Origin of the sequence: Perlucidibaca aquatica (genome assembly GCF_001676655.1) — a bacterium.
GTDB lineage: Bacteria > Pseudomonadota > Gammaproteobacteria > Pseudomonadales > Moraxellaceae > Perlucidibaca > Perlucidibaca aquatica.
This window is the reverse complement of record NZ_LZDB01000001.1, coordinates 679,753-737,423: the sequence shown is the minus strand read 5'-3', so window position 1 is coordinate 737,423 and position 57,671 is coordinate 679,753. Positions and strand designations below refer to the sequence as shown.

53 protein-coding genes (2 of these 53 only partly in view) are annotated in these 57,671 nt (G+C 57.6%); 33 read left to right on the top strand and 20 right to left on the bottom strand.

What is annotated here, in order from left to right:
- From A8710_RS03560 to A8710_RS03495, 14 genes are all read right to left on the bottom strand, one after another.
- On the bottom strand, positions 1 to 794 hold the 5' portion of the coding sequence (locus A8710_RS03560; protein ID WP_068858085.1) for a DUF2589 domain-containing protein. Its footprint begins 217 nt before the window's first position; only the first 794 of its 1,011 coding nucleotides appear in the window; its start codon is at positions 792 to 794; its stop codon lies off the left edge, out of view.
- A gap of 164 nt (positions 795 to 958) precedes the next feature.
- Positions 959 to 1,648 (bottom strand): response regulator transcription factor, encoded by a 690-nt coding sequence (locus A8710_RS03555; RefSeq protein WP_068858084.1) that lies wholly within the window; start codon positions 1,646 to 1,648, stop codon positions 959 to 961.
- Between the two features lie 197 nt (positions 1,649 to 1,845).
- Entirely contained in the window at positions 1,846 to 2,187 is a 342-nt protein-coding gene (locus A8710_RS03550; protein ID WP_068858083.1) for an ESPR domain-containing protein, read from the bottom strand.
- Positions 2,188 to 2,390: 203 nt separating this feature from the next.
- Positions 2,391 to 2,669 (bottom strand): helix-turn-helix domain-containing protein, encoded by a 279-nt coding sequence (locus tag A8710_RS03545; protein ID WP_068858082.1) that lies wholly within the window; start codon positions 2,667 to 2,669, stop codon positions 2,391 to 2,393.
- Positions 2,669 to 3,220, bottom strand: a complete 552-nt coding sequence (locus A8710_RS03540) for a HipA domain-containing protein (RefSeq protein ID WP_068858081.1) — start codon at positions 3,218 to 3,220, stop codon at positions 2,669 to 2,671. The genes A8710_RS03545 and A8710_RS03540 overlap by 1 nt, the downstream gene beginning before the upstream one ends.
- A 139-nt stretch (positions 3,221 to 3,359) precedes the next feature.
- Complete coding sequence (locus A8710_RS03535; protein ID WP_068858080.1) at positions 3,360 to 4,058, bottom strand: response regulator transcription factor; 699 nt, start codon at positions 4,056 to 4,058, stop codon at positions 3,360 to 3,362.
- On the bottom strand, positions 4,043 to 5,884 hold the full coding sequence (locus A8710_RS03530; protein ID WP_198341604.1) for a sensor histidine kinase: 1,842 nt from the start codon (positions 5,882 to 5,884) through the stop codon (positions 4,043 to 4,045). The genes A8710_RS03535 and A8710_RS03530 overlap by 16 nt, the downstream gene beginning before the upstream one ends.
- A 133-nt stretch (positions 5,885 to 6,017) precedes the next feature.
- Positions 6,018 to 8,423 carry a TonB-dependent receptor gene (locus A8710_RS03525; RefSeq protein ID WP_068858078.1) on the bottom strand — a complete coding sequence of 802 codons (2,406 nt, stop codon included), beginning with the start codon at positions 8,421 to 8,423 and terminating at the stop codon, positions 6,018 to 6,020.
- Between the two features lie 94 nt (positions 8,424 to 8,517).
- Positions 8,518 to 9,939 carry an FAD-dependent oxidoreductase gene (locus tag A8710_RS03520; RefSeq protein ID WP_068858077.1) on the bottom strand — a complete coding sequence of 474 codons (1,422 nt, stop codon included), beginning with the start codon at positions 9,937 to 9,939 and terminating at the stop codon, positions 8,518 to 8,520.
- Between the two features lie 65 nt (positions 9,940 to 10,004).
- Positions 10,005 to 14,471 (bottom strand): glutamate synthase large subunit, encoded by a 4,467-nt coding sequence (gene gltB / locus A8710_RS03515; protein ID WP_068858076.1) that lies wholly within the window; start codon positions 14,469 to 14,471, stop codon positions 10,005 to 10,007.
- 205 nt (positions 14,472 to 14,676) lie between these two features.
- The gene (locus tag A8710_RS03510) at positions 14,677 to 15,411 is read right to left on the bottom strand and encodes an SPOR domain-containing protein (RefSeq protein WP_068858075.1); all 735 of its coding nucleotides are present in this window, start codon (positions 15,409 to 15,411) and stop codon (positions 14,677 to 14,679) included.
- Complete coding sequence (gene aroB, locus A8710_RS03505; protein ID WP_068858074.1) at positions 15,411 to 16,514, bottom strand: 3-dehydroquinate synthase; 1,104 nt, start codon at positions 16,512 to 16,514, stop codon at positions 15,411 to 15,413. The genes A8710_RS03510 and aroB overlap by 1 nt, the downstream gene beginning before the upstream one ends.
- A 38-nt stretch (positions 16,515 to 16,552) precedes the next feature.
- Complete coding sequence (aroK, locus tag A8710_RS03500; RefSeq protein WP_406609587.1) at positions 16,553 to 17,062, bottom strand: shikimate kinase AroK; 510 nt, start codon at positions 17,060 to 17,062, stop codon at positions 16,553 to 16,555.
- Positions 16,995 to 18,380 carry a secretin N-terminal domain-containing protein gene (locus A8710_RS03495; protein WP_198341603.1) on the bottom strand — a complete coding sequence of 462 codons (1,386 nt, stop codon included), beginning with the start codon at positions 18,378 to 18,380 and terminating at the stop codon, positions 16,995 to 16,997. Before A8710_RS03495 ends, aroK begins: the two co-directional genes overlap by 68 nt.
- 146 nt (positions 18,381 to 18,526) lie before the next feature.
- On the opposite strand from A8710_RS03495, the gene A8710_RS03490 reads away from it, so the two are divergent.
- Complete coding sequence (locus A8710_RS03490; RefSeq protein ID WP_068858071.1) at positions 18,527 to 20,980, top strand: penicillin-binding protein 1A; 2,454 nt, start codon at positions 18,527 to 18,529, stop codon at positions 20,978 to 20,980.
- Between the two features lie 19 nt (positions 20,981 to 20,999).
- Here the strand turns inward: A8710_RS03490 and A8710_RS03485 are convergent, their stop codons facing one another.
- The gene (locus tag A8710_RS03485) at positions 21,000 to 23,195 is read right to left on the bottom strand and encodes a primosomal protein N' (protein WP_068858070.1); all 2,196 of its coding nucleotides are present in this window, start codon (positions 23,193 to 23,195) and stop codon (positions 21,000 to 21,002) included.
- Positions 23,196 to 23,439: 244 nt separating this feature from the next.
- Between A8710_RS03485 and rpmE the strand changes: the two genes are divergently transcribed.
- From rpmE to A8710_RS03390, 19 genes are all read left to right on the top strand, one after another.
- On the top strand, positions 23,440 to 23,655 hold the full coding sequence (gene rpmE, locus A8710_RS03480) for a 50S ribosomal protein L31 (protein ID WP_068858069.1): 216 nt from the start codon (positions 23,440 to 23,442) through the stop codon (positions 23,653 to 23,655).
- A gap of 150 nt (positions 23,656 to 23,805) precedes the next feature.
- Positions 23,806 to 25,608 (top strand): arginine--tRNA ligase, encoded by a 1,803-nt coding sequence (gene argS, locus A8710_RS03475; protein WP_068858068.1) that lies wholly within the window; start codon positions 23,806 to 23,808, stop codon positions 25,606 to 25,608.
- The gene (locus A8710_RS03470) at positions 25,608 to 26,282 is read left to right on the top strand and encodes an SPOR domain-containing protein (protein WP_068858067.1); all 675 of its coding nucleotides are present in this window, start codon (positions 25,608 to 25,610) and stop codon (positions 26,280 to 26,282) included. Before argS ends, A8710_RS03470 begins: the two co-directional genes overlap by 1 nt.
- Positions 26,279 to 26,803: an ATP-dependent protease subunit HslV gene (hslV, locus tag A8710_RS03465; RefSeq protein WP_068858066.1), complete on the top strand. Its 525-nt coding sequence runs from the start codon at positions 26,279 to 26,281 to the stop codon at positions 26,801 to 26,803. The genes A8710_RS03470 and hslV overlap by 4 nt, the downstream gene beginning before the upstream one ends.
- Before the next feature lie 5 nt (positions 26,804 to 26,808).
- Positions 26,809 to 28,170, top strand: a complete 1,362-nt coding sequence (gene hslU, locus A8710_RS03460) for an ATP-dependent protease ATPase subunit HslU (RefSeq protein WP_068858065.1) — start codon at positions 26,809 to 26,811, stop codon at positions 28,168 to 28,170.
- A gap of 40 nt (positions 28,171 to 28,210) precedes the next feature.
- On the top strand, positions 28,211 to 28,984 hold the full coding sequence (locus A8710_RS03455; RefSeq protein WP_082968620.1) for an FFLEELY motif protein: 774 nt from the start codon (positions 28,211 to 28,213) through the stop codon (positions 28,982 to 28,984).
- A 78-nt stretch (positions 28,985 to 29,062) separates the two neighbouring features.
- Complete coding sequence (ubiE, locus tag A8710_RS03450) at positions 29,063 to 29,899, top strand: bifunctional demethylmenaquinone methyltransferase/2-methoxy-6-polyprenyl-1,4-benzoquinol methylase UbiE (protein WP_406609585.1); 837 nt, start codon at positions 29,063 to 29,065, stop codon at positions 29,897 to 29,899.
- A gap of 30 nt (positions 29,900 to 29,929) precedes the next feature.
- Positions 29,930 to 30,568: a ubiquinone biosynthesis accessory factor UbiJ gene (locus tag A8710_RS03445; protein ID WP_068858064.1), complete on the top strand. Its 639-nt coding sequence runs from the start codon at positions 29,930 to 29,932 to the stop codon at positions 30,566 to 30,568.
- Positions 30,565 to 32,133: an ABC1 kinase family protein gene (locus A8710_RS03440; protein WP_068858063.1), complete on the top strand. Its 1,569-nt coding sequence runs from the start codon at positions 30,565 to 30,567 to the stop codon at positions 32,131 to 32,133. Before A8710_RS03445 ends, A8710_RS03440 begins: the two co-directional genes overlap by 4 nt.
- A gap of 50 nt (positions 32,134 to 32,183) precedes the next feature.
- Positions 32,184 to 32,567, top strand: a complete 384-nt coding sequence (gene hisI, locus A8710_RS03435; protein ID WP_068858062.1) for a phosphoribosyl-AMP cyclohydrolase — start codon at positions 32,184 to 32,186, stop codon at positions 32,565 to 32,567.
- Positions 32,564 to 32,896: a phosphoribosyl-ATP diphosphatase gene (locus tag A8710_RS03430; RefSeq protein WP_068858061.1), complete on the top strand. Its 333-nt coding sequence runs from the start codon at positions 32,564 to 32,566 to the stop codon at positions 32,894 to 32,896. The genes hisI and A8710_RS03430 overlap by 4 nt, the downstream gene beginning before the upstream one ends.
- Before the next feature lie 29 nt (positions 32,897 to 32,925).
- Entirely contained in the window at positions 32,926 to 33,168 is a 243-nt protein-coding gene (tatA, locus tag A8710_RS03425) for a twin-arginine translocase TatA/TatE family subunit (RefSeq protein WP_068858060.1), read from the top strand.
- Positions 33,169 to 33,171: 3 nt separating this feature from the next.
- A complete protein-coding gene (tatB, locus tag A8710_RS03420; RefSeq protein ID WP_068858059.1) occupies positions 33,172 to 33,468 on the top strand; it encodes a Sec-independent protein translocase protein TatB in 297 nt (98 codons plus the stop codon).
- Positions 33,465 to 34,226 carry a twin-arginine translocase subunit TatC gene (tatC, locus tag A8710_RS03415; protein ID WP_068858058.1) on the top strand — a complete coding sequence of 254 codons (762 nt, stop codon included), beginning with the start codon at positions 33,465 to 33,467 and terminating at the stop codon, positions 34,224 to 34,226. Before tatB ends, tatC begins: the two co-directional genes overlap by 4 nt.
- 126 nt (positions 34,227 to 34,352) lie before the next feature.
- On the top strand, positions 34,353 to 35,441 hold the full coding sequence (locus A8710_RS03410) for a hypothetical protein (protein WP_068858057.1): 1,089 nt from the start codon (positions 34,353 to 34,355) through the stop codon (positions 35,439 to 35,441).
- A 115-nt stretch (positions 35,442 to 35,556) separates the two neighbouring features.
- Positions 35,557 to 36,648, top strand: a complete 1,092-nt coding sequence (locus A8710_RS03405; protein WP_157686263.1) for a hypothetical protein — start codon at positions 35,557 to 35,559, stop codon at positions 36,646 to 36,648.
- Positions 36,649 to 36,700: 52 nt separating this feature from the next.
- Positions 36,701 to 37,369, top strand: coding sequence for a fimbria/pilus periplasmic chaperone (locus A8710_RS03400; RefSeq protein WP_068858055.1), 669 nt, complete (start codon positions 36,701 to 36,703; stop codon positions 37,367 to 37,369).
- Positions 37,366 to 39,660 (top strand): fimbria/pilus outer membrane usher protein, encoded by a 2,295-nt coding sequence (locus tag A8710_RS03395; protein ID WP_068858054.1) that lies wholly within the window; start codon positions 37,366 to 37,368, stop codon positions 39,658 to 39,660. The genes A8710_RS03400 and A8710_RS03395 overlap by 4 nt, the downstream gene beginning before the upstream one ends.
- Complete coding sequence (locus tag A8710_RS03390) at positions 39,660 to 40,412, top strand: hypothetical protein (protein WP_068858053.1); 753 nt, start codon at positions 39,660 to 39,662, stop codon at positions 40,410 to 40,412. The genes A8710_RS03395 and A8710_RS03390 overlap by 1 nt, the downstream gene beginning before the upstream one ends.
- 42 nt (positions 40,413 to 40,454) lie before the next feature.
- Here the strand turns inward: A8710_RS03390 and A8710_RS03385 are convergent, their stop codons facing one another.
- Positions 40,455 to 42,686 (bottom strand): PhoX family protein, encoded by a 2,232-nt coding sequence (locus tag A8710_RS03385; RefSeq protein ID WP_068858052.1) that lies wholly within the window; start codon positions 42,684 to 42,686, stop codon positions 40,455 to 40,457.
- Between the two features lie 161 nt (positions 42,687 to 42,847).
- On the opposite strand from A8710_RS03385, the gene argE reads away from it, so the two are divergent.
- From argE to A8710_RS03355, 6 genes are all read left to right on the top strand, one after another.
- Positions 42,848 to 44,002 carry an acetylornithine deacetylase gene (gene argE, locus A8710_RS03380; RefSeq protein WP_068858051.1) on the top strand — a complete coding sequence of 385 codons (1,155 nt, stop codon included), beginning with the start codon at positions 42,848 to 42,850 and terminating at the stop codon, positions 44,000 to 44,002.
- Positions 44,003 to 44,081: 79 nt separating this feature from the next.
- Positions 44,082 to 44,351, top strand: a complete 270-nt coding sequence (locus A8710_RS03375) for a CopG family ribbon-helix-helix protein (RefSeq protein WP_068858050.1) — start codon at positions 44,082 to 44,084, stop codon at positions 44,349 to 44,351.
- Positions 44,351 to 44,626, top strand: coding sequence for a type II toxin-antitoxin system RelE/ParE family toxin (locus A8710_RS03370; protein WP_068858049.1), 276 nt, complete (start codon positions 44,351 to 44,353; stop codon positions 44,624 to 44,626). The genes A8710_RS03375 and A8710_RS03370 overlap by 1 nt, the downstream gene beginning before the upstream one ends.
- A 90-nt stretch (positions 44,627 to 44,716) precedes the next feature.
- The gene (argA, locus tag A8710_RS03365; RefSeq protein ID WP_068858048.1) at positions 44,717 to 46,036 is read left to right on the top strand and encodes an amino-acid N-acetyltransferase; all 1,320 of its coding nucleotides are present in this window, start codon (positions 44,717 to 44,719) and stop codon (positions 46,034 to 46,036) included.
- Between the two features lie 11 nt (positions 46,037 to 46,047).
- On the top strand, positions 46,048 to 47,727 hold the full coding sequence (gene ilvD / locus A8710_RS03360) for a dihydroxy-acid dehydratase (RefSeq protein WP_068858047.1): 1,680 nt from the start codon (positions 46,048 to 46,050) through the stop codon (positions 47,725 to 47,727).
- Positions 47,727 to 48,092, top strand: coding sequence for a CoA-binding protein (locus A8710_RS03355; protein ID WP_068858046.1), 366 nt, complete (start codon positions 47,727 to 47,729; stop codon positions 48,090 to 48,092). Before ilvD ends, A8710_RS03355 begins: the two co-directional genes overlap by 1 nt.
- On the opposite strand, the gene A8710_RS03350 is transcribed toward A8710_RS03355, so the two are convergent.
- Entirely contained in the window at positions 48,089 to 48,715 is a 627-nt protein-coding gene (locus A8710_RS03350; RefSeq protein WP_082968618.1) for a 2OG-Fe(II) oxygenase, read from the bottom strand. The genes A8710_RS03355 and A8710_RS03350 overlap by 4 nt on opposite strands.
- A 28-nt stretch (positions 48,716 to 48,743) precedes the next feature.
- On the opposite strand from A8710_RS03350, the gene A8710_RS03345 reads away from it, so the two are divergent.
- The 4 genes from A8710_RS03345 to A8710_RS03330 all read left to right on the top strand — a co-directional run bounded on the left by A8710_RS03345 (position 48,744) and on the right by A8710_RS03330 (position 52,767).
- Complete coding sequence (locus A8710_RS03345; protein ID WP_068858044.1) at positions 48,744 to 49,589, top strand: 23S rRNA (adenine(2030)-N(6))-methyltransferase RlmJ; 846 nt, start codon at positions 48,744 to 48,746, stop codon at positions 49,587 to 49,589.
- 45 nt (positions 49,590 to 49,634) lie between these two features.
- Positions 49,635 to 50,165, top strand: a complete 531-nt coding sequence (locus tag A8710_RS03340) for a hypothetical protein (RefSeq protein WP_068858043.1) — start codon at positions 49,635 to 49,637, stop codon at positions 50,163 to 50,165.
- 2 nt (positions 50,166 to 50,167) lie between these two features.
- Positions 50,168 to 51,352, top strand: a complete 1,185-nt coding sequence (locus A8710_RS03335; RefSeq protein ID WP_068858042.1) for an iron-containing alcohol dehydrogenase — start codon at positions 50,168 to 50,170, stop codon at positions 51,350 to 51,352.
- A 194-nt stretch (positions 51,353 to 51,546) separates the two neighbouring features.
- Positions 51,547 to 52,767 (top strand): autotransporter outer membrane beta-barrel domain-containing protein, encoded by a 1,221-nt coding sequence (locus A8710_RS03330; protein ID WP_068858041.1) that lies wholly within the window; start codon positions 51,547 to 51,549, stop codon positions 52,765 to 52,767.
- Between the two features lie 53 nt (positions 52,768 to 52,820).
- On the opposite strand, the gene cysQ is transcribed toward A8710_RS03330, so the two are convergent.
- On the bottom strand, positions 52,821 to 53,672 hold the full coding sequence (cysQ, locus tag A8710_RS03325; RefSeq protein WP_068858040.1) for a 3'(2'),5'-bisphosphate nucleotidase CysQ: 852 nt from the start codon (positions 53,670 to 53,672) through the stop codon (positions 52,821 to 52,823).
- A 76-nt stretch (positions 53,673 to 53,748) separates the two neighbouring features.
- Between cysQ and yrfG the strand changes: the two genes are divergently transcribed.
- The 3 genes from yrfG to A8710_RS03310 are packed head-to-tail and all read left to right on the top strand — an operon-like array spanning position 53,749 to position 55,501.
- Positions 53,749 to 54,435: a GMP/IMP nucleotidase gene (gene yrfG, locus A8710_RS03320; protein ID WP_068858039.1), complete on the top strand. Its 687-nt coding sequence runs from the start codon at positions 53,749 to 53,751 to the stop codon at positions 54,433 to 54,435.
- A complete protein-coding gene (locus A8710_RS03315; RefSeq protein ID WP_068858038.1) occupies positions 54,432 to 54,836 on the top strand; it encodes an RNA-binding S4 domain-containing protein in 405 nt (134 codons plus the stop codon). Before yrfG ends, A8710_RS03315 begins: the two co-directional genes overlap by 4 nt.
- Positions 54,833 to 55,501 carry a YoaK family protein gene (locus tag A8710_RS03310; RefSeq protein WP_068858037.1) on the top strand — a complete coding sequence of 223 codons (669 nt, stop codon included), beginning with the start codon at positions 54,833 to 54,835 and terminating at the stop codon, positions 55,499 to 55,501. The genes A8710_RS03315 and A8710_RS03310 overlap by 4 nt, the downstream gene beginning before the upstream one ends.
- A gap of 4 nt (positions 55,502 to 55,505) precedes the next feature.
- Here the strand turns inward: A8710_RS03310 and A8710_RS03305 are convergent, their stop codons facing one another.
- Together A8710_RS03305 and A8710_RS03300 are read right to left on the bottom strand one after the other, a co-directional pair.
- Entirely contained in the window at positions 55,506 to 56,168 is a 663-nt protein-coding gene (locus tag A8710_RS03305; RefSeq protein WP_068858036.1) for a fumarylacetoacetate hydrolase family protein, read from the bottom strand.
- A 415-nt stretch (positions 56,169 to 56,583) separates the two neighbouring features.
- On the bottom strand, positions 56,584 to 57,671 hold the 3' portion of the coding sequence (locus A8710_RS03300; RefSeq protein WP_068858035.1) for an FAD-binding oxidoreductase. It continues 310 nt past the right edge of the window; the window shows 1,088 of its 1,398 coding nt (coding positions 311-1,398); its start codon lies beyond the right edge, outside the window; the stop codon is at positions 56,584 to 56,586.

Genomic DNA, 57,671 nt, shown 5'->3' with positions numbered 1-57,671 from the left:
TTCAGCCCCTTTTCAAAGTCGGCAATCTTGTATATCGACTTCTCCAGCCGATAGTCTGCATTCGAACGTCGTGCATGCACGCTCTCTTCAAGCATATTCATGACCTTAGCCAAGCCTCTGGGCATGCCTACATTTGATGCGCGCATGCGCACTGCCATGTTGTAGTTGGCATTGATACTTTCTGTTGTGTCGGAGTGCACCGTTTGGTTACTGGTGATACCGGTATCAACCTTGAATTTGCCCCACCAGCTGCTGGCCTCGGTTATGCCGTTGTAGTTCACCTGGTTATCGGTGTTTTTGTCTGCTGTGGTAACGGCGGCAATGTTCACGTTGAAGTCAATATCGAGATTATCGACTTGCATATAAGGGATCGGAAGAATAGAGATCAACGGCACCTCAATAGTCTCCGAGCCTTCAATGGTTGAGTACGAAAACTTTATATAGATAACTTCATTCGAAGAAGTCTTAACACCAGTACCGCCTTGCTCTGAGGCTACCTTGCCAATGACATCACTGCCATACAACGCAGTCAGCACGAAATTGAGGGTAGACATGGCAGAGCGTGTTTGTGCCTCAACCGCCGCCGTCAAGGGAGCCCCCAGCAACACACCAAACGGCAGTGCCGACAGCAATTGCACTGCATCTTTTTGTGCATTGTGCGGCTCATCACCAACAAGCGGCGGACCACCTGCAGGCCCACCAGACCCTGCCTCTGCCACAAGCCCACTCTCGGACTGCCCTTCTGTACTTACCGGCGTAACGTCAACGCTTGCATCCAGAATGTCATCGGTCATGTCAAATCCCCTAGGCTGGTATCAGTCGTGCTGTTCCATGTCCGGAACAGCTAATAGGGTTTTACGAAACCACCACAGGAGATTTATTGCACAATCTTGCATAAAAGCGCGTTTGCTGAGACTTTAAAGCAACCACTGATCGGCCGATAAAATGCGAAAACCAGCTAAATCAGCATAATTGGCAACGTGAGGCGATAACCGAGACCACGATGCGCGGCAACCAAATTGTTGACACCTTCTAGTTGCTGGCATTTCACGCGTAGACGGCTGACCAAGACGGTCAGATTCTCACGACTCGCCACCCGACTTCCGCTGTTGAGCAGCTCGCTGAGTAAGTATTCGCTGTCGGCCTCGCGCTCTGGAGCCAGTGCCAGCAGCTCCAGCAGCCGCAGCTCGCTGGCAGTTAGCCGACAGCTATCGCCCTCCGGCCCGCTCAGCAGACCTTGAGCGCGATCCAGCTGCAGCTGCCGAGGTGCCTTGCGCTGCATTCGCTGACCCAAATTGGTGATCACCGCGACTAATTCCTCTGCGTTAGTCGGCTTGGTCAGGTACACATCAGCGCCAGCCTGATACCCCTTCGAGCGGTCGGCACCACGGGTACGCGCTGTAAGCATGATGATACCGATGCCGGGGTGACTTTGTCGTAACCGAGCCGCGATGCTGTAGCCATCCTCGTAGGGCAGATTAACGTCGAGAATGGCGATATCAGGGGTATGCCTGCGTAGCCAAACGCTAAGCTCCTCGCCGCAGTCCACACCGTGCGCAACCCAGCTGGGACGGTTCAAGAAGCTGACCATTTCTGCCCGAAGTAATTCGTTATCTTCTACCACAATCAGCGTTAGTTCGGTAACCATAGCGTGAGTACCACCCATTCCTTGTCTGGCGTGAAGCCGGCTTCTCCGCCCAGCTGGCGAGTTACACTACGAACCCAGTAAAGCCCCAACCCCAAACCGCTACAGTGCATGGCCGATGGCCAATGGCGACCCAATAATACTTGGCAAACACGCAACCAGTATCTAAGTAGCCCACCGCGCCCATCAGATTACGCGCTTCAAGTTGCCAACGTTTGGTGTCTGTTGTGAGCAAGAGTGTAATGGTCAATGCCTTGGCCGATGCTAAAGCTCTGCCAGTCAATCGCGGCTTTGTCGCTGCCCTGCACAATATTTAGCGCATTGCCGGCCTGCTGGATGCTGGCCTGACCGGCCACTACCACACCGCCGGTGGGCAACACGGCCCAGGCGGCGGGTGCCGCTAACGCTGCCCGACGCGCCTTGCGTACCTGCTGCGAACTGCCGGCTTTGCCCCGGCCCCGCGTGGCTTCAGACGCTACCTGCCAAAAGCCCAGCGTGGCGTTCCAAACAATACGGTAGACGTGGTTGAGGGATGAGTTCATGGCAAAGCTCCGAGCTTTATTCAAGATTTGGGGCGGAGCTTAGCAACCGATTTTTCGCGAACATTACAGAACTTTACAACGGAGGGGTAAAACAGCCTGAATTGGGGGGAAACGAGCAAATCAGGCGATGAGTGGCAGAAAAATTGCGATGAACGGCACAGCACAGCCTTTGCAAATGAGCTGCCGGCCCGAGCGATGCAAGCTCATGCCATGACAACACCCAGTCGAAGTCCGAAGGGTTTCAAAAGCTGCTCGGCGACATCCATGGTTGGATTAGCCCTCCCTTGCTCAATTTCTTGAAGGTAGCGCACAGATAAATGGATCATGCGGGAAATCTCCGGGCGCGTGACACGCAGCCCAGTCCGCAACAACCTGAGCACCTCAGGTAAAGGCAGGCCGGGGCACGCCTCCATTTTCCGGTAAACAGCCAGACGCGCCTCCATCTGCTGCGTGGGGGTCATGGCGTGAAATCGTTTATCCACTAACGAGCCTCCGTCAATGTCTGCATGCAGTCTTCATAGGGCTTAACGATCCGGCCCATGACCGGCGCTGGACAGTCGTGCCGGCGAAGTAACTCGGGCAGGCTCGACAGCTTGTTCTGCCACTCGGGAATACGATCCAGTAGTCGCGCTTGCGGCAAAATCTGTGCCTCATCCAACTGCTCGGCGACACGCCGCCAATCTGGGCGCGAACCATTCTTCTGGCCCCAAGTCATGCGTCGGCTAATGCCATCTGGATGCATCATCATGGGCGCGAAGTCGAAGAGGGGAGCCAACTGGATAAGACCGTCATCCAATCGTTGAACGGCCGTGTTACGGCCGTGGTTATCACGATTGCCCAAGGCAAGGTTCAACAGGTCGCGCCAGACATACGCGAGGATCGTCTCTTCTGGGTCCGTGGCGATGGCCTTGAGCTTCAGACACGCCTGCCGGTGATTCAACTCCGCCTCAATACCGAGACAGCCAGCCGCGGCGTAGAGGCTTTCCTGAGCGATCCGATGAACACCGCCGTTCCCCCGCTTGCCATCGTTCAATGTGAATCTTCATTACGGCATCCGCAGCGCACGTTTAAGTGCAGAATAGTACATAAAAGGCACCAACAATGCCTTTTTGATTAAAGCGCCATCACCTCACTACGCGTCAAAACTTCCGCTCATTCACGCGCTGTTGGCGTTAGTTCAGCACCACGGGAACGCTTAATCGATAGCCTATGCCTCGGTGTGCCACCACGATATTGTCCACCGCCAGCGCTTGCTTACACTTTTGCCGCAAGCGCGTGAGGGCCACGGCAAACGCATCTTTGCTGACCTCTCCGCTTTTTCCTAAGCTCAGCTGGGCGAGCACATAGGCCGTGTCCGCGAGCTGTTGTGGCGCAAGCGCGAGCAGCTCAATGAGCCGTGTTTCCGTAGCTGTGAGCTGACAGCTCACGCCCTGCTGGGTTTGCAACACGCCAGTAGCACGGCACAACGTAAACTCAACCTCACGCACAGGCTCCGCCACCGGTAGGCGTCGGGCCAAATTCTCAATGACGCTAATCAGCTCAGTGGTACTGGTAGGTTTGGTCAAGTAAACATCGGCACCGCTCTGATAGCCGGCCGCACGCTCACCACGCAGCACGCGCGCACTGAGCATCACGATGCCCACGGCGGGGTAGCTGCTGCGCAGCCGGTTGGCAATGCTGTAACCATCTTCATAGGGCAAGTTCACATCCAGCACGGCGATATGGGGCGTGTACTGCTGTAACCATTTATTCAGCTCCTCCCCACAATCCACGCCATGTGCTTGCCAACCTGGCCGCGTGAGAAAGCTGACCATTTCTTCGCGCAGCAGCTCGTTGTCTTCCACCACAATCAGGCTTAGTTCGGTAGCCATAAGGTAAACACCACCCATTCTTGGTCGCGCGCATAGGTCGCATCGCCGCCGAGTTGCCGTGCCGCGCCGCGCACCCAATAAAGGCCTAAACCTAAGCCACTGCGACGCATGGCCAAGGGTGAGCGATAGTATTTGTTAAAAATTTGGTCGGCATCCGGGAAGCCCACCGCTCCGACCCTACTGCGCACGGAGAGCTCCCAACCTTGGGCATTGGCGTTCAGCTGCACGAGAATCGGTGAGCCTTCTGGCGCATATTTCACCGCGTTGTCGACCAGGTTGCGCAGCATCATGCTGAGCAAATGCGTATCAACCTGTACCAACAGCGCGTCGGGGGCGGTGATGTGCAGGCGTGCCACGGCGGCATGCGCCGTAGCAAATTCCTGCACCCAGGCCGCCACATTCACTAAGGCCTTTTCAGCCACTAAGGCACCTTGCTCCAGGCTATCAATCTCCACGCCGCGTTCCAGCACGTCATCAATATCATCTACCAAGCCATGCACGCGCTGCAGGCGTTGGCTGACTTGGGCATCGGCATCTGGCAGCGTATTTTCCAGGTTCGCCACAATCATGCGAATGCTGCTGAGCGGGTTTTTCACCTCATGCAAGACCATGCCTAAGAAGCCTTGGGTTTCTTCGTGACGGCGTTGTGATTCTTGCAAATCGCGCTCGGCATCGCGCTTTTGTAGGGCCAAGCGCTGGGCGTCCTCCATTTTCATCTGGGTATTGCGCCACAAGATCAGCATCAGCAAAAACATGGAAAATAAGCTAGCAGGCAGGCTGGGGTACAGCGTCGCCAAATTGCCCGTTTGTTGCTGAAACACCATGGGAATGCCCCACCACACAAAATACGCCACTAGCCCGAGGTAGGAGGTACGAAAAACCCACAGCGCGAAACGATCGGGATGCCTTGCTTTGATCGCAATAAGAACGCCCCAACACGCAGAGGCCGTGATTAAAAAGTTATTGATGGCCATAGCGCTATCGCCATGACCGATAAAGATGAGCCCCACGAGCAGCGGAAATGCGAACAAAATCGTTGTGTTAAACGCGTAAATCCAACGCGGCAACGCGAACAGACTGAAGACCAGTCGATGCAAGATCGTCGCCAAAAACAGATAGCCGACGTTGGCATACAACAATAGCGTGTTCACGACGTTTTCACTGCTTGGAAACAGCAGGCGTGACGCCAAGCCCATTTGCAAGCTCAGCACCAATATACCCACGACATTGCAGATGGCATCGAAGCCCCATAAGCCATCTCGGGTGTTCACATAGAGTAAGGCCGAAAAAATGGTTAACACGAGGCCAATGCCGATAAAGCCACCACTCACCAAGCTCAGTAACGCATCGAACTCCATGCTGTTTTGCTGACTGATGACTTGCACATGAAGTGGTGTGGTCGGCGATTGCACGCGCACATAGACCGTGCTGCGCGCTTGCAGACTGGGCTCCAGCGCCACAATAGGCGTAAGGGCTTTAATGTCGCGCTGGTTGTAGGCTAACCGGCTACCCGTTTCGGCGCGTTGCCATTGGCCATTCCCTCCGTTCCACCATACTTCCGCGTAGTGCAGAAAGTTGGGTTGAAACATTAATACCCACGCTTGATTGCGTTCTGCTGGAGCCGGTGCCATCGTGAGTTTCAACCAGAGGGGGCGGCTGTTGTTACCTGCAAACAAGGGCCCTTCGTAAGGGGTAAACGCTTGCTGCTGAATGGATTGAATCGTGTGCTCGGCGGTACTGTCTTTGTAATAGGCGCGATCCACTATGAGGTCAGTGTAGTGCGCCTTCATGGGCAAACTAAAGAGCCATGTGAGTGCCAAGACCATCAAGACACCTAACAGCAATGAGCCGTGGGAATTTCGCCAAGCCAACATCTGCGTCATAACCGATTAAGAAGAAGCTGCATGATACCAAGGCCAGCGCCGCCAAAATTACAAAAAATTACATAGCAAGCCCGACCTACCACGTTAATCGCAGCGTGCCGCCAATGATGCGAGGCTCACCGGCATAAGCACCGTAGGAGCCTACGCCGTATATAGTCAAAATAGCGTCCACATAGTCTTGATTGAACAGATTGCGCACAAAGAATGAGGCATCCCAGCCACTTTGTGACGCCAAGCCGAGGCGTGCACCGGCCACCCCATAGCCCTCTACCACGCTGTTGCGGCTGCGCTCGAGGGTGGCATTAAAGGTGGATCGATAGTGGTAATCGACTATGGAATACGCCGTATACCCTCCCTCTAAGGCCCAGCGCTTTTGCACGCCGACATTGCCGCTCCAACGCGGGGCATTGGCTAGCGGCTCTCCGCTGAGATCGCGCGTGTTTTGTTGCGAGTCTTCATCGGGCGCATTTTTAAAGTCTTCGGTAATGGCGCGGTTGTAGGCGATGCCCGCACGGACATCAAAATTCTGGGGCAACGCCAATTGCATATCCACATCCACGCCACTTAAGCGCACACGCCCCACATTCAGTAAGTTGTTTAGGCGCGGATTGGGAATAAATGTCGGGCTTTCGTCAAAGGTCAGGGCTTGATAGTCGGTCACATAAGTATCGTAAAGAGCCACATTCAACAGCAGGCGGTCCGACCAGAGCTGGGACTTCAAACCCAGCTCAAGGGCATCCGCCACTTCCGGCCTAAACATCGGTTTTACACGCTCACCGGTCACGCCTAAGTTGACGCCGCCGCTTTTTACGCCCCGGCTGTAGGTTAGGTAGGTCATGAGCGAAGGTGACCAGCGCCAGGCGAGACCGGCATTCCCCGAAACTGCGTCCTCCTCTATGGCCAGCTTGCGCTCAAATTCGCCGCCCACGGTGTCATCTAAAAGCTGATTAAAGGTCAAGCTACTGACTTGGCTTCCCAACAGCGGAGCGAGCAGCGCCAAGTTGTTGGTCAGTGCTAAGGGGCTGGCATTGGGGTTGCCGCCCGAGCGCCGACGACGCACCTCGGTGTCTTTCCACTCAACGGTGTAGCGCAAGCCAAGGCTAACATCGAGCTGATCGGTCGCATGCCAATTCAACGAGCCAAATCCCGCCACACTGGTGGCTTTTTGCTGGAAAGGCGTACGCGTTTCCATACCGGCCAGAGTCTCTGGCGGGATTAATGTATTGAGTAGCAGCCCGGTATTTTCTTTGTTGGCAAACGGAATATTTTCCCGAATAAGCCCACCAAAAATCCATTGCGACATATCTTCGCCCAGCCGCACATACTCGGAGCCTCGCGTGTTTTGGTTCAACACATAAAGCCCCAGCACAGTCTCGGCATGTTGCCAGCGGGAGTCGATACGCAACTCCTGACTCAACTGCGTTTGCGCGCTGCTGGTGCCGCTCACGACTAAATCCAGCGAGGTGTTGTCTTCCGTGATCGGTTGAAACTGAAAGTCGCGAAACGCACTGATGCTGACCAAGCGATGACGCAGATCAAAGTCCCACTGCGTTTCATTCGATAGGGCATATTGCTCCGCTTGCGAACTGGGGCGCACATTCAGGTCGGCGATGCGATCAAACGGATTGCCCGACACGCGCTGGTAGCCAACATATTCATCCCGGGCTTTGACCGTTTTGCTGGGCTCGCCGAATAACGGAAAGGTGCAGCAACGCTCATCCAAGCGGCTGTATTCGGCAATCACACGCGATGACAGCTTCGTGGTGGGCGCCCACAGCAATTGTCCGCGCACACCCTCACGATGTCGGTCATTGTATCGCTCACCGTTGAAGCGATTTTCGACGAGACCATCCCGCTCGTTGTGCCATGCCGTGAGTCGCAAGGCCGTTGTGCTGCTAATAGGGCCGGTGACGGTTCCGCGAAGTTGCGCCATACCTTCGCTGCCCCAACTGGCTTCCATCCGTGCTTCTGGAGTGAATTGAGGTTTTTGCGTGATGACATGAATCGTGCCGGCGGTGGAGTTTTTGCCAAATAACGTACCTTGTGGGCCGCGGGCTACTTCAATCCGCTCGATATCAATCAGGTCGGTAATGCTCATGCTCTGGCGGCCCAGATAAACACCGTCCACAAACAGCCCTACGCTGCTCTCTAAACCTTCGTTGAACGAGCTTGAGCCCAGACCACGCAGGGTGAACTGCGCCAAACGCGGGTTAGGGACTGCAACTTGTAAGCCTGCGACCACTTGCTGCAGTTCTTGTGCGGTGGTGATACCGGCCTGACTCAGCGTTTCGCCACTGATGCTGGCCACTGAAATGGGCACATCCTGCGCGGACTCTTCCAACCGACGCGCCGTGATAGTGATGGTATTTAGGGACTCTTCTGACGCCGTAAATGCTGTGCTGGCTTGTGCGCTGGGCAGTGGCAGCAGCAAGGAACACCACGCACAGACATTGAGGAATTTGGCAGTACCGCTCACACGCATAATTCGCTCTCAGTTCGACTGCTGTGTCGTATACCATAAAAAAACCGGGCACTGCATTTCTGCAGGCCCGGCTTTTTTCAGACCAACAACCCGCTCAGACGTCGAGGTAGTCGAGGATGCCCTCGGCGGCCTGACGGCCTTCCCAGATGGCCGTTACCACCAGATCGGAGCCGCGCACCATGTCGCCACCGGCGAACACTTTCGGGTTGCTGGTCTGGTGCTTGAACTTGCCCTCGCCCGGCGCGGTGACGCGACCTGAGGCATCCATGTTCACACCCAGATCGGCAAACCACGGCGCTGGGCTCGGGCGGAAGCCGAACGCCAACACCACGGCATCCGCTGGCAGGATCTGCTCGGAGCCGGGAATCGGTTCCGGACTGCGACGACCACGGGCATCCGGCGCACCGAGCTGGGTTTCCACGACTTTCACACCGGTGACCTTGCTGCCATCGCCAACGATCTCGATGGGCTGACGATTGAACAGGAACTCGACGCCTTCTTCGCGGGCATTCTTCACTTCGCGCACCGAACCGGGCATGTTGGCTTCGTCGCGGCGATAGGCACAGCTCACACTCTCGGCACCCTGACGGATGGAAGTGCGGTTGCAGTCCATGGCGGTATCGCCGCCGCCGAGCACGACGACCTTCTTGCCGGCCATGTCGATGTAGTCCGCCGGGCTCTTCTCGAAGCCGAGGTTGCGATTGACGTTGGCGATCAGGAAGTCGAGGGCATCGTAGACGCCCGGCAGGTCTTCGCCGGGGAAGCCGCCCTTCATGTAGGTGTAGGTGCCCATGCCCATGAACACGGCATCGTATTCGGCCAGCAGGTCCTCGATCTTCACATCGACGCCGACATCCGTGTTGAGACGGAATTCGATGCCCATGTCGGTGAAGATTTCACGGCGACGCGACATCACCGCCTTTTCCATCTTGAACTCAGGGATGCCGAAGGTCAGCAGGCCACCGATCTCCGGGTTCTTGTCGAACACCACGGCCTTCACACCGCTGCGCGTGAGCACATCGGCGCAACCCAGACCGGCCGGGCCGGCACCAATGATGGCAACTTTCTTGCCCGTCGCTACCACGTGCGACAGGTCAGGACGCCAGCCCATGGCAAAGGCGGTATCGACGATGTACTTCTCGGTGTTGCCAATGGTGACCGCACCGAAACCATCGTTCAGCGTGCAGGCGCCTTCGCAGAGGCGATCCTGCGGGCAGACGCGACCACAGACCTCCGGCAGCGTGTTGGTCTGGTGACAGAGCTCGGCGGCCTCAAAAATACGGCCTTCCGAAATCAGCTTGAGCCAGTTCGGAATGTAGTTGTGCACCGGGCACTTCCACTCGCAATACGGATTGCCGCAATCCAGACAGCGGTGCGATTGACCCTCCACTTCGGGCTTCGCAAAGGGCTGGTAAATCTCGACGAACTCCGCCGTGCGGACATCAATCGGCTTCTTCGTGGGGTCCTGACGGGCCACATCGAGGAACTGGAAATCGTTGTTCAGGCGCTCTGCCATGATCTTGCCTCAATACCTGTTCGGGCGTTCAGCACGCGCCGAGGCTGACCCCGGCGCATACACAATTACTGTGGGTTCGATACCGTGTTCTTGAGCAGTTCTTTCAAGTGCGCCGCCTTCGGCTTCACCAGCCAGAACTTACGCTGATACTCGTCGAACTGCTCGAGAATCTCGCGACCCCAAGCACTGTCGGTCTCCGCCACATACTCTTTCAGTACGGACTTGAGATGCTGACGGTGCGGGCCCATGGGCTCGGTGCTGATGCGATGCAGCTCAATCAGCTCATGGTTGCAGTGGTCGAAGAAATTGTTGTCGAGGTCGAGCACATAGGCGAAGCCGCCGGTCATGCCAGCACCGAAATTCAGGCCAGTACGGCCGAGCACGGTAACCAGACCACCGGTCATGTATTCGCAGCAGTGGTCGCCCGCGCCTTCAATGACCGCTTCGCAACCCGAGTTGCGCACGGCAAAGCGCTCGCCCGCCGTGCCAGCAGCGAAGAGCTTGCCGCCGGTAGCGCCGTACAGGCAGGTGTTGCCGATGATGGCCGTATCTTGCGACTTGAACACAGCACCCTGCGGCGGACGAATCACGACCTTGCCGCCGGCCATGCCCTTGCCCACGTAATCGTTGGCATCGCCTTCAAGGCGCAAGTTGAGGCCGCCGGCATTCCACACGCCGAAGCTCTGGCCGGCAGTGCCGGTGAAGTTCAGCGTGATCGGCGCATCGGCCATGCCTTGGTCGCCGTGGCGCTGGGCGATCTCGCCCGACACGCGCGCACCGATGGAACGGTCGCAGTTGCCAATGCGGAAGTCGTAGCTGCCGCCCGTCTTGCCTTCAATCGCCGGCAGCACGTCGGCCACGATGAGCTCAGCCAGCACGCCCTGATCGAACGGCTCGTTCTTCGACTGCATGCAGAACTGCGGCTTGTCGGCCGAGATGTGATCGTTCTTCAGCAGCGGCATCAGGTCGAGGCGCGACTGCTTGCCGGTTTCACCCGGCAGCATTTCCAGCAGATCAGTACGACCAATCAGCTCGGCCAGCGAGGCTACACCCAGCACCGACAACCACTCGCGGGTTTCGGCAGCGACGAACTTGAAGAAGTTCATCAGCATTTCCGGCTCGCCGATGTAGTGGTCCTGACGCAGCTTGTCTTGCTGCGTGGCAACACCGGTGGCGCAGTTATTGAGATGGCAGATACGCAGGTATTTGCAGCCCAGCGCGATCATCGGCGTGGAGCCGAAGCCGAAGCTCTCGGCACCGAGGATGGCCGCCTTGACGACATCGAGACCGGTCTTGAGACCGCCATCGGTTTGCACGCGCACCTTGCCGCGCAGGTCGTTGGCACGCAGCGCCTGCTGGGCTTCGGACAGGCCGAGTTCCCACGGCGAGCCGGCGTAATGGATCGAGCTCAGTGGCGATGCCGCAGTACCGCCGTCATAACCGGAGATGGTGATGAGGTCGGCATAGGCCTTGGCCACACCGGCAGCAATCGTACCGACACCCGGCTCGGACACCAGCTTGACCGACACCAGCGCGCGCGGATTGACCTGCTTGAGGTCAAAGATCAGCTGCGACAAATCTTCAATCGAGTAGATGTCGTGATGCGGCGGCGGTGAGATCAGCGTCACACCCGGCACCGAGTGGCGCAGACGCGCGATCAGTGCGTTGACCTTGCCGCCCGGCAGCTGGCCGCCCTCGCCCGGCTTGGCACCCTGAGCGACCTTGATCTGCAGCACTTCGGCGCTGGCCAGATACGCCGGCGTAACGCCGAAACGACCGGAAGCGACCTGCTTGATCTTGGAGTTTTTGAGGGTGCCGTAGCGCACCGGGTCTTCGCCGCCCTCACCCGAGTTCGAGCGACCGCCCAACGTATTCATGGCGATGGCAATCGACTCGTGCGCTTCCGGCGACAATGCACCCAGCGACATGCCGGCGGAATCGAAGCGCTTGAGAATTGCCTCCAGCGGCTCGACGTCGTTGATCGGCAGCGCCTGCGCGGCTTTTTTCAGCTGCAGCAAGTCACGAATGGTCGCCACCGGACGCTGGTTGACCAGATCGGCATAGGCCAGATAGTCCGTGTAGTCGCCCGAGCGCACGGCGGTGTGCAGCGTGTTGATCACGTCCGGATTGAAGGCGTGGTACTCCTTGCCGTAGACGAACTTGAGCAGACCGCCCTGATCCAGCGACTTGCGTGCCTTCCAGGCATCGTCGGCGAGCAGGCGTTGATCGCCTTCGATATCGGCAAAGTTGGCGCCCTGAATACGACTCGGCACGCCCTTGAAGCAAGTCTCAACCACGTTGCTGTCGAGGCCAACGGCTTCGAACAGCTGCGCGCCACGGTAAGACGCAATCGTGGAGATGCCCATCTTCGACATGATCTTCAGCAGACCCTTGTCGATGCCCTTGCGGAAATAGCCCTGCGCTTCCAGCGGATCGCCGAGGATTTCGCCGTTGCGTGCCATGTCGGCAATGATGTCGTAGGCCAGGTACGGGTACACGGCGCTGGCACCGAAGCCGATGAGCACGGCAAAGTGATGCGGATCGCGGGCAAAGCCGGTTTCGACAATGATGTTGGCATCGCAGCGCCAGCCGGCATTCATCAGGTGATGATGCACAGCACCGGTCGCCATCAGCGCACTGATCGGCAGGAAGCCGGCACGGATGGCACGGTCCGACAGCACCAGCTGCGAGCGACCCGCACGCACAGCGGCCTCGGCCTGCGCACAGATACGCTGGATGGCTGCCTGCAGACCTTCGCTTTCGGCGTAATTGAGGTCGATGACCTCGAAGCCGTAGCCCGGCAGATCGATCTGCTTGAGCTGGGCGAACTTCGAGTGCGACAGCACCGGGCTCGACACGATGACGCGGCGAGCATGCTCCGGCGTCTCTTCGAAGATGTTCATCTCCGGGCCGAACGCGGTTTCCAGCGACATCACGATGGCTTCGCGCAGCGGGTCAATCGGCGGGTTGGTGACCTGCGCGAACTGCTGGCGGAAATAGTCGGCCTGATGACGGACGCGACGCGACAGCACTGCCATCGGCGTGTCGTCGCCCATCGAGCCGACGGCTTCCTGGCCGGACTCGGCGAGCGGACGGATGATCTGGTCGCGCTCCTCGAAGGTGACCAGGAACATCTTCTGATAGGTGTTCAGGCTATTGCGGTCGATATTGCCGAGCAGGGACTTTTCCAGCTCGCTGTCGGTCTCGACGCGACGCGCTTCCTGCCGCAGCCACTGCTTGTAGGGCTGGGCATTTTTGAGCAGGGCATCAACAGCATTGTTGTCGAGCAACTCGCCCTTTTGCGTATCGATGGCGACGATCTTGCCCGGGCCAACACGGCCCTTGGACACGACATCTTCCGGCTTGTAATCCCAGACGCCGATTTCCGAGGCCAGCGTGATGTAGCCGTTCTTGGTGATAACCCAGCGTGCCGGACGCAGACCGTTACGGTCGAGCATGCACACGGCATAGCGACCGTCGGTGATGACCAGACCGGCAGGGCCGTCCCAGGCTTCCATGTGCTTGGCGTTGTATTCGTAGAACGCGCGCAGGTCGGCGTCCATCGACTCCACGTTCTGCCAGGCCGGCGGCACCAGCATGCGCAGGGCACGGAACAGGCCCATGCCGCCGCCGAGCAGGATTTCCAACATGTTGTCCATGGACGACGAGTCGGAGCCGGTACGGTTCACCAGCGGCGTCAGCTCGGTGAGACCGGGCAAATCTGGGTGCGTGAACTTAGGCGTACGCGCCACGGCCCAGTTACGGTTACCGCTAACGGTGTTGATTTCACCATTGTGAGCGAGGTAACGGAACGGCTGCGCCAGCGGCCAGCGCGGCAGCGTGTTGGTCGAGAAGCGTTGGTGGAACACGCAGATATGCGTTTCCAGACGCTCGTCGCCGAGATCTTTGTAGAACACCGGCAGGTCGGCCGGCATCACCAGGCCCTTGTAGGAAATGACCTGAGTGGACAGCGTGGTGACGTAGAACAGCGGGTCAGTCTTGAGCTGCTGTTCGGCACGGCGGCGTGCCATAAACAGCTTGCGATTGGCCTCGACCTCATCCATCGAGCCGGCATTAACCAGCACTTGCTCGAACACCGGCAGCGAACGCAGGGCGATTTCGCCGAGGATGCTGTTGTCGGTGGGCACCGTGCGCCAGCCAGCCAGCGTCAGGCCTTCAGCCTCAACTTCCTTTTTCAGGATAGCGCGGGCGTTGGCAGCCAGGGCGGGGTCGGTATTGAGAAACACCAAGCCGACCGCAAAGGTATCGGTCAGGGTGACACCCAGCTCTTCCTGGGCAACGGCACGGAAGAAGGCACGCGGCATCGCCAGCAACAGGCCGCAGCCGTCGCCAGTCTTACCATCGGCGGCAATAGCACCGCGATGGGTCATGCAGCTGAGTGAATGAATCGCTGTCTGGACCAGATGGTGACTGGTCTCGCCCTTCATCTGTGCGATGAGGCCGAAACCGCAGTTGTCACGAAACTCATCCGGGTGGTACAGACCCGCGTTGACGACCGGCTGCTCTAGCATCAGTTATACCTTGGAAAACAAAGGTTTAAGAATTCTTACGCGCAGGCAAAAACCGCGCTGGGCGCAAAATTGGACGCGTATAGTAGGTGAAAAGGCGTTTTCACTCAATTGATGCAAGCCGCTCAGACCGCCTCATTTCATAAAATTTGCCAATTAACCTCTACTCACGGAGCAAGTTTCAGGCCAGTCCCTGGCCTTGCCGACCCTACAAGGTGTCGACAGGGATTGCACCTGGGGTGGAATTTGCCTTGGGCTGCACCGGAATGACCATAGGCGACGAGCCTGTCGGCACTTGGAGTGCGGGGTCATCATCGGTAATAGTTGATGGGGGGTTAGCAGGCGCCGCCATACCCTCAGCAGCCCCCTGCAACGAGACTTCAGCGGCAAATGCTGCCTCTGCGTCACTTTGTAGCGCGCCCCAAGCCCGTGGCATTTTTCCGGGCAGGCCAGTCAACGCAGCCGCCACTTCTTCTGCTTGCTGACGACTGGCAAATTGGCCATAGGTCAGCACGTAACGTGGGCCGGACGATGAACCATCTGCCGCATCAACCGCCGCCGGCAGCACCACATAGTAAAATTGATCCTTATCACTGCGGCTCGACAGCAGATCACCGATACGGCGCTCATCCCCAAACACGGCAATCTGCAGAGTGAAGCCGGCGGCATCCTGCGATAGCAGCCAGGCCTTATCACGATACTGTGCCGTTCGCTGTGGCGCCGAAGCCTCGATAGGCACAGGTTGCGCGCCACCGTTGTCTTTCACCAACGAGGGCAACGCACCAAAGCTGTCACTAAAGCCTGCCTCGCCAAAACCCACATTCGCCAAAATACGTTCCTGGAACAGCGCCTTCACCGGCGTTTGCAACCACAAGCCCAGCACGCCCAGCACGAATAAAACTAAAAAGGCATTGCCTAATCGTTGTTGCGACTTTGCCGTCATCAGCCCACTACTCCTTCACACGCGGCAACTAACGTGGCCTGCAAATGCGCGGGCGACGCTTGATCGGTAACAATCGCCTCACCCAATTGCTTCAACAGCACCAGGCGCAAACGACCATCCACATTCTTTTTATCCACCGCCATGTGCTGCATAAATATCGCAGGCGTCATGCCGGCAGGAGCGGCCACGGGCAGCCCAGCACGCAACAGCAGGGCTTTCACGCGCGCCACATCCGCAGGCGTGAGCCAGCCTTCACGACAAGACAGATCCGCTGCCAGCAACATGCCTGCGCCCACCGCTTCGCCATGCAGCCACTCGCCATAGCCCATACCGGTTTCAATAGCATGGCCAAAGGTATGGCCCAGGTTAAGCAGCGCTCGGATATCGTTTTGTTCAAACTCATCGGCAGCCACTACATCCGCCTTGTTTTGGCAGGAGCGCTCAATGGCTTCTGCCAGCAAGGACGAATCCCGTGCCATCAGCCCTTCCATGTGCGCCTCCAGCCAGCACAGAAAGTCGAGGTCGCGAATGAGTCCGTACTTAATGACCTCGGCCAGCCCCGCCGATAATTCGCGCTGCGGCAAGGATTTCAACACGCCGGTGTCGGCAAGCACGACGCGAGGCTGCTGAAAGGCCCCGATCATATTTTTGCCCAGCGGATGGTTAATGCCTGTTTTCCCGCCCACCGACGAATCGACCTGAGAAAGCAAGGTGGTCGGCACCTGAATAAAATCGACGCCGCGCTGATAGCAGGCCGCCGCGAAACCGGTCATGTCGCCGATAACGCCGCCGCCCAAGGCAATCAGGGTGGCTTTACGACTAAAGCGAGCCTGCAATAAGGCATCGAAAATCTGATTTAAATGCTGCCAATCTTTGTATTGCTCGCCATCGGGTAGCACGACCTCGGCCACCGTCAATCCGGCTGACAATAAGCTGGTGCGCAGAGTCTCGGCATAAAGCGGCGCAACGGTTTCATTGCTGACCAGCAACACCTGTTTGCCGCGAATATGCGGCAACACCAAGTCCGCTCGCGCCAGCACACCATCCCCAATATAAATGGGGTAACTGCGATCGCCCAAGGCCACATTTAACACGGTATGCATTTCAATCTCTCAGTCTGCCAGCACGCCAAACACGCGCCTTAGCGTGCACCTAATTTCTGCAAAATATGCCATGCCACTTCCCTCGCACTGACACGCTCGGTGGGCATGATGTAATGAGCCACTTCACGGTACAACGGGTCTCGTTGCTGCAGAAGCTCAGCCAAACGCGCCCGAGGGTCTGCCGTTTGTAACAGTGGGCGATTTTGATCCCGCGCTGTGCGCTCCAGCGAGCGTTCCACCGTGGTTTCCAAATAAATGACGGTGCCGCGCTCATGTAAATGGCGGCGATTGCTCTCACGCATGACCGCTCCACCGCCGGTGGCTAACACCACATGACGGCGCTGCGTGAGCACATCAATGACATGTTCTTCGCGCTGACGAAAGCCTTCTTCACCTTCGATATCAAAGATCCACGGAATGTTTGCGCCTGTACGCGCCTCAATTTCATGGTCGGAGTCTAAAAACTCCCAATGCAAGATTTCAGCGAGCTGCCGCCCGATGGTGGTCTTGCCCGCGCCCATGGGCCCGACCAAATAGATGTTTTGAATAGGTGTTGGCAGCATCTGAAGTCTCAACCGCCCGCGGATAGGTCTGCGGCGCTGGCCATAAGCCAGACGCACTCAACACCCGTGGCGTAACAAAAATAAGTAGCTCCTGCTTGTCTTCGCGAACCTGATGGCGTCGAAACAAGTAGCCCAATAACGGGATATTACCCAGTACTGGCACCTGACTGACAGAGCGAACCGACTGAGTACGAAAAATTCCGCCCAACATCAGGGTTTGGTTGTCACCTAAACGCACCTGTGTTTTCAGCCGATTGGTCTCGATTGCTCTTGCGCCGCTGGCCTGAATTTCGCCTGGGCTGTCGTGCTTTAGCTCAAGATCCAGCACCACTTGGCCCTCTGCCGTCACACTAGGCGTAGCCTCTAGACTGAGCTCAGCATTCACAAAGCGCGTGGTGGTCGCGCCACTATGGGTGGTTTCTTGATAGGGAATTTGCTGGCCCGAGGCGATTAGGCCCTTTTGATGCTCTGCCGTGAGCACGCTGGGCCTCGCTAAAATATCGCCCTGGCCAGTGCTTTCAAGGGCAGATAACTCCACATCTAAAGCATGGCCGCTTAATCCCAGCACCCCATAGCGCAGCGCTGACACTTCAGCGCCGGGCGCCGTTAGTGGCACTTTCCCCGTCCATTCCGGCCCGCTGACTTGCCAGCGCGCTCCCAATGCCTGCGCCTGTGTCCGTGATACGGCGACCAACCGTGTTTCTACCAACACCTGACGCGATGGCTTATCCAGCTGACTCAGCCAACCCTTAAGCTGCAGGAGACGTGCGGCGGTATCGGTCACGATTAGGGTATTGGTACGCGCATCCACATCGACGCGACTTCGAGGCCCGAGCATGCGCTCATTCGCACCTGCACTCAGCCATTTCGCTATATCACTGGCTAGCGCATGCTGTAGCAACAGCAGCTGCGTTTCTACCGGCACCTGCATTTCTCTAGCCTGCTGCCCGGCCAGCTGCTGCTTAGCCCACTGCGCCGCATCTTCGCCGGTCCCGACCCACCAAAGCTTTCGCTGGGATGGCAACCGATGCTCTTGCATCACCAGTCCGCGCGCTTGAATCAACGCCAACAAGGCCTCTCGCGGCTTTTCCGGTGACAGCTTAAAGCTGACCCGCCCTTGAACGCCGTCAGCGAGCAGCAGGTCGCAACGCGCACTTTCGGCCAACTGAAGCAGCAAAACCCTGAGGTCCACATCGGCAACCTGGGCGCTGAGAGTGTTCTCACGCCCCGCCGCAAGGCCGGCCACACTAATAAAAGCCCATACCAAGCCGCACACTGCTGCGCGTACGATCCCTGTTCTCATGCTGAACATCCCTATCCACGACATCCTGTCGCCCATGAGATGTAGCAACGAAGTGGCATTTACGCAAACACGCAGGCACGCTTTTCTTCCTCGCCTTATACTGCGCTCCACAAGTCCTAAGTTTGGACGTTTCACGAGAGCTTTGCATGACTGCTGCAGCTTCCCCCTTTCGCCTGATGCGCTGGCTCGGGCTTGCATTAACCGGTATCACGCTGGGTGCCAGCGGCTCCTACCTCGCCTTAACGCCACAACTGCCGGATATTTCCACGCTGAAATCCGTGGAATACGAAACGCCGCTGCAAGTCTTCTCTCGTGACGGCAAACTCATTAGCGAATTTGGCGTTAAGCACACCATCCCGCTGAAATACAAAGAGATTCCCAAGCCCTTTGTGCAAGCTTTTTTAGCGGCTGAAGATGATCAATTTTTCCAGCACGATGGCATTGACTACGCCGGCCTCGGCCGCGCCTTCAGTGAGATCCTCACCACGGGCAATATCCGCTCGGGCGGCTCCACCATCACCATGCAGGTAGCGAAAAACTACTTCCTGAGCTCGGAGCGCACCTTTAGCCGAAAGTTCACCGAGCTGATGCTGGCTAAGCGCATTGAAGACTCGCTCAGCAAAGAGGAAATTCTTGAGCTATACCTGAACAAAATTTACCTCGGACAGCGCGCCTACGGCATCGGAGCCGCCGCCAAAATCTATTACGGCAAATCCGTGCAGCAGCTCACGCTGGCCGAAATGGCGATGATCGCCGGCCTGCCAAAAGCCCCCTCCAAGTACAATCCGGTGAGTAACGCTGAACGTGCGCTGATTCGTCGTAACTGGATCATTGGCCGCATGCTCAAACTCGGCTACATCAGCAAAAAAGCCCACGATGCGGCAATTGCCGCGCCGGTCGCGCTTAATTTCAAGGCCAGCATGCAGGATGTGCAGGCACCTTGGCTGGCTGAAATGGTGCGCGAGTCGTTGCTTGAGCGTTTTGGCAAATCCGTTTACGACACGGGCTACAAGGTCTATACCACGGTGGATTCACGCAACCAGAATGCTGCGAGCGCTGCGGTGATCAGTGGCTTGCTCGCTTATGACCAACGCCACGGCTGGCGTGGCCCCGAAGGCAATGGCGACTTAGCGGCGCTGAAAAAGCTGAGCCGTGTGGGTGGGCTTGAGCCCGTGCGGGTGGCCACGGTGAACGCCCGCAGTATCGTCGTGGAAATGCGCTCCGGCGAGCGTGTCACCATTCCCTGGGAAGGACTGCGCTGGGCTCGCCCCTACATCAACGTCAACAGCATTGGCGCTGCGCCAACGTCGGCCAGCAGCATCGTGAAGGTCAACGATTTCGTGCGTCTGCAAGCGGTCGGAAAATCTTGGCGACTGGCGCAAATCCCTGCCGTGCAGGGCCAGCTCATTGCCATGAATCCGGACTCTGGCGCGGTCGAGGCGATTGTGGGTGGCTTTGACTTTAGCCAAAGCAAATTTAACCGTGCGGTGCAAAGCTGGCGTCAGGCGGGCTCCACCATCAAGCCACTCATTTATGCCAAAGCGCTGGAAAGCGGCTATACCCCACTCAGCATGATTGATGACTCGCCACTGACTTTTGGCGACTGGTCACCCAGCAACTCCGACGGCGAGTTCATGGGCCCGATTACGCTGCGCCGCGCCCTCTATTTGTCACGCAATTTGGTGTCTATTCGACTGCTGCAAGCGGTGGGTGTGGGCGATGCCCGCGAGTACCTAAGTCGTTTCAGCCTGGAAAAATCCCGCATGCCGCAGGACCTAACTTTAGCGCTGGGCTCCGCTGAAGTGCTACCCATTCAGATGGCCACGGCCTATGCCAGCATCGCCAATGGCGGCCTGCGCGTGAACCCTTATTTCATCGAGAAAGTTGTCGATCGATACGGCAAAGTCGTCTTTCAAGCAGAGCCCAAGCGCGTTTGTCGCCCTTGTGAACTCCCTTTGCCCGCTCCGGTGGTCACGTCGGATGGTCGCGTTGAGCCTAACGAAGTCATCCCCGGCGTAACGCCTCCGACCACGCCCAGCAGCAGTGGCAATATTTCAGGTCAGGGCAACAGCATCAATGTCGTGGCCCCCACGCCGGAAGCTTATGTGCCTGCCCACCCGGTGGCTTTGCGCATCATGCGGCCACGGGCGGCACGCCAGATGTATTCGATTTTGCAGGATGTGATTCAGCATGGTACTGGGCGTGGTGCGCTGAGCTTGGGCCGCGCCGATTTAGCAGGCAAAACAGGTACGACAAATGATGCCCGTGATGCTTGGTTCGCCGGCTTTAATGCACAAATGGTGGCGGTATCGTGGGTGGGTTTTGATGAACCGAAAAGTCTCGGCAAGGTCGAATACGGTGGCTATGCCGCACTGCCCATCTGGAATCAGTACATGGCCACTGCGCTGCGCGGCATCCCATTCAGCATGCCTCCCAACCCGGCAGGCTTGTCGTCTGTTCGCGTGAATCGCATGACCGGCCAACAAGCTGACGCTTCTGACCCGGAAGCGATTGACGAGCTGGTGCCGACGGAACAGCTGCCCAACCCTGCCAGCACATCGCCCGTACCACTGCCAGCACCTGAAGTCATTATGCCCTGAGGTACTTCCGCAGGAGCCGCTACTGCAGCTCCTGCGGATCCACGTCAATTGACCAACGCACTTGCCTCGCGCTCGGCAACGCATCCAGCCAAGGCACTAATGTCGCCAGCAAGGCATGCAAGGTCTTTCGGTCGTCAGCTTTAAGTAACAGGTGCACCCGATTCAAGCCGGCTTTGCGCGCCATCGGCGCCGGAACTGGCCCCCACGCTTGCACACCGTACTTGCCCTGCACAATCTCTACTGCCGCTTGCTGCAGGAAGGTCAGGGGCAAGTCTGCTCGGGTCGCCTCCGCCCGCAGCAAGGCCAAATACCCAGCCGGTGGCAGACCCAAGAGCTGACGCTCATTCAACAGCGCCCGCGCAGCAGCAATGTAGCCCTGCGAAAGCAGCGTCACCAACAGTGGATGCTCGGGCTGATGGGTTTGCAGCCACATTTGCCCCGGTTTATCACCCCGCCCGGCGCGCCCGGCCACTTGCACTAATAACTGCGCCAAGCGCTCACCGCCGCGAAAATCCGCACTGAATAAGGCGCCATCCACATCGGGAATCAGCACTAGGGTGACGCGGGGGAAATGATGCCCTTTGGCGAGCATTTGCGTGCCCACCAAAATGGCCGGACCGGGCTTATGGATTTCATCAAGCAAGCCTTGCAAGGCCCCCTTACGGCGCGTGCTATCTCTATCCACGCGGTGAACAGGAATGCCGGGATGGGCCGCGATTAAGGCTTGCTCTAATCGCTCCGTGCCCACACCCACGGGGCGCAAATCGCTGCTGTTACAGGTCGGGCAGTGACGCGGCGGTGCTTGCTCATAGCCACAGTGATGGCAGTGCAAACGCACGGGATCGCGGTGCAGCGTGGGGCGCGCATCGCAGCGGCTGCATTCGGCCTGCCAGCCACAATCATGGCAGAGCATGACCGGTGCAAAGCCCCGTCGATTCATAAACACCAGCACTTGCTCACCACGCGCCAGGGTTTCCGTGATCGCTTGGCGAGCCGCAGCGCATAAACCATCCTGAACGGGCTGGCCGCGTAAATCGAGGCAACGCACCACAGGCGCTTGCGCACCGCCCGCACGCTGAGTTAGTGACAAACGCTGGTAGCGTCCCGCCTGAATATTGGCTATGGACTCCAACGCGGGTGTGGCCGAGCCCAACACAATGGGAATGTTTTCCAGTTGCGCCCGCCGCACCGCAACGTCGCGCCCGTGATAGCGAAATCCTTCTTGCTGCTTAAACGATAAATCATGCTCTTCATCGACAATGATCAGGCCGGGTCGAGCCATGGGCGTGAATACCGCCGAGCGGGTGCCAATAATCAGACTGACCTCTCCCGCTCGTGCAGCACGCCACGCACTCAGGCGTTCATTGTCGGTCAGACCAGAATGCAGAACGGCGACAGCACAGCGAAAGCGCGCCCGAAAACGCGCCACAGTTTGCGGGGTCAGGCCAATTTCGGGCACCAAGATCAGCACCTGTTGACCCGCCTGCAAAACACGCTCGATGTGCTGTAAATACACCTCGGTTTTGCCGCTGCCTGTGATGCCCTGCAACAAGGTCACGCGAAAGCCCGTTTGTGCAGCAAGCAAAGACAGTGCCGCCGCTTGCTCGGTATTGAGCGATAACGGAGCCTCTGCCAATAGCGGCGTCACGGCCATGGCTGTAGCAGGCTCAGCCAACTCAATTCGCTCAACTAGTTCTTTTTCTTTTAGCGCCAATAGCGCCTCACGACTCACGCCCAAGGCCTGCAACGCGGTACTGCTAAGGCCCTGCAGGTGTTCGTTCAGCACCTGCCACGCCTGTTGCTGCCTTGCGGCTCGGCGCAGCCCGTCAGGCACAAGGGCCCTACCTCGCGCCGTTAAGCGCCAGACTTGCGGATGAGGCGCCAGCAAGGGTTCGCCCTGACGAATCAGTACGGGCAGCATCTGACTCAAGGCATCGCCCAATGGATGCTGATAGTACTGTGCAGCCCAGCGCGCCAGCGTCCAAAGCGCCGGTGGCAACGCCGGTTCGATATCGAGAACCTCGGTCACCGACTTTAATTTCGCGGCGGGCACATCACTTTCGCTCACCACATCTGTAACCAAGCCGATCAATGCCTGACGTCCAAACGGCACGCGCACGCGCACGCCCGCTACCGGAGTAGCTGCGCCGGCCGGAAGGCGGTAATCAAAGACTTGTCGCAAGGGGGATGGCAGCGCCACCTGTAATAATTTCATCTCGCAAGATTACCACCGCCACCGACGGCTGGCTGTGGCGATCCGCGTCACCACTGAGTGAAAAGTGTACTTGGCCAAAAAGCAGACATCTTGTAGAATCCGCCACCTTGTTGTGCCCCGCTGAAACGAAGCGACAGTTTCGGTAGGCCAAAAGAATGGATTGATTTCGTACCTCTGCGTTTGCGTTTCACGCCCGCGAGGACGGCGAAGTCACCCGCCCCGTTCTTAACTAGAGGAATTTACTATGCGCGCCGATATTCATCCGCGTTACGAAGAAGTGACTGCCACTTGCTCCTGCGGCAACACCTTCAAAACCCGCTCCACCCTGTGCAAGAACTTCTTGATTGATACTTGCTCCGCTTGCCACCCGTTCTACACCGGCACGCAAAAGGTCGTCGACACAGGCGGTCGTATCGACAAGTTCAAGCAGCGCTTTGGCGCTCGCAGCTTCGCCAAGTAAGCACTGGCAGAGGCCGATCACTGTTAGGGTGATCGTAAAAGGCGAATACTCGGAAACGGGTGTTCGCCTTTTTTATTGGTACAATCGCGCCCACTTAAGCGCCCACAGGGCAGCTTGCTGACTAGCGCGTGACCCGCTTTGGAATAAATGATGAAGTCTGCACTCGAAAACCTGTTAACCACAGCCCTCGACACCCTGCGCGCCGACGGCGTTCTGCCGGCAGATTTCAGCCCGGCCATTCAGCTCGATCGCACGCGCGACAAGGCGCATGGCGATTGGGCCACCAACCTCGCGTTGGCCAGTGCAAAAGCCGCTGGCCGCAAGCCACGCGAGATTGCCGACGCCATCGTCGCCGCCTTACCCGCCAACGTCGTGGTGAGCAAGGTCGAAATTGCCGGCCCCGGCTTCATCAATTTTTTCCTTGCGGGTGCCACCGAATTTGCCGTGCTCAGCCAGATCTTCGCTGACGCTGCCAATTTTGGTCGCACACCGCGTCGCCAGCAGAAGCTGCAGGTTGAATTCGTCTCCGCCAACCCGACCTCCTCGCTGCATGTTGGCCATGGTCGCGGTGCCGCCTACGGCATGACCGTGGCTAACCTGCTCGATGCCGTCGGTTACGATGTGCAGCGCGAGTACTACGTTAACGATGCGGGTCGTCAGATGGCCATCCTCGCCACCTCGACCTACCTGCGCTATGTTGAATCGCATCCGGTCGAGTCCGGCATTGCCGCCGGCGCGGCGTTCGTGTTCCCGAGCAATGGCTATCGCGGCGATTACATCCGCGACATCGCCGCCAGTGTCACCGCCACACACGGCGCGACGCTGGTAAAGCCAGTCGCCGATGTGTTTGCGAATGTCCCGGCCGATGCCGTGAAAGATGCCGCGGGCGAGGTCATTTCCGGCGACAAGGAAGCTCACATTGACGGCCTCATCGCCAATGCCCGCGCCCTGCTCGGCAGCGACGGCTACGATGTATTCTTCCGCGCCGCGCTGGACAGCATCCTCAGCGACATTCGCGAAGACCTCGGCGAATTCGGTGTGCATTACGATGAATGGTTCTCGGAAAAGACGCTGGAAACCGACGGTTCCATCGAGCGCGCCGTTGCCCGCCTGACGGCCAATGGCCACACCTATGAAAAGTCCGGCGCGATCTGGTTCCGCTCCACCACGTTTGGTGACGACAAGGATCGCGTACTGGTGCGTGACAACGGCCAGGGCACTTACTTTGCCTCCGACGTGGCTTATCACCTGAACAAGTTTGAGCGTGGCTTCGACCGCGTAGTGAACATCTGGGGTGCTGACCACCACGGCTACATCACTCGTGTGAAAGCTGCGCTGACCGCCCTCGGCCTCGATGCCGGCAAGCTCGACGTGCTGCTGGTGCAGTTCGTGTCGCTCTGGCGTGGCGGCGAGCAGGTGCAGATGTCGTCGCGCTCCGGCCAGTTCATCCCGTTGCGCGAGCTGCGCGAAGAAGTTGGCAACGATGCCGCGCGTTTCTACTACATCACGCGCAAGAGCGAGCAGCACATCGACTTCGATCTCGACCTCGCCGTGTCGCAGAGCAAGGACAATCCGGTCTACTACATCCAGTACGCTCACGCCCGCGTCTGCTCGATGCTGGAGAAGCTGACCACGCTGGGCTGGACACTGGATCGCGATGCCGGCCTGGCCGCGCTGGATCGCCTCGACAGCGATGCCGAACGCGACCTCGCGAAAGCCCTGCAACGCTATCCGGAAGTGCTGCTGAAAGCGGCCGAGGCCTACGAGCCGCATCAGCTCTCGAACTACCTGAAGGAGTTGGCCAGCGAGTTCCACGGCTGGTACAACAGCACCAAGGTTTTGGTCGATGACGAGCCGCTGCGTCAGGCCAGACTAACGCTCAGTCTCGGCGTGCGCCAGGTCATCGCCAACGGCCTTGGCCTACTCGGTGTGGCTGCCCCGGAACGCATGTAATGAGTCGCCCGAATCCGCCTCGCGGTGCTAGTCGAACGCCCCGACCCGTTGGCAAGCCCAACAACACCGGGCGTGGCGGGCGCCGCACAACCAAGGCGTCTCCCAAGTCGTCGCCGGCGAAAAAACCTGGTCTAAAAAAAGGTCGCCTCGTGCTGGGCTTGATTCTGCTTGCAGGTCTGATTGCACTCATTGTAATGCTGATGAAAAAGCCGGCCCCGCCGGTGGCCACGGTGCCGCCAGCCCTTGCCGAAGCTACACTGAAAACGCCTGAATCTGCGCCGAAACCAGCGGAACGTTTCGCTTTTTATGAACTGCTCCCGCAGCAAAAAGTACTGCCCACGCGCACACCGGAGGCCAGACCGGCCCCTCGTCCCACGGGCGACACAAACGCGCCTTCGGAAGCGAGCTACTGGCTACAAGCCGGCGCGTTCAACAACCCCAATGAGGCCAATAGCCGCCGCGCCGCGATCAGTGCACTCGGCCTGCCCGCACGCATTAAGACGCATCGCGAAGGCGGCGCATTATTCCAGCGCGTTCTGGTCGGGCCATTCAATCAATTGGAGCGTCGTGACTTAGCGCGGACCAAGCTTAGCGAAGCCGGGCTGGATGCCATTCCCGTCAGCGCTCCCGTACAAAGTTCACTGCCCGCCCCATCGGAGATTCGTCAGCCATGACCACCATTCTCTCTGTCCGTCGCGGCAACACCGTGGTCCTCGGTGGCGATGGTCAAGTCTCACTCGGCAACACGGTCATGAAGGGCAACGCCCGCAAAGTGCGCCGCCTATACAAAGATCAGGTTCTAGCCGGTTTCGCCGGTGGCACGGCCGACGCCTTCACGCTCTTCGACTACTTCGAGGCCAAGCTGGAAAAGCACAGCGGCCACCTCGTGCGCGCTGCCGTAGAAATGGCCAAGGACTGGCGCACCGATCGCACACTGCGCCGGCTCGAAGCCCTGCTCGCCGTCGCTGACAAGCATGCCTCGCTGATCATCACCGGCAATGGCGACGTGCTAGAGCCGGAACACGGCATCATCGCCATCGGCTCCGGCGGCAACTATGCCCTCGCCGCCTCGCGCGCCCTGATCGATCACAGCGAGCTGTCGGCCGAAGAAATTGTCAAATACGGGCTGACGATGGCCGGAGACATCTGCGTCTTCACCAATCATCAGCACACGCTCGAACGACTCGACTGGTAAACCCTATGACCGCCATGACTCCGCGCGAAATCGTGCACGAACTCGATCGTCATATCGTTGGCCAAAGTGGCGCCAAGCGCGCCGTCGCGCTGGCACTGCGCAACCGCTGGCGACGCATGCAGCTGGCCGAGCATCTGCGCCCGGAAGTGACGCCAAAAAACATCCTCATGATCGGCCCCACGGGTGTTGGCAAAACTGAAATCGCTCGCCGTCTCGCCAAGCTCGCCAACGCGCCGTTCATCAAGGTCGAAGCCACCAAGTTCACCGAAGTCGGCTATGTCGGGCGCGATGTTGAAACCATCATCCGCGACCTTGCCGACATGGCGCTGAAGATGATGCGTGAGCAGGCCATCGCCGAAGTGGGCCAGCGCGCCGATGAAGCTGCTGAAGACCGTATTCTCGATGTGCTGCTGCGACCGGCACGCGCCGCCAGCACCGGCTGGGACACTACCGAGCCGGCTCCGGCCAGCAGCAGTGATAACGCCACACGCCAGCTCTTCCGCCGCAAGCTGCGTAATGGCGAACTCGATGAGCAGGAAATCGAGATTGAACTCAGCCCGGTCGCGGCCTCGGTCGAATTGATGACACCGCCGGGCATGGAAGAAATGGGCGGCCAGCTGCAGAAGCTATTTGCCGGTCTCGGTGGCGGCAAAAGCAAGAGCCAGCGCCTGAAAATTCGCGATGCGCTTAAACGCGTGCGGGAAGAAGAAGCCGGCAAGCTGGTCAGCGAAGAAGATCTGAAGGCCCGCGCGCTGCATGCCGTCGAGCAAAACGGCATCGTCTTCATCGACGAGATCGACAAGGTCTGTCGTCGCGGCGAAACCTCGGGCGCGGATGTGTCACGCGAAGGTGTGCAGCGCGACCTGCTGCCGCTGATCGAGGGCTGCACCGTCAACACCAAGTACGGCATGGTGAAGACCGATCACATCCTGTTCATCTGCTCGGGCGCTTTCCACCTCGCCAAGCCCTCGGATCTGATCCCGGAGCTGCAAGGTCGTCTGCCCATTCGTGTGGAATTGGAGGCACTGACTGCCAATGATTTCGAACGCATCCTGACCGAGCCGAACTTTTCGCTGACCGAGCAATATGTGGCGCTGCTGGCCACCGAAGGCCTGCAAATTCGTTTCGCGGACGATGCCATTCGCCGGCTCGCCGAAGTGGCATGGCAGGTAAACGAACGTACTGAAAATATCGGTGCGCGTCGCTTGCACACGGTGCTTGAACGTTTACTTGAAGGCATCGCTTTTGATGCCAGCGACCTCGGCGCGAAGCAAGCAGGCCAAGTGCTCACACTCACCAGCGCCGATGTGGATGCCCAGCTCGGCGCACTGGTTCAGGACGAAGACCTGAGCCGCTTTATTTTGTAATGCTTTTTTGAATGCACCCTTGCTGCAATGGAACTGAATCATGAGTCGCACTGCTGTTGCTGAACGCTACGAACTAAACATGGAAGAGACTGACATGCTGCCGCCACGGATCGATGAAACACAAACCGCCGCCGATCGCATCCGGCACGGCATTGCGCGATACCGCTGCTGGCAGCGCCAGGGCAATGACGCGCTTAACGCTCAGGTTTTGGTCGTGCAGCAGCTGCAAATCGCCCGCCTGCGTCGTACCCATGAAAGCCTGCTCGCAGACGACCGCTTCCGCCCCATCACCGAGTTTTTTCTCTGTGAAATCTACGCCGGCCTTGACCTGGACGAGCTGGCTCGCGAAATCGAAAAAGCCCTGCCGGTAGCCACTCGCATGCTGCCCGATTCCGTGCTGCGCACCGCAGCCATTGCCGTAGAAGCCAACGCTCTGACCGGTGAGCTGGACGAAGAAGTGGCCCTGTGGCTGCATGCCGCTGGCATCACCGAGCCCACAGACAGCGACCTCATTGCCGCCTACCGTCGCTGTGATCAAGACGTGGCGAGGCGCGAACAAATGCGCCTGCTGCGTGAGCTCGGCTTAGGCCTGGATCGCTATGTGCGCTCGCGTCTCATTACGGCCACCTTTAAGATGGCTGCGCAACCCGCGAAAATGGCGGGCCTCGGTGGCCTCTATGACTTCATGGGTAAAGGTTTTGCTGTGATGAAGCCAATGAAGTCTGTCGCCGACTTTCTCGATGATTTTTTGGGTCGCGAGGCTCGTATCCTCGACAAGCTCAACACAGACTGCGACGATCCCTTCGCGGTTTAATCCGATTGCCCGTTACGCTGCCCTTAGAGATTCGCCATGAGCCACCGCCGACCCGATCTGCCTCCTGCCAACGGCCCCATGAGCCGAGGCGAATCTGTGGCAGCGACCTCGCCGTCGCCAAGTACTAACAGCACGGCACCCCGCTCGCCCACCCGCTCGCCCACACAGGCCTCAGGTGAAGTCACTCATTTCGGCTATCAGACCGTGGCGCGCGAAGAAAAGGCCGGCAAGGTCGCCGAAGTTTTTCACTCGGTGGCGGCCAAGTACGACATCATGAATGACCTTATGTCGCTGGGCATTCACCGTCTGTGGAAGCGCTTCACGGTGGAGATGTCTGGTGTTCGCCCCGGTCAACAGGTGCTCGATATTGCCGGCGGCACCGGCGATCTCGCCCGCGCCTTTCATAAAGAAGTGGGCCCCACGGGGCGCGTCGTGCTCGCCGATATCAACTCGTCCATGCTCATGGTTGGCCGCGACAAGCTGCTCGATGTTGGCGTGGCGGGGCAGATCGAATTTGTGCAGGCCAATGCCGAATGCCTGCCGTTCGCGCCGGGCAGTTTCGACCTCATCACCATCGCCTTTGGTCTGCGAAATGTCACCGATAAAGATGCCGCGCTGCGCTCCATGTACCAATCGCTAAAGCCGGGCGGCCGATTACTCGTGCTTGAGTTCAGCAAGCCCGTGGCCGAACCGCTGGCGAAGATCTATGACGCCTACTCCTTCTCGCTGCTACCCATGATGGGCAAGCTCGTGGCGAACGACTCCGAAAGCTATCGCTACTTAGCGGAATCCATTCGCATGCACCCGGACCAGAACACGCTGAAAGGCATGATGGAAAATGCCGGTTTCGAGCGTTGCGATTACCACAACCTCACCGGCGGCATTGTCGCCCTGCACCGCGGCTTTAAGTTCTAAGCCCGCGCCATTCGAGAACAGGACCGCTTTATGCCATCGCTACCCTACATGCTTGCCCTGCGTGGACTAGAGTCGCTGATCAATCAGGCGCTACGCTTTGATCCAGCAACACAGCAGCGTCTGAATGCACTCGCCGGGAAAAGCCTGTTCATCGAAACCCAGTCGCCGGCTATTTCGGTGATGGTACAAATTCGAGAAAATCGTATTCGCTTGCTAGCCGAGTGCGATCAAAAGCCACACGCCACCATCGAAGCCGAAAGTGTGGCGCTGCTTAAATTGGCACTGTCTAAACAGCCGCAACTGATTGGCGGGCCGCTGCGTGTGCACGGCCAAGTTCAACTCATCGAGCAGTTGCACAGCATCGCGAAACAACTCGACATCGACTGGGAAGAGCCACTGGCCATGCTGTGGGGCGATGTGGCGGGTCATCAGCTCGGTCAGCAGTTGCGTGGTCTTTTCAGCTTCGCGCAGAAAACCGCGAAAACGTTTCTAATGAACAGCAGCGAGTATCTGCAAGAAGAACAAGAGCTCTTGCCGGTGCGCTGGGAAATCAACGAGTTCGTGCAGGAAAGCGAAGACCTGCGCGCCGATGTGGAGCGCCTGGAAGCACGCCTGCAACGCCTGCAGCAGCGAGTCAGCAAGCTCACCACCACGGAGCTGGCTCCATGATTCGGCACTGGCACCGTCTGCTGCAGCTCTGGACCGTCGCTGCGCGCTATCGCCTCGATACCCTCCTGCCGCCCCCGCCCACGGCTGCTGCGCGTCTGGCTCTGCTGGCCTTCCGCCTGCATCCAGCTTGGTGGACAGCCAGCGCGGCCGCGCAAAACCCGGCCCGCGTCCGCCTCGCCTTTGAGGCGCTCGGCCCGCTGTTCATTAAGCTTGGCCAGCTGCTGGCGACACGCCGCGACCTGCTAGACCCGGCCTTGCTCGATGAGCTGGTGCATCTGCAGGAAAACGTGCCGCCGTTCCCGACCATCGAAGCCAAGGCGATTGTCGAGCGCGAGCTGGGCATGCCGCTGGCACAGGCGTTTGCCCGCTTCGATGACGCCCCGCTGGCCGCGGCCTCCATCGCTCAGGTGCATACTGCCGCGCTGCCGAATGGTCGCGAAGTCATCGTTAAGGTGTTGCGACCCGGCGTAGCAGATCGCATCCGCACCGACATGGCGCTGCTGAAAGACCTAGCCGCGCTCGCTGAAGCGCAATTTGATCTGCGCGTGATTCCGCTGTCGCGCATCGTCAGCGACTACGAACGCACCCTGCTGGACGAAACCGATCTCGCCCGCGAAGCGGCCAACACGCGTCAGCTGCGCGCCAACTTTGTCGGCTCGTCCTTGTTTTATGTGCCGGAGGTGTATGACGCTAACGGTAGCCGCGAAGTGATGATCGCCGAGCGCATCGAAGGTGTGCCGATCAGCGATCACGCCACTTTCGCCCGCCTCGGCATCGACCGGGAGCGCCTCGCCAACAAGGGCCTGACCATCTTCTTTACGCAGGTCTTCCGCGACAACTTCTTCCACGCCGACATGCACCCCGGCAATGTCTATGTCGAGACCGGCAACCCGGCCGATCCGCGTTTTATCGGCCTCGATTGCGCCATCGTCGGCTCACTGCCGCCGGACGACCAACTGACCATCGCGCAGATCCTGCTTAGCCTGATTCAGAGAGACTTTAACCAGCTCATACGCACCGCCGCACAAGCGGGCTGGGTGCCTGCCGGCGCGCCGCTGGACTTCCTCGCGCAGGAGGTTCGTCGCCTCGTGGAGCCAGTGCTGACGCAGCCCATCGACCAGATCAATCTGGCACCGATTCTTGCCGGCCTGCTCGACATGGCGCGCACACACGGCCTGCAGATTCCGCCGCAGCTGGTACTGCTGCTGAAGACGCTGATTCACATTGAGGGCCTAGGGCGAGAGCTCTATCCTGCATTGGACATCTGGAGCCTGGCGCAGCCGCTGCTAAAGCAATGGATGACCGATCGCATCGGCCCGAAAGCCCTGCTTAAACGCTTCACGGAAGACACGCCGATCCTGCTTGCTGGCCTGCCCGAGCTGCCGCAAATGGTTTTCGATGCGCTCACGCAGATGCGCCAAAACGGTCAATGGCAAAGCCGCCAGATCGCCGAGTTGAAAGCCATTCAGCGTCAGTTAAAAATCCAGCATCGCCGCAGCAGCCTGCTGAGTTGGGCCACACTGATTGCCGTGGCCACCTTGTGCTGGCAAGTGCTCACGCAATAAGGCGCTTTCCGTTATGCTAAAGCCCTGTTTTGGGGCAAGTGAGACGCAAAATGAATTGGTTAGATGCCATCAAATGGGATGCTAACGGACTGGTCCCGGCCATTGCCCAAGATCACGTCACGGGCCGTGTACTCATGGTGGCGTGGATGAATCGTGAAGCGTTGGCGCTCACCGTCAGCGAGCAGAGGGGCATCTATTGGTCGCGCTCCCGCAACAAACTCTGGCGCAAAGGCGAAGAGTCTGGCCACGTGCAATTGCTGAAAGAGCTGCGCTTGGACTGCGATGGTGATGTGCTGGTGCTGCAAGTGGAGCAATTAGGTGGGATCGCCTGCCATACTGGGCGCGAATCTTGCTTTTACCAACGCTATGAAAATGGCGCATGGCAGGTAGTAGATGCCGTGCACAAAGACCCCCATGAGATTTATGCGTCATGACTGATGTATTGAGCCAACTCGCTGCCGTTCTGGCAGAGCGTAAACTCGCTTCGCCAGATAGCTCCTATGTGGCCAGCCTGTATCACAAGGGTCTGAACAAGATCCTAGAAAAAGTGGGCGAAGAATGCACAGAAACGCTGCTGGCAGCGAAAGATGCTGAGCACAGTGGTAACACCGACGAGCTGGTCTATGAAACGGCGGACCTTTGGTTTCATACGCTGGTCATGTTGAGTCAGCTTAATGTGCACCCGGATGCGGTGCTGCAAGAGCTGGCACGTCGCTTCGACCTTTCTGGGCTGGCCGAAAAGGCTGCCCGTCAATCCTCTTAACCTATATGCCCTCGGGCTTGGAGTAGAAAATGTCTGGACTCTCACTACCACACATTCTGCTGTTACTCGGCATTGTTATCTTGGTCTTTGGCACCTCTAAACTGAAAAACTTAGGCAAAGACCTGGGCGGCGCCATCAAGGGCTTTAAAGAATCTATGAAGGGCGAAGATGAGCCGGTTGCACCAACCCCGCCGCCCGCTCAGATCCAACAAGCACAAACACCACCTGCTCAGCCCGTGCAACAGCCGACTGACCAGAAATCGGGCCAATAACCCATGTTTGATGTGGGCTTTAGCGAGCTTCTTCTGCTCGCCGTCATTGCCTTGGTCGTGCTCGGCCCAGAGAAGCTGCCGCATGCTGCGCGCATGACCGGCGCTTGGGTGGGCCGTATCCGCCGCATGATTGTGAGCGTGCAAGCCGACATTGAGAATGAAGTGGCTGCCGCTGAAATGCGTGAACGCATTAAGCAAGAAATGGAAAAAGTGAAAGCGGCATCTGGCCTAGATGAAGCTCAAGACGCCCTGAATACCGCACTCGAAGCCCCTAAGCCCGAGCGCATTGAGAAGCCATGACCTCGCCAGCTGAACTACCACCCACTGAAATGCCATTGGTCACGCATCTGATTGAACTGCGTACACGACTCGTGCGCGTGGTCATTGCCTTGATCGTGGTGTTCTTTTCGCTGGTGTATTTCGCTAACGATATTTATGCCCTGCTGTCTGCCCCATTGCGCGCACTACTTCCGCCGGGCAGCACCATGATTGCCACCGATGTGACCTCGCCTTTTATGGCGCCGTTTAAGTTAACGTTTTTTGTGTCGCTGTTTGCCTGCGTGCCCTACATCCTGTTTCAGCTTTGGGGCTTTATTGCACCGGCGCTCTACACCCATGAGCGACGTATAGCGATTCCCATTGTGCTCTCAAGCATTCTGTTGTTTTACGCGGGCGTGAGCTTCGCCTTCTTCATTACACTGCCCGCCATTCTTGGCTTTTTTACCAGTGTTGGCCCCGAAGGCGTGGCCATCATGACCGACATTAATCTGTATTTGGATTTCGCCCTAAAGCTCTTCCTCGTTTTTGGCATCACCTTTGAAATACCCGTCGCGGTACTGGTGCTCATCGCGGCGGGCGTCATGGAAAGCGCCACCTTGGCTGCTCAGCGCCGCTACATCATTGTTGGCTGCTTCTTTGTGGCCATGTTTCTGACCCCGCCTGATGCGCTGTCAATGACTATGCTGGCCGTACCCATGTGGCTGCTATTTGAAGTGGGCCTGTTTGCTGGCAGCCTGCTTGAAAAGCATCGCAAGAGAACAAACGAGGCATCTTCGTAACAAACTACAACATCCTGTATGACTCCTGTTTCGTTTTGTATCTGAGCACTAAAACGACCAACAATTCCTCTACGATCGCCCTGTAATTCAATAACGAATAACGTGAAATATCACGAGGGGCATATCATGAAACTTCCATTATTAGCGCTTGCTGTGGCCATTAGCTTGGCGGGTTGCACAGGCAGCGAAAGCACATCGACGACTTCATCAAACAATAACTCTGGCGGCGACAGCTCTAACTCTGGCGGCACCGGCACAAGCGGCGGAACAGGTGGCGAGACCACCACGCCCCCAGCACCTGTGGCTAAGATTGGTATTGAAGGCCCTGCAGACCCAGTGCAACAAGCCCTATCTGAACAGCTTTTCGGTGCCCTCATCGAGGGTGCTGCGCCCGCCGACGAAGCCTCACCTCTGCCTGTAAAGCTTGCTGGCGTGCTCACCTGTGTCGATAACACTGTGTCATTGCGTGCACTGGATCTGGTTGACGCGCTCGCCGCCGACGGCGCAGCCGGCCCAGATGCCCTGACCGCACCTCAAAACAGCCAAACGCTTCAGGCGGCACAAGCACTGGTGTCAGCCGCTGGTGGCCTGATCGGTTCGCTAGCCGGTCAAGCCGGCTGTGATCTCGCCGGCATTCCTGGCCTACCCGGCCTGCCTTCCGGTGGCGGAGCGCCCAGCGACCTCCCCTTCTCCCTGGAAACACTCACGCAACAAGCCGAAGCCATCCGTGCGATTAGCGTTCAGCTGCGTAATGCCGCCAGCCAAGCCAGCGCAGCACCGCTCGTTCCTGAGGCCTTAGAACTTGTTGCCGATGCCGTTGATGATGCGGTGACGGTGCTTCAACAGGGCACGAATGCTGCCGGCTACCAAGTTGCCGTTACTCAACTCGTTGAGAACTTAGCAGCTAATCTTCAGGCCTTACCTGCTGCACTCGCTGGCGGCGGCCTGCCTAGTGGCATACCTGGCCTTCCATCGGGTGCCCCAGGTGCTGGTGAAAACCCACTTAAACCCTTAACAGATTTGCTGGCCAACATTCCCGGCCTTAACCAACTGCCACTGAGCTCGTTACCACTAAGTGGCTTACCGTCAGGTGCTCCGGCCATCCCTGGGGCACCGGCCATTCCCGGCGCTGATGCGTTGTCACCGGCTGGCTTGAAAGCGGCCCTGAGCGCCATCCCTGGCCTCGGCACCTTGCTGGCCATGTTGCCTATCTAGGGCGCAAGCGAGGCTTTAGTGGCATGAAAAATCCCAGCATCTGCTGGGATTTTTCATTAAATTCGTCGCATTGAACTAAAAACAAACAGTTACGTTTAATTACAAAATCTATACATTGAAATTACAAAAAGAAACTGGTACACCTGCGATCAGGAGAAAAAAATACATACGGAAGTGGCCCAATAATAAAATTATTCAGGTAGTTGCCATGAAACGTACCGCTCTAACACTTGCCATTCTCGCCTTATCCACGTCTGCTTTCGCTGCAGAAACTCCAAACGCTATTTACGATAGCGCCAACACAACTACAGCCACATTGGCAGCACAGCCAACTGCCATTCCCGTAATTGGTCCAGGCGTCGCTGATGGCGCAAGTCAGCTTCAAGAAGCATTCTTTAGCGAAACCGTTGGTCCAACACCGGTTCCAAACCCCGCATTTTTAGCAAAAGAAGCAGCAAACACTGCAGCAGACGCGCTACTTGAAAATGCACCTGAAGAATTCCCCGCTGCAACCGGCGACACTGCGCTCTCCACCCTGATTGGTGATGGTGTATTCGGTGCTGCATCGGCTGCTATTGCCCTGCCGGCCGCTTTTGCTGCTGCCGCCACCGAACAAGACCCCGCCCTTGCTGCTGATGCGGTTGTTGCTGTACCAGCGGCTTTAATTGCTGGCTTAACAAGTGCAGCTGGTGCATTAGGAGCCCCAGAAGTACCCGGCCTGCCTGGTGGTGAAGAGCCAGCACCGGCGACACCATCGGTAGCCATTAGTGCTACGGGCTCAGCGCCAGCTGCGGCTGAGGCCTGCGTGGTTGCTTCTACTCCAGTGGCCTTCAGCTTTGGAACGGGCAGCTCCTATGCCGATTTTGAAACTCGTGCTTTGGGTAATGCGCCAATCACCGTATCTTGTGGAGCAGACCGCGCCAGTTCAGCAACTGTCTTTTTATCAACCACAGATACGGCAACACCTACCGCTGCCACTGACACAGTGTCCGGTAAAGTGGGTGACGCAGTGACAACATTTACCATTAAACAAGCGGGTGCGAGTGCTGCAGAAGACACCGCGATTGGCTCCGAAAGCGCAGGCACAGTGGCCGCTGCTGGTAGCGTTGATTTTGATCTAGCAGCAACCTACGACAAGGCTGGTGCAAAAGCCGGTGGCGCCATCAGCTTTGACGCTGGCTCCGCTATCTACGTTGTTATTCAGTAACCTCTGATGAAGTGTGTCCACCTCAGGGTGGTCACACTTGCAGCCTCAAATTATGCTCAAGCTTTTATCCATTCTTTTGCTTATCTGCAGTACTACCGCGTCTGCCAAATTCGAAATCTCTGAAAAACGCATTTTTTTCTATAGCCGAGACAATAGCTCAGGCTTCACCTTGGTCAACTCTGGCACCCAGCCTCAAGAATACATACTCAGCACGCAGCACTGGGGCCATCAAGCCATTAACCAAGTCGCTGACCTCATTGCTTACCCTCCAGTCTTCACCTTAGCGCCAGGTGAGAAACAGCGCGTTCGTCTGTTACTGCGCGATAAAGACAAGCTAAAGTCACCCATTTTTTTTCGGCTACGCCTTCGCGAACAAGTGCCTAATGAAATACTGACTAGTAGCCAGCTGCCTACCGTATTTAGCTTTCCCGTCTACTACGTGGACCACGAGGCGAAGGCATCGTTGCGCGTGGCAATTGCCTTTGATGCTCGAACTGGCAAGCCCGCCAAGGCCATCGTGAACAACAACAGCAATACCGTCGCGCACATCACAGCGGTCCGAAATGGACGCAATGAAGTGGCACCACTCGACTTAGTCTTGCGCAGCGAGGAGACCTACGACTTCCTTTTCGCAGACACGCCCTTACCCGTAAGTTTTCAGCTGAAAAGTGGGGCTTGGTTCACGGAGACCGGTGTCGTGGCCAAGCGAAATACTCCATGATTTTTCGCCGCGCAACGTTAGCCACCGGGGCCTTAACCCTCGCCGTGTTGGCCGCCACACAGGCTCATGCCTCCATGGCCGTAGCGGTCTTGCTCACGATTGATGACCAGCCAGCGCGTGGCTTAGTTCTAGAACAAGCCAACGGCATTTTATTTATCGCGGAAAAGGACCTACCCACGGCCTTAATCAGCCCGCAAGCGTTTCGTGATCTGCCCCGCACGGAGCTGCCGAAATGCCCTGTTTGCATACCCATCAATGCCTTGGGTCAATACAGCGAAAACCGTAACGAGGCTAGCGCCAACCTCAGCCTGTTTAATCAACTCAAGCCGGTGAAGTCCTTTGATGTGAGTGGTCGTCCGTCGGCAGCCACCGTGCCCGTGCAACAAGGTTTCGCCCTGATTAACCAGTTTAGCCTCTCCGCGCGTGATAGCAGCGAAGACGGTAAGAGCTACCTCGGGCTGATGGAGAACCGCTTAAGTCTGGGGCCTTTAGGCACACTGACCACGGGGCTTCGATACCTAGACCAAGCGCAGGCGGATCAAGCAGAAATTCAACGTCTTGCGTCGAGCATCACCAAGCACTGGGTCGATCAACAACTCAGTATTGATGTGGGCGATGTGCGTACGGATGTAGATCGCAACGAATCCGGCCTGAGTCTGCTGGGTCTTCGTTTTTACCGTAATTTCGCCACACGCCCGGACAAACTTGCCTCCCCCAGCCTAGATTTTTATACCAATCTGGAACGGCCCTCGGTTATTTCTCTGTTCCAAAATAATCGCCAAGTCTTTCAGCGTGAAATCAATGGCACGGGCCCCGTTCAAATCAGTGACTACCGTCCCGGTGGCAGCGGCGAAGTGCTGCTCGTGGTCACCGATGCCTTGGGTAGCGAACGTATTGTTGCGACCGATTTTTACCAAGATGGCGGCCGCCTTGATGAAGGCCTGTTCGATTTTGGCATCAGCGCAGGGGTACTTAGCCAAACCAACGAAAAGCCGCTTCGCAGCCTCGGCTATGGCGTTCGCGGCAGCTACGGCCTCACCCCTTTACTCACCGTTGGCAGCTTTTTGGAAGGCTTGGCGGTAGACCCGCGCGATGAGCTGAATTTACCCTATCGTTATAGCTGGTCTATGGGCTTGCGAGCTGCTCTAAGCTCCTCGCTAGGGGCGTTTGAACTGAGTGGCCGAAGCATTCAAGACAACCGCCAAGTGCATGCGGGTTACAGCACAAAATTGAATTGGCGAATTGTTGAACCATTGAGCTGGGGGGCCATTTCAGTGGGTGCCACCGGCATCATGGAAGAGGACTATCGCAGCTTACTCGGCGAGTCTCGCGATCTTTCCGGCTGGCGCAGCTACGCCACCCTAACCACGCGCTTAGGTTTTCTTTCGGCGAACCAATTCGCCTTCCGTGAACAGCAAGGCTATGGTGCCAGCGTAGGCTTTCGACTGGGTCCCGTTAGCACACAACTCGCCTGGCAAATGATTGATGACGTGGGGCAATTTGGGAGCATTGGCCTGAGCTTACCTTTAGAGCGCATACGCTCTGTAGTCGGTACGCGCGTCCGATTTGATTTAGAGAGCGGCGAAGAAAATTACCAAGTGACCGCTCGCACCAGTTCCAAAGATAGCCGCATTAACCTCAATTTAAGCGGTTCTGAATCCTCAACCTTGGAAAAAAGCAAAGCCCGCTACGAAGGCGCGCTGTCTGCACGAGGCGACTTTGTTTCCGGTAACTATCAATACCGCTACTTTGGTGGCGAAGACGAACACCTCATCAATATCGGCAGCACCTGGTATGTAGGCCCACAATTCAGCACCGGCTGGGCGCTCAATGTGCCTTCCAGCTATGGCTTGGTTACTGTCGACACGGGTGTGGGCGATATCGCACTCAGTAGCGGGCCTTATCGCACCACGTCCAACTCGCGAGGACTGGCGACCCTCCCGGTTCAAGCGTTTACTGAAGAAAGTGTTCGAATCGAAGAGTCCTCTTTGCCGTTGGGTGCCACGCCCAATGAAGCACGTAAAAAAATCGTGGTTTTGCCGGGCCAAGGCGCTAAATTACAACTCCCCATCCAATCGGCTGGCGCTTTTCTAAAGCTGCCGGGGTTGCGCACGGGGCATATTGTGACTGTTAATGGCTCACCACTCCCTGCGTATGACTTTGGTGTGTATGTGGAGTCTTTGCCACTCGGGGAAAACCGCATGACACTGGGTAAGAAGACCTATCGCTTACGTTTGGATAAGCCCTTAAGAGGGCTACCGACTCTCCTTATCACGGAGGAGGTCAAGTAATGCGCCACCCGAGCATCCGCTTTGCCTTAGCGCTGAATGCCTTGCTCTGGGTATCTCTGGGTCACGCCCTCAATGTGCCGACTCCCATTACGCTGCCTACACTGCCTACGCCGCTGATGCCCTCTGCAGCTCTGCCGTCGACGCCTACGCTACCCTTGACACCACTGGCCAATGGCGTAATCGACACCGCTCACCAAACCATTTTTGCCACCGGACGAGGCTCGGCCGTCTGGCAGGTGTTGCCGATGGCGACTCTACAGCCCTTAACTCAGGGGGCAGATCAATTCTTTCGCACCGATCTTGAGGGTCGCCCTCTACTAGAAAGCACACCCGTACTCGCGGCAGCCCCCAAACCCGCCAAAGCCATTCTTGGCACGCCTTGTTTTATCAATGCCGGCGGCTTTGGTTTAGCGCTCAATTTCGATGAAATTCCGCGCCAGCAAAGCGTTGATCTGGCCGAAACCACGCTGGTGACGGTGTGCCCTCCCGGCTATCGCTTTCGCTACATCACCACCTTGAATCAGCTACCCACACGCGCCCTGTCGGCCACACTAGGAAAAACTCAACGTGTGGCATTAGAGCTTTTAGAGAATGGTGGTCTACATGTATCAGAGAGAATCCATGTGGGTACCGGAAAGCCAGAATCGCTTCGTATATATGGTCGCTTGAGTACGCCACAAGGCGATCGCTTTCAAGCCGGCCCTCTCGTGTTAGACCCCAGCTCTGAACTGAGCATAAGCCCTGAGAAATAGTCCACCACTTTCGCAGTGGACTAAGCCAACTAACCCCTCGATCTAAACCGCGATTTCGCCACCATCATCTTTAGTGATGACCAAAGTAGCTGAGCGCGCACGTCGGCTCCCCGGCGTTAACTCCAAGGCATTAAAACTACTCTGCTCAGTAAATGAACTGGCTTGGGAGTAATTACTAAAGCCGCCCGACTCACCGGGGTGCTGAATATTCACAAATAGCGCTTTGCGATCAGGGGTCATATCAATACCGGTAATTTCCGCGCCTTTGGGTCCAACCAAGAAACGCTTGAGGTTATCTGTGGTGGGGGCTTTGCCTGCCACAGAGACCACGGTACTGGTCGTTGCATCAATGGCATTGTTCACCGTCACCGGGGCGCCATCGCCCACCTTGCCGGGTATGGCAGCCAACATCATGCAATTCGTTTCATCGAGGTAGGCGCCATCATCCGTTTGAATCCAGAGAATGCCTCGCGGATCGAACCACAAACCGTCGGGGCTCGAGAAATCATTGGCGTCAGTTAAGCCGGAGAGGTTTACCGACGCTGCTGCGTCAGACTCCGCACCAAAGACATAGATATCCCAACGGAACGTGGTGGCCGCTGGATCATCGCTCGTTTCAGCTAAGCGGATGATATGGCCATTGACGTTACCCTTGCTGGTGCGCGTGGTCGGGCTGCCAAAAGCATCACTGTAAGCGCGAGGGTTAGCAGCATCTGCTGTGGCAGTCGTGCGCTGACTATTGTTGGTCAGCGTCAAATAGACCTCCCCATTGTTTGGGTTCACCGCCGTCCACTCTGGGCGATCCATTTTTGTGGCGCCGAGTTTATCGGCCGCTTCACGGGTAAAGACGGCAATCTCAGCAGCTGTCATAGCCAAAGTGGCATTACTGGCTGCCAACGGTAACCACTCGCCCATGCCATTGGCATTAAATTTCGCCGCGTACAGCGTGCCATTGTCCAGAATATCGTTAGTGCGATTTTCGTTGCCGGTAAACACGGCATCTGTGACGAACTTGTAAAGGTATTCGCCGCGCGAGTCATCGCCCATATAAAAGGCCATTTTCTTGCCTACGACAAATTTTGGCCAGCAACCTTCGTGAGAGAAACGACCCAAGGCCGTGCGCTTTTTTGGCGTCGACAACGGATCATACGGATCAATCTCTACGACATAGCCAAAGGTATTGGCTTCGTTGCGATAGTCTTGGCTAGCCGTCATACCGGCTTGCGGTTGAAGCTGAAAACGCGACATTAATTGCGCGCGATCGCCTGAGCCCACGGGATCAGGCGCCGAGTACCAGCGCAACTGCTGGAAGCCATGACGAGCAATTCCATAGCGTGCTTGGCGCTTCTGCTCTGGCGTCCCCGCGGCAAGTGCAACTCGCCCAACGGTATTGTCGTTTGTATCGAGCTTCACGTCCGCATGACCAAAATAGCCGGCCCAGTTCTCTTCGCAGGTTAGATAAGTACCCCACGGCGTGAAGCCATTCGCGCAATTATTTAAGGTGCCACGCGCCATGAGGCCGCTGGGATCATAGGCCGTTTTCAACAGGTCGCTGCCGCGCGCCGGCCCAGAAATTTGCATGGGGCTATAGGGCGTTAGGCGGCGATTGAATGGACTACCCTGCACATAACGGTAACGGCCATTCTGCTTAACAACCTCCACAACGGAAATGCCGTGCAAAGCCATCTCTTTCAGACATTCCTCAGCATCGGAGCGCAAACTATCCTTGCTATAGTCACCGGCCTTAGGCAATAACTGAGAGTTAGCATCCAGCGTGGCCTTGTCGAACGTTGGCCCGTTGGCATGCACAAAATCTTCCGTGACCGCCTCATGATTAATGACTAACAAGCCGCGATCATTGCTGTTTCGATCGGGCAAGCCGGCAGCACTTAAACCAAAGTAGTACATGCCGTCATGATGGTCGCCAATCGCTTGCTCTTGCTGTGCGGATGTCAGTGCCGTAATAGTGCTAGGGACCGTGCCGCCAGAGAATAATGGGTCACCCCAAGACACTAATGTGTGAGCGGTATAGCCATTTGGCACCGTCACCGAATCCGCAATGGATTTAGCGACCGGGCTAAATTTTAATGTTAAAGGCTCAGCGGCTTTTGTCTCACCGCAACCCGTCAGCGCCACGCTGCCCATCATCAAACCGGCACCCACGGTTGCGCCACCTTTTAAGACATCTCGACGACTCAAGCGCTGTTCAATCAGCGCATCAATATGCTTATTCGCGGAAGGGTTGCTGTTTTCCATGGGGTGGTTGTGGCTCATGTCATTACCTAGCAGAGGGTTTTAGATAGCTGCAACTTGCCCTTATTGCATGACGATGCGCTGATAGTTTCGTGACAGACGCGTGAATTGTTTCCCAGGTTTCGAGGTCACTGCCACTCGCGTTACACTGCACGACTTAAGCATAGACTGCAGCCTGCACCATGAATCATCTGACCCTGCTCGCGCGCATGCGCACCCTCATTGCCACCCCCAGCGTCACCTGCACTGACCCCGCCATGGATCAGGGCAATTTAGCGGTCATTGAACATCTGGCCAGCTGGGCAGAGACCTTGGGGTTTCGTTGCGAAATCATGCCGGTGGCACCGGGCAAGGCCAACTTAATTGCGACCTTGGGCGAAGGCTCGGGCGGCTTAGTCTTTGCTGGCCATACCGATACCGTGCCATTTGATGGGGCGAAATGGCAGAGCGACCCGTTCAAGCTGACCGAGCGCGATGGCCGCCTCTTCGGCCTTGGTACGGCGGACATGAAAGGCTTCTTTCCCCTCGTGCTGGAGGCTGCCGAGGCCGCCGTGGCTGCTGTGCGGCGAGGCGAAACGCTGAAAGCGCCGGTGATTATTCTGGCTACCTGCGATGAAGAAACCAGCATGGCTGGCGCCAAGGCGCTAGTCGCTGCGGGCAAGCCAAAAGCCCGTTTTGCGGTGATCGGCGAACCTACAAGTGGTCGCCCCTTACGCTTGCAAAAAGGCGTGATGATGGAGCGCGTGATTATTGAGGGTCGTAGCGGTCACTCCAGTGATCCCTCGCTGGGCCATAACGCGCTAGATGCCATGCACGCCGTGATCGGCGAGCTGATCAGCTATCGCCGTGAGCTGGCGACGAAGTGGCACAACCCGCTCTTTACCGTACCCACACCGACCCTGAATCTGGGCTGCATTCATGGCGGCGATAACCCTAACCGCATCTGCGCGCGCTGCGAGCTGCAGTACGACTTGCGCCCCTTACCCGGCATGGAAATGGACAGCCTGCGTGCTGACATTAAGCGACGCTTAAAGCCACTGGCCGAGGAGTATCAGGTCAGCATCAGCAATGAGTCCCTGTTCAGCGGCACGCCAGCCATGGAAACTCCGGCAGATTCGCTGCTGGTTAAGGCCGTGGAAGAGATGACTGGTTTTACCGCGGGTGCGGCCGCTTTTGGCACCGAAGGCCCGTACTTTCAGGAGCTGGGCATGGAGGCGGTGATTTTCGGACCCGGCGGCATTGAAACCGCGCATCAGCCCGATGAGCATTTGGAGATTGCCAGTCTGCAACCCACCATCGATAAATTAGCGGCGTTGGTGCGACGTTTTTGCTTGTAAGACAAGAGATAGCAGCGCCTGTTTTTTTAATCAGCATTAATCGCTATGATTTGAAATAGTTTTCATTCGGAGGTTGGTCATGGCGCAAGTCGAAACCAAAGTATTGACCGCTCATGTTCCACTGCCTTTGGCTGACAAAATTGATCAGATGGCCGCTCGCCTTGATCGCTCACGCGGCTGGATCATGAAACAGGCATTGTCGGCCTGGGTCGGGCAGGAAGATGAACGCAGCCGCATGACTCAGGAAGCCTTGGCAGATGTCGATGCCGGCCACGTGATTGATCATCAAGCCGTGCAGGCATGGGCTGACAGTCTGGGCACGGGCAAGGTGCTGCCGGCACCACGCTAATGCAGCTAAAGTGGACCAGCAAGGCACTGTCTGATCTCGCGCGTCTGCATGAATTTCTGGTGCTGGTGAACCCGTCAGCCGCCGCGCAAGTGGTACAAACTCTCGCAGCAGCGCCGATCAGCTTGTTGAAAAACCCGCGTACCGGCGAGCAACTTTACGAATTCGAACCGCGTGAGGTGCGCCGGCTACTCGTAGGCAACTATGAGATCCGCTATGAAGTCCAAGCATCGACCCTGTATCTGCTGCGGCTGTGGCACTCGCGCGAAAGCCGCTAGCCTCTATACAATCGACATTTTGCAGGGCCAGCGCCTTGCCCACCCAAACGAGCAACGACCTTGAGCAGCCAGATCCCGTTTCAAGACACCATGTCGGAACAGTATGTGCACTGGTTCCGTAACTCCGCGCCCTACATCAACGCACATCGCGGCAAGACCTTTGTGCTGTTGTTTGGCGGCGAGGCGGTGAACCACGAGAACTTCCGCAACATCGTGCATGACATCGCGCTGCTGCATTCGCTGGGCATTAAGCTGGTGCTGGTGCACGGGGCGCGCCCGCAGATCGACGAAAATCTGGTCGAGTACGGCCTCACCACGCCGTACCACAACGGTCTGCGCGTCACTACGCGGGAGGCGCTGCGCTGTGTCATGGACGCCGTGGGTGCGATTCGCTTAGAGATCGAAGCCTTGCTGTCGATGGGGCTGTCGAACTCGCCTATGTATGGCGCCAAGATCGATGCGGTGTCGGGCAATTTTATTACCGCCAAACCCTATGGCGTGCGCGATGGCGTGGACTTCTGCCTAACCGGCGAAGTGCGTGCGGTGGATACCGAGGTCATTAATAAGAACCTCGCCAATCACCACATCGTCATTCTTGGCCCAACGGGCTACTCGACCACCGGCGAAGTCTTTAACTTGCTGGCGGAAGACGTAGCGGTGTCGGTAGCCACTGCACTGCAAGCCGACAAGCTGATTTGCTTGGGCGAGCGCGAAGGCATCGTGGACGATAACGATGACCGCCTGCTGCGCGAAATGATCCCCAATGAGGTCGATCAATACCTGCGCAATAAACCGCTAGACAGCGAGCTGCTACGGCACATGAACGCCGCTCGCGAGGCTTGCCGTGATGGCGTGAAGCGCATCCACATTATTTCCTATGCCCGGGATGGTGCATTGCTGCAAGAGCTCTTCACCCGTGATGGCTCCGGCACGCTGATCACACACGACCCCTACGAAGAAATTCGCACGGCCGAGATTGAGGACGTGGGCGGCATCATCGACCTCATCGAGCCACTGGAAGAAGAAGGTATTCTGGTGCGCCGCGAGCGTGAAAAGCTGGAGAACGAGATCGCCCATTTCGCGGTGGTTGAACGTGACGGGATGATCATCGGCTGCGCGGCGTTGTACCCGCTGCCGGTACTCAAGGGCGAAGAGCCTGCGGGCGAAATTGCCTGCGTTGCTATCCACCCGAACTACCGCAAGAGCGACCGGGGCAGCGAGCTCATGGAGTTCCTCGAAAAGCGCGCCAGCAGCAAAGGTCTGCGTAAACTTTTCGTGCTCACCACACGCACCGGCCTCTGGTTCCAAGAACATGGCTTTGAGCCCGCCTCGGTGGATGACCTGCCGAAGTATCGCCAATCCCTTTACAACTACCAGCGCAACTCGCTGGTACTCAGCAAACCGCTTTAAGGATTTCGGACATGACAAAAATCACCGACAACATGCGTAAGTATTCCTCTCAAGTCGTGGACGGCGTGGAGGCGGCACCGGGCCGCGCCATGTTGCGTGCCGTGGGCTTCACTGATGAAGACTTTAAGAAGCCGCAAATCGGCATCGCCTCAACCTGGGCCAACGTCACGCCCTGCAACATGCACATTAACAAGCTCGCTGAAGAAGCCGAGAAGGGCGCTAACGCGGGTGGCGGTAAGGGCGTGATCTTCAACACCATCACCATTTCAGATGGTATTGCCAACGGCACCGAAGGCATGAAGTACTCGCTGGTGTCTCGCGAGGTCATTGCCGACTCCATCGAAACCGTGGCGGGCTGCGAAGGCTTTGACGGTATCGTGGCGGTAGGCGGCTGCGACAAGAATATGCCGGGCTGCCTGATTGGCATGGCCCGCCTGAATCGTCCATCGATTTTCGTTTATGGCGGCACCATCAAGCCCGGTTATGGCCACACCGACATCATCTCGGTATTCGAGGCCGTGGGTCAGCACGCCAAGGGCGACATCGACCTGATTCAAGTCAAACAGATTGAAGACACCGCCATTCCCGGCCCCGGCTCCTGTGGCGGCATGTACACCGCCAACACCATGGCCTCCGCCATTGAAGCCTTGGGCATGTCGCTGCCCGGCTCCTCCGCGCAAAATGCCACGTCTTCCGACAAGGCCTCGGACTGCTTCCGTGCCGGCCAGCAAGTCATTGAGCTGCTCGCCCGCGACATCAAGCCGCGCGACATCATGACGCGCAAGGCCTTCGAAAACTCCATCCGCGTCATCATCGCGCTGGCAGGCTCCACCAACGGCGTGCTGCATTTGCTCGCCATGGCGCACGCCGTGGATGTACCCCTGACGCTCGATGACTTCACCGAAATCGGCAAGACCACGCCGGTGCTGGCCGACCTGCGCCCTAGCGGCAAATACATGATGTCGGAGCTAGTCGCCATTGGCGGTATCCAGCCGCTGATGAAGCGCATGCTCGATGCCGGTTTGCTGCACGGCGATGTCATGACCGTGACCGGTAAAACGCTGGCAGAGAACCTCGCCGAGGTTGCCGACTACCCGGCCGATCAGGACATCATTCGTCCCTTCAGCGACCCCATCAAGAAAGACTCGCACTTGGTTATTCTGCACGGCAACCTGTCGCCCACCGGCGCGGTGGCCAAGATAACCGGTAAGGAAGGTCTGCGCTTCGAAGGCACGGCGCGTGTCTATCACGGCGAAGAGGCCGCGCTGGCCGGCATCCTCAACGGCGAAGTGGTTGCGGGCGATGTCATCGTGATCCGCTACGAAGGCCCCAAAGGCGGCCCCGGCATGCGCGAAATGCTGTCGCCAACATCGGCCGTCATGGGCAAGGGGCTAGGCAAGGAAGTCGCGCTCATCACCGATGGCCGTTTCTCTGGCGGTTCGCACGGCTTCGTGGTCGGTCACATCACGCCAGAAGCTTTTGATGGCGGCCCGATCGCCCTGCTGGAAAACGGCGACAAGATCACCATTGATGCCGAAACCCGCGAAATCAGCATGGCCGTGTCCGATGCGGTGATGGCCGAGCGCAAGGCGAAGTGGGTGCAGCCGAAACCGAACTACACCCGTGGCGTACTCGCCAAATATGCCAAGTTGGTCTCTAGCGCCTCCGAAGGCGCCGTGACGGACAAGTAATGACTGAAACCGTCGCCGTGCTAGGCGCCAGCCCCAAGGCCGAGCGCTACAGCAACCAAGCCATTCACCTGCTGCGCCACTATGGGCACACGGTGATTCCGGTGAACCCCATCCAACGGGAAATCGCCGGCCTGCCGGTGGCTGCCTCGCTCACCGCCATCACGGAAAAGGTGGATACGGTAACGGTGTATGTCAGCCCTGCGCATTTGGAACCGCTGGTGGACGGCCTGCTGGCCTTGAAGCCGACGCGGGTCATTTTCAACCCGGGCGCGGAGCATCCTTCAGTGGCAGCACGGCTTGAAAAAGCCGGCATTGCCACCGAGGAAGCCTGCACCTTGGTGCTGCTGCGCACGCGGCAATTTTAATCGCGCGTACGCATCCAGCCGGCAATGCTCAAGCGCTGCTGGTTCGCCGGCAGCACTTCATGCGCCATCGAGTCACTGCGAAACACCACCAAAGTGCCGGCCTCCGGCGTAACGCTTAGCGGCGTAGCACCTTCTGGGTAAAGCACCAGCTCCCCGCCCGCATCAGCCGGCCAGCCCGGCTCGTTGAGATAGCACACCGTTGAAATCACGCGCTGCCCCTGCCCTGACCCCGCCATGCTGACATGCCGATCGATGTGCCGCCCGTAACCGTTGCCGGGCTCATAGCAGGCGTAATGCGCCTCGTATTCCGCGATACCCAGAAACAACTCGCGATTCAATTGCTGACGCAGGTCATCCAAGAGCTGGAGATACGCAGCGGCAGCTGGCCACGAGGCCTCTAGCCAAGCGATACGATCACCCCGAATTTGACGTTGAATTTGCTGCGCTGCACCACGCCCGATGCCGGCGGCATGAAACCGCCCGCTCACCTCCTGCTCGCGCAACTCGTGGCGCAACGCCGTCACCAGCGAGGCGGGTATAAAGTCCGGCAACACCACATAGCCCGGCTCGGGCAACACGGTTAAAACAGCAGCCCAATCTAAGGGCGGCAAAGCGGGTATCATTCGTTTCTCATTATTTGATGTTGCTACCATGAACTACCGTCACCATTTCCATGCCGGCAACTTTGCCGACGTGATGAAGCACAGCCTACAAATGGGCCTGCTCGCCGCACTGAAAAAGAAGGATACCGCCTTCTGCTTTATTGATACGCATGCTGGCGCTGGCATCTACGATTTACACGGCATGCAAGCGCAAAAAACCGGTGAATACCTGCAAGGCATTGAACGGCTGACCGATCATCGTGGCGCACCCACCTGGGTAGCTGACTACCTGCAAGGCATTCTCGCCTGCCAAGCCGCCGGCGGTCGCAGTCATTACCCCGGCTCGCCGTGGCTCGGCCTTCGCCAGCTCCGTACGCAGGATCGCGCCATTTTCATGGATGTTCAGCACGCCGAAGTCGCCAGCCTTCGTCATTATTTTAAGGATGATGCGCGTGTGGCGGTGCATCAACGCAATGCCTATGAAGGCCTGAACGCGATGATTCCGCCTAAGGAAAAGCGGGGTTTGGTGCTGATCGACCCGCCCTACGAACTGGAACGCGACGCCTTTCCGCAGCTGGTCAAACTCATCGTGGCGGCGCATACCAAATGGCCGACAGGTGTTTACGCGATCTGGTTCCCCATTAAGCAACGCACGGCCATCGTTAAGTTCTACCGCGAGCTGATGAACAGCGGCATCCCTAAAATGCTCGCCTGCGAGCTACTGATTCAGCCCGATGACAACGCGCTGGGCCTGAATGGCTCCGGCTTAATTGTCATTAACCCGCCCTTTGGCTTCTATGAAGAAGCGCAAAAAACCATGGCTTGGCTGCTTGACCGCCTGTCGGACCATCCTCAGAAGTCGAGCAAAGTGCGCTGGCTGGCAAATATAGAGTAATTGCTCTAGACTCTCGCGTCGCCATTCCCAGGACGCGAGCGTCTCATGAAACTCTCTAAAGAAACGCTGGGCTACGAAGCTCAGAAAGCCTATGTCACCACCATGATGAAAATCGTCGGTGGCGGCTTGGCGGCTGCCAGTCGTGTTGATGCCGACGTGCAGCGCAACCTGGCCGCCTTTCCAGCCGGGTATCAGATCTGCATGACCGTCTTCCCAGTCGGCCCGAACTTTTTCTTGCGTATGCAAGAAAATGGCATCGCTACGGTGATTGACGAGCCCACGGGCAAGCCTGATCTGACGATTCGCTTCAAGCACATGACCCATGCCTTCCTCGTCTTCTCGTTTCAAGAGGGCACGGCGCAAGCTTTTGCCAATGACCGCATGGTGGCCGATGGCAATGTGTCGCACTCCATTCGTCTGGTGCGCTGCCTGAACCGCATGGAAACCCTGATTCTGCCCAAGCTGATCGCCACGCGCGCCGTGAAGCGCTACGACGACGTACCGCTCGCCGAAAAGCTGAGCAAAGCTGCCCGCATCTACGGCCTCGTGGCCAAGTCACTCGTCACAGGAAACTAATCATGAGCAAGCCCTACTACGAATTTTTCTGCCCGGTCAAAGTCATTGCCGGTCACGCCGCCCTCGAACATGTGCCGTTCGAACTCAACATTTTGGGCGCGCAACGCCCGCTCATCATCACCGATAAAGGTGTGCGTGGTGTCGGCCTGCTGACCCATGTTGAGGCCGCCTTTGCCGCCGCCGGTGCCAGCATTGCGGCGATCTTTGACGACGTCCCGCCAGACAGCTCGCTGCAGACCGTGCGCGCTGCTGCCAAGGCTTATCGTGACAATAACTGCGACGCCATCATCGCTGTTGGCGGTGGCTCGGTGATCGACACTAGCAAGGCTGTGAATATTCTCGCATCCGAAGGCGGCGACGACCTGCTCGCATACTCTGGCGCGCATGTGCTGAAGCGTCCGCTGCGCCCGCTGTTCGTGGTGCCCACCACCTCCGGCACCGGCTCGGAAACGACCGCCATCGCCGTGATTTCCGACACCGAGAAAGGCGTGAAAATGCCTTTCGTGTCGTATTTCCTGATGCCGAATGCTGCCGTGCTCGATTCGCGCATGACGCTGACGCTGCCACCGCACATCACCGCCATGACCGGTATGGATGCACTGACGCATGCCGTCGAAGCCTTCACTTGCCTGGCACACAACCCGATCAGCGATGCCTACGCAACGGGCGCCATCAAGAAAATTACCGACAACTTGCTCAATGTGCTCGACAACCCGACCGATGCCGATGGCCGCCTAGAGCTCGCTCAAGCGTCGACCATGGCCGGTGTCGCGTTCTCCAATGCGATGGTGGGTTTGGTGCACGCACTAGGTCACTCGCTTGGCGCTGTTTGCCACCTGCCGCACGGTCTGTGCATGAACTTGTTCCTGCCTTTCGCGCTGGAATACAACAAGGATAAGAACGGCGACCGTATTGCCGAATTGCTACTGCCGTTGGCCGGTGCCGATGTCTATGCCGCGACGCCGGTAGCGGAGCGCGCCGATCGCGCCATCGCTGAAATCCGTCGCATGCGTGACGAAATTTTCAATCGCTGCAAACTCCCGCGCACCCTGAGGGAAACCGGCAAGGTCACGCGCGAGCAGCTAGCTCAAATTGCGGAGCTGACGCTGGATGACGGCGCCATCATCATCAATCCAAAGGAAGCCGATCGCGCAGAGATCATGGCGATTTTAGAAAAGGCCTGGTAAGGGATTCGAAAAAGGGTCTTCGCGTTTGCTCGGGCTATCATGCCCGCTCAAACGCGAAGACCCTTTTTCTTTACGAGGGATTTGGTTTACGCCGGCCGTCTAAAGTTACAAATAATGTACATTCTGCTGCAAAGGCTTAACCCAATATATGGTGCCCCTGCATTTCTAGCAGGCTTTCATTTTGGGGTGACCTCATGACACAGAATAAAAAACTTCTTTGTATTGCTATTGGTTCGGTTTTGGCGGGGAATGCTTTTGCAGTTGCAAACATAACTCCAGTTTTTGACATTTGTAATGAAAATTCCCGCTGCGTTACTCCAATTAAAAATCCCTGCAATGTATACGAAAATGAAGAGTGGGAATTAAAAGTTGCAGCACGCGAGCGTGAATACGATCAAGAGTTAATCTCCTGCGACCCAGCCAACGCTGCCAGCCAAGCCCTATTCAACATCACCAATCTCTCGTTCACCTCCATCGGCAGTCGCATTGATAACCTGCGTGATGCCGACTTGATCGCCTACGCACCCGCTTCACTGAAGTCGATGCAAGCCAATCACCGCGGCGTGGCCAGCGGCATTGTGGCCACCAAAGAAATCAAGCACGGCGCTTGGGTTAAGGCCATTGGCAACAACGCTCGCCAAGACCAACGCAATGGTTTTGATGGCTACAAGAGCAACTCAGCAGGTATCACGATCGGTGCAGATACCCGTCTCGATAACGACATGATTGTGGGTGGCGCATTCACTTATATTGATACCGACGTGAACGCCCGTGACACCGCCACAGGCTCTGGTAGCGAAATCAAAAGCTACCAAGGCACGGGCTACTTGAGCCGCGACTACGGCACATGGCACTTGGATGCCTTGCTGGCCTACACCAAGCAACAAAGCAAAACCCAACGTGTCGTCGGTCCATTCAATATGACCGGCAAGTTTGATGGCGACCTGTTCAGCACTCGCGTTACCGCAGGCAAGCGCATGGAAGTAGCCAACAGCAAGATGGTGGTTACCCCCTTTGTTAGCCTGCAATACGATCACCTGAAGCAAGATGGCTATACCGAAAATGGCCTAGCGCCCCTGACAGTTAACCGCACAACTGCTTCGCGTCTGACTTCCGGCTTGGGCGCGCGACTGGTCACCGAAGCAACGGTTGCCGGCCGTCAAATCAAACCCAGTGTGACCGCACAGTGGCTGCATGAGTTCAAGCAAGAAGGCCTGAACACCAGCGGCACCGTCGGTGGTGGTGGCGCATTTGTTAGCGAAGGTCAAAAAGCCGTAAAGAACTTGCTTGGTCTGGGCACTAGCGTAATGATGCCGGTGGGCCGCAATGCCGCCGTTAGCATCGGCTACAACTACGAAGGCGCGACCAAGTACCAGAGTCATGGTTACGAGTTGGTCTACCAATACTGGTTCTAAGCGCGCAGTACGTGTTTGTGTGAACTAAACGCCCGTCCCTGTGATGGGCGTTTTTATGTGGGCCATAAACTCAACCACTGCTCCGGTTCACAACCCACGGCGAGGAAGCTGGCGTTAAGCAGCGTATTGCGGTTGTTGTATCGGAAGGAGCGCCCCTGCTGATCCACCAAATGCCCGCCTGCCATTTCTAAGACGACTTGGGCTGCCGCTGTATCCCATTCGCTAGTCGGGCCAAAGCGCGGGTAGGCATCTGCCAAGCCTTCCGCCACCGCACAAATTTTAAAGGCGGAGCCTGCCGGCACACTCTGCATCGCACCAAACACGGCGACTGCAGCCTGCTCAAACTGTGCTAATTGCTGAAGTCCATGGCGACGACTCACCGTCAACTGAATCGGTCGCTCACCCACAACAGGAAGGGCTGCGCTCCTGATAGTCCGCCAGCCTGAAGCGTCCACCCGAAAACTCCCCACACCTTTTGCCGCTACATAGCTCAGACCCGTGGCGGGACCATGCACCACGCCGAGCACCGCTTCGTGGTCTAAGACCAAGGCAATATTGACGCTGAACTCACCATTCCGAGCGATGAACTCTTTGGTGCCATCCAGCGGATCAACCAACCAACACGCAGGCCAGTCGTGCCGCGAGATCAGCTCATCCGCCGATGACTCCTCAGACAACACCGGCAACTGTGCCCAGGGCCCTGCTAACTGAGCGAGCGCGTCGACGATGCGCTGATGTGCAGCTAAATCCGCTGCGGTTAACGGCGAGTCATCTGCTTTAGTGACCGTGCCCCATCGGCTGCTGTCCGCATAAATCGCCATGATGTCTCCACCTGCGGCTTCGGCCACCTGCAATACCGCCGCCAACAACGTGCGATCAATAGATGGCAGTTCAAGATTTGTCATGGATGAGCCTCATTTGTCCTGCCGCAGCGCGCATAGGCTTTGGCATACTGTGCTTAAGGTTTACAGGATAGCGCGAATGATAGATTGGTCCCGCATTGATACGGTCATCCTCGACATGGACGGCACGGTGCTCGATTTGCATTTTGATAACCGCTTTTGGATGCAGTATTTGCCCGAAGTGTATGCAGATAAATGCGGCCTGCCTCGAGAGCAAGGCTTAAGCGAGCTGCTCGCGCAATTCGCCGCGCATCAAGGCTCGCTCAATTGGTACTGCACCGACTTTTGGAGTGAAAAAGTCGGCTTTGATGTGGCCGCACTCAAACCAGACCTCAAGCATTTGATCCGCGAACGCGCCGATGCCTTCAGCTTTCTTGCCGCCGTAAAGGCCAGTGGTCGCTCACTGTGGTTAGCCACGAATGCACACCGCGCCAGCCTTGAAATCAAACTCGCCGAAATTGCCTTCGGCCACTTTTTTGATGTGGTGGTTAGCTCGCATGACTACGGCGCGCCGAAGGAGGATCAGCGTTTCTGGCAGGCCCTTCATGCTGCGCATGCCTTCGATCCCGCCCGTGCCCTGTTTGTGGATGACAGTGAATCCGTGCTCGATAGCGCCGTGCGCTTCGGAATAGGCCAAGTGATTTGCGTATCCACGCCGGACAGCCAAAAGCCCTCCCGCACCCACTTGCGTCACGCTGCAATTGATCAGTTTATTGAGCTGGGCCAGCCGCCCTTACTCCACTCACCGGGAGCCCCACTGCCATGAGTGACAATGCCTCTCATGCGCGTACCCGCATCGACAAATGGCTGTGGGCGGCGCGCTTCTTCAAGACGCGCTCGCTGGCCAAGGCCGCCATCGAAAGTGGGCATGTGCACTGCCAGGGACAGCGCATCAAGGTCAGTCGCGAGGTTGCCGTGGGCATGCAGCTGCGGATTCGGCAAGGCTTTGATTACAAGACCGTGGATGTGCTCGCGATCAGCGATGTGCGCGGCCCGGCCGCCGCGGCACAGTTGCTCTACGCTGAAACCCCGGAGAGCTTAGCCGAGCGCGCCGAGCAAACCGCCCAGCGCCAAGCCATGAACTTGGCGCATCCGGACCATCGTCCAAACAAGAAAGAGCGTCGGCAAATTCATCGCTTCCAGCGCGATGTCGGCAGCGGCGGGTGACAACGCTACCGCGCTGGATCTGGGTCGGCACTTGGCTGCTGGCGTTTATCGCCGGCATGATCAATGTCGTCGGCTTTCTCAGCATTTCGCAGCAGGCCGTCACGCACCTTACTGGCACGACCAGCCTGTTTGCCATCGCAGTCATCGAACACGATGCGCATCAAATGCTATTGCTCGGCGCCATCCTGCTCGCTTTCTTTTTTGGATCGCTGATCAGCGGCCTGATCATCCAGGACAAGGTGCTGCGACTGGGCAGGCGCTATGGTGCCGTGCTGATACTGGAGTCGCTGATTCTGGTACTGGCAACCGCACTACTGCAGCGTCATCACATGGCCGGCCTTTGGCTCGCAGCGGCGGCCTGCGGCTTGCAGAACGGCATGGCCACGACCTATAGCAAAGCGGTCATACGCACCACGCATCTGTCTGGTATGTTTACCGACCTCGGTATTTTTCTTGGTCAAGCGTTGCGTGGCGTTGCGGTGGAGCCGCGGCGGCTGATGTTGTGCTTGGTGGTCATCTCAGCTTTCTTCTGCGGCGGTCTTGCTGGCGCAGTCAGCTTTCAGGAAATCGGCTACAACACGCTGCTCATCCCCGCCGGGCTAACCGGGCTGACGGGCGTGAGCTACATGCTGCTTCGCTGGTACGCGCTGCGCCCTAATAAGTAAATATTTAGCGTACGCGCGTCATCCAAGATCGCTCGCCCAAGGTCAGAACCAACGCATCGCCCGCGTTAAGCGCCGCCACGCCCTCCGGTGTGCCCGTCATCACCACGTCACCGGGTTGCAGCGTAAAAATAGTTGCGATGAACTGCAGCAGAGGAACGATGGCCGTGATCATGTCAGCGCTATGCCCTTGCTGACGCGCTTCGCCATTGACGAAAAGCGTAAAACTCAGATCCGCGAGATCCGTCGCTGCTGACAACGGCGAAAACGTCCCCATCGGTGCCGCGCCATCAAAAGCCTTAGCAACTTCCCACGGATGCCCCTGCTGCTTGAGCTGGTTCTGCACATCGCGCAGCGTCAGATCCAAGCCCAGCGTGATGCCGGCAATTGCCGCCCGTGCCTCTGCTTCACTGACTTGCCCCGTCAGCGCCGAGCCAATCAACAGTGAGATCTCGGTCTCGTGATGGCAACTGCCGCGTCCGCTCGGAATCGCGAAATCCGGACCTAGCGGCACCAGCGCCGTCGCGGGCTTCAAAAACAGGATCGGCGCATCCGGCACGGCATTACCGAGTTCGCGAGCATGCGCGGCGTAATTACGGCCAACGCAGACCACCTTGCCGACGGGCCAGCTCACTGGTGTTCCATCTTGCCATTGGTGTTGGTAGGTCATTCTCAGTTCCTTTTTGACGGGCTTTGGCGGGGTGGGATTTCCCCTGTTAGGACCGCCGTGAATACATCCTTGTAGGCTCTCGTGCGCCATCCATGGCGCACAACGTCCCATCACGGGAAATCCCACCCCGCCACGCGAGCTCAAACGAAGCTGCGCATGAATGCCACACCACGATAAATTCGAACCACTGCACGAACCCAGCGCGAGATTCAGAACGGGAGCGCTGTTGGCGCAGCGGAGCGACACTGTACGGGACGTCACGCGCCATGGATGGCGCGTGAGAGCCTACATGGGTGAGTGCAGGGTTTGCCGGAGCAACGCTCCGGACTGCACGAACGACGGCGCGATGTAGCGCGCCGGCTGGACCGTACTTGCGGCGATCCCGAACAGTGTCACTCCACTACGCCAGCGAACCTCACAAATCGAAAATCTTGCCCGGATTCATCACATTGTTCGGATCAAACACCTGCTTGATGGCCTTGAGATATTCAACCTCAACAGGCGAGCGCGTATAGGTGAGATAAGGCTTCTTGGTCATCCCCACACCATGCTCGGCGGAAATCGACCCGTTGTAGCGCTGCACCGTCTCAAACACCTGCGTGTTCACGCTCTTGCACTTGGCAAAGAAGTCTTCCTTTGCCAGATCAGCGGGCTTGAGGATATTCAAGTGCAGGTTGCCGTCACCAATATGCCCGAACCAAACTACGCGGAAGTCCGGATATTGCGCGGCCACAATGGCATCAATATCGGCAATAAAGGCCGGCACACGCTGAATCAACACCGAGATGTCGTTCTTGTATGGCGTGTACTGAGCAATAGTCTCGGAAATGTCTTCGCGTAAACGCCACAGGTTTTTTGCCTGAGTTTCGGACTGGCCAAGCACGCCATCCACTACCCAGCCTTCTGCCACGCATTGCTCGAAAATAGCCATGGCTTCATCGGCCATATCCTCAGACAGCGCCTCGAACTCCAGCAGCGCATAGAACGGTGTGGCGGTATCAAACGGACGCGGAATGCCCTGATGCGCCGTCACTAACTGCACCGAGAGTTCCGAGAAGAATTCGAAAGCCGTCAGGTCTAATCGCGCTTGGAAGGCCTTGAGTACATTCATCACACTTGGAAAATCTGGCGTGCCCAGCACCATGACCTGCAGATTGCGCGGCGCGCGATCGAGCTTCATGGTCGCTTCCACGACCAAACCCAGCGTCCCCTCTGCACCAATAAAGAGATGACGCAGATCGTAGCCGGTGGCGTTCTTAATCATGTCTTTATTGAGTTCAAGCATGTCGCCCTTACCGGTGACGACCTTGAGGCCAAGCACCCAGTTACGCGTCATGCCGTACTTAATGACCTTGATACCGCCCGCATTAGTGCCGATGTTGCCGCCGAGTTGCGACGAACCCGCCGAAGCGAAATCAACGGGGTAATACAGGCCCTGTTCTTCCGCGAAATTCTGCAGCTGCTCGGTGACCACACCCGGCTGGATGCGCACCGCGCGGTCCT

Bases quoted from the DNA above. Each gene is read 5' to 3' on its own strand.
- ilvD (WP_068858047.1), top strand. From the start codon at position 46,048: ATGACAAAAATCACCGACAACATGCGTAAGTATTCCTCTCAAGTCGTG.
- A8710_RS03335 (WP_068858042.1), top strand. From the start codon at position 50,168: ATGAGCAAGCCCTACTACGAATTTTTCTGCCCGGTCAAAGTCATTGCC.
- argE (WP_068858051.1), top strand. From the start codon at position 42,848: ATGAATCATCTGACCCTGCTCGCGCGCATGCGCACCCTCATTGCCACC.
- A8710_RS03520 (WP_068858077.1), bottom strand. From the start codon at position 9,939: ATGGCAGAGCGCCTGAACAACGATTTCCAGTTCCTCGATGTGGCCCGT.
- rpmE (WP_068858069.1), top strand. From the start codon at position 23,440: ATGCGCGCCGATATTCATCCGCGTTACGAAGAAGTGACTGCCACTTGC.
- A8710_RS03355 (WP_068858046.1), top strand. From the start codon at position 47,727: ATGACTGAAACCGTCGCCGTGCTAGGCGCCAGCCCCAAGGCCGAGCGC.
- hslV (WP_068858066.1), top strand. From the start codon at position 26,279: ATGACCACCATTCTCTCTGTCCGTCGCGGCAACACCGTGGTCCTCGGT.
- A8710_RS03530 (WP_198341604.1), bottom strand. From the start codon at position 5,884: ATGGTCTTGGCACTCACATGGCTCTTTAGTTTGCCCATGAAGGCGCAC.
- A8710_RS03345 (WP_068858044.1), top strand. From the start codon at position 48,744: ATGAACTACCGTCACCATTTCCATGCCGGCAACTTTGCCGACGTGATG.
- A8710_RS03395 (WP_068858054.1), top strand. From the start codon at position 37,366: ATGATTTTTCGCCGCGCAACGTTAGCCACCGGGGCCTTAACCCTCGCC.
- A8710_RS03385 (WP_068858052.1), bottom strand. From the start codon at position 42,686: ATGAGCCACAACCACCCCATGGAAAACAGCAACCCTTCCGCGAATAAG.
- A8710_RS03445 (WP_068858064.1), top strand. From the start codon at position 29,930: ATGCCATCGCTACCCTACATGCTTGCCCTGCGTGGACTAGAGTCGCTG.
- A8710_RS03430 (WP_068858061.1), top strand. From the start codon at position 32,564: ATGACTGATGTATTGAGCCAACTCGCTGCCGTTCTGGCAGAGCGTAAA.
- A8710_RS03525 (WP_068858078.1), bottom strand. From the start codon at position 8,423: ATGCGTGTGAGCGGTACTGCCAAATTCCTCAATGTCTGTGCGTGGTGT.
- A8710_RS03535 (WP_068858080.1), bottom strand. From the start codon at position 4,058: ATGGCTACCGAACTAAGCCTGATTGTGGTGGAAGACAACGAGCTGCTG.
- A8710_RS03370 (WP_068858049.1), top strand. From the start codon at position 44,351: ATGCAGCTAAAGTGGACCAGCAAGGCACTGTCTGATCTCGCGCGTCTG.
- A8710_RS03485 (WP_068858070.1), bottom strand. From the start codon at position 23,195: ATGAAATTATTACAGGTGGCGCTGCCATCCCCCTTGCGACAAGTCTTT.
- argS (WP_068858068.1), top strand. From the start codon at position 23,806: ATGAAGTCTGCACTCGAAAACCTGTTAACCACAGCCCTCGACACCCTG.
- A8710_RS03455 (WP_082968620.1), top strand. From the start codon at position 28,211: ATGAGTCGCACTGCTGTTGCTGAACGCTACGAACTAAACATGGAAGAG.
- A8710_RS03495 (WP_198341603.1), bottom strand. From the start codon at position 18,380: ATGAGAACAGGGATCGTACGCGCAGCAGTGTGCGGCTTGGTATGGGCT.
- ubiE (WP_406609585.1), top strand. From the start codon at position 29,063: ATGAGCCGAGGCGAATCTGTGGCAGCGACCTCGCCGTCGCCAAGTACT.
- A8710_RS03340 (WP_068858043.1), top strand. From the start codon at position 49,635: ATGAAACTCTCTAAAGAAACGCTGGGCTACGAAGCTCAGAAAGCCTAT.
- hslU (WP_068858065.1), top strand. From the start codon at position 26,809: ATGACCGCCATGACTCCGCGCGAAATCGTGCACGAACTCGATCGTCAT.
- A8710_RS03400 (WP_068858055.1), top strand. From the start codon at position 36,701: ATGCTCAAGCTTTTATCCATTCTTTTGCTTATCTGCAGTACTACCGCG.
- A8710_RS03315 (WP_068858038.1), top strand. From the start codon at position 54,432: ATGAGTGACAATGCCTCTCATGCGCGTACCCGCATCGACAAATGGCTG.
- argA (WP_068858048.1), top strand. From the start codon at position 44,717: ATGTCGGAACAGTATGTGCACTGGTTCCGTAACTCCGCGCCCTACATC.
- A8710_RS03375 (WP_068858050.1), top strand. From the start codon at position 44,082: ATGGCGCAAGTCGAAACCAAAGTATTGACCGCTCATGTTCCACTGCCT.
- A8710_RS03350 (WP_082968618.1), bottom strand. From the start codon at position 48,715: ATGATACCCGCTTTGCCGCCCTTAGATTGGGCTGCTGTTTTAACCGTG.
- A8710_RS03510 (WP_068858075.1), bottom strand. From the start codon at position 15,411: ATGACGGCAAAGTCGCAACAACGATTAGGCAATGCCTTTTTAGTTTTA.
- A8710_RS03390 (WP_068858053.1), top strand. From the start codon at position 39,660: ATGCGCCACCCGAGCATCCGCTTTGCCTTAGCGCTGAATGCCTTGCTC.
- aroB (WP_068858074.1), bottom strand. From the start codon at position 16,514: ATGCATACCGTGTTAAATGTGGCCTTGGGCGATCGCAGTTACCCCATT.
- hisI (WP_068858062.1), top strand. From the start codon at position 32,184: ATGAATTGGTTAGATGCCATCAAATGGGATGCTAACGGACTGGTCCCG.
- tatB (WP_068858059.1), top strand. From the start codon at position 33,172: ATGTTTGATGTGGGCTTTAGCGAGCTTCTTCTGCTCGCCGTCATTGCC.
- A8710_RS03555 (WP_068858084.1), bottom strand. From the start codon at position 1,648: ATGGTTACCGAACTAACGCTGATTGTGGTAGAAGATAACGAATTACTT.
- A8710_RS03305 (WP_068858036.1), bottom strand. From the start codon at position 56,168: ATGACCTACCAACACCAATGGCAAGATGGAACACCAGTGAGCTGGCCC.
- A8710_RS03410 (WP_068858057.1), top strand. From the start codon at position 34,353: ATGAAACTTCCATTATTAGCGCTTGCTGTGGCCATTAGCTTGGCGGGT.
- gltB (WP_068858076.1), bottom strand. From the start codon at position 14,471: ATGCTAGAGCAGCCGGTCGTCAACGCGGGTCTGTACCACCCGGATGAG.
- tatA (WP_068858060.1), top strand. From the start codon at position 32,926: ATGTCTGGACTCTCACTACCACACATTCTGCTGTTACTCGGCATTGTT.
- A8710_RS03490 (WP_068858071.1), top strand. From the start codon at position 18,527: ATGACTGCTGCAGCTTCCCCCTTTCGCCTGATGCGCTGGCTCGGGCTT.
- cysQ (WP_068858040.1), bottom strand. From the start codon at position 53,672: ATGACAAATCTTGAACTGCCATCTATTGATCGCACGTTGTTGGCGGCG.
- A8710_RS03440 (WP_068858063.1), top strand. From the start codon at position 30,565: ATGATTCGGCACTGGCACCGTCTGCTGCAGCTCTGGACCGTCGCTGCG.
- A8710_RS03330 (WP_068858041.1), top strand. From the start codon at position 51,547: ATGACACAGAATAAAAAACTTCTTTGTATTGCTATTGGTTCGGTTTTG.
- tatC (WP_068858058.1), top strand. From the start codon at position 33,465: ATGACCTCGCCAGCTGAACTACCACCCACTGAAATGCCATTGGTCACG.
- yrfG (WP_068858039.1), top strand. From the start codon at position 53,749: ATGATAGATTGGTCCCGCATTGATACGGTCATCCTCGACATGGACGGC.
- A8710_RS03550 (WP_068858083.1), bottom strand. From the start codon at position 2,187: ATGAACTCATCCCTCAACCACGTCTACCGTATTGTTTGGAACGCCACG.
- A8710_RS03470 (WP_068858067.1), top strand. From the start codon at position 25,608: ATGAGTCGCCCGAATCCGCCTCGCGGTGCTAGTCGAACGCCCCGACCC.